At 67.1% G+C, this 55,372-nt stretch carries 56 protein-coding genes (1 of these 56 cut by a window edge); 14 read left to right on the top strand and 42 right to left on the bottom strand.

Features of this window, described 5'->3' with window-relative positions:
- On the bottom strand, positions 1-486 hold the start of the coding sequence (gene argJ / locus ACWRN3_RS02600) for a bifunctional glutamate N-acetyltransferase/amino-acid acetyltransferase ArgJ (protein ID WP_476739799.1). It extends 681 nt beyond the left edge of the window; the window shows 486 of its 1,167 coding nt (coding positions 1-486); its start codon is at positions 484-486; the stop codon falls past the left edge of the window.
- Positions 483-1,514: an N-acetyl-gamma-glutamyl-phosphate reductase gene (gene argC, locus ACWRN3_RS02595; RefSeq protein WP_476739798.1), complete on the bottom strand. Its 1,032-nt coding sequence runs from the start codon at positions 1,512-1,514 to the stop codon at positions 483-485. Before argC ends, argJ begins: the two co-directional genes overlap by 4 nt.
- 154 nt (positions 1,515-1,668) lie before the next feature.
- Here argC and ACWRN3_RS02590 point away from each other — a divergent pair, with 154 nt between their 5' ends.
- The gene (locus ACWRN3_RS02590; RefSeq protein WP_476739797.1) at positions 1,669-2,634 is read left to right on the top strand and encodes a quinone oxidoreductase family protein; all 966 of its coding nucleotides are present in this window, start codon (positions 1,669-1,671) and stop codon (positions 2,632-2,634) included.
- 79 nt (positions 2,635-2,713) lie between these two features.
- On the opposite strand, the gene pheT is transcribed toward ACWRN3_RS02590, so the two are convergent.
- Positions 2,714-5,257, bottom strand: coding sequence for a phenylalanine--tRNA ligase subunit beta (gene pheT, locus ACWRN3_RS02585; protein WP_476739796.1), 2,544 nt, complete (start codon positions 5,255-5,257; stop codon positions 2,714-2,716).
- A gap of 2 nt (positions 5,258-5,259) precedes the next feature.
- A complete protein-coding gene (pheS, locus tag ACWRN3_RS02580; protein ID WP_476739795.1) occupies positions 5,260-6,321 on the bottom strand; it encodes a phenylalanine--tRNA ligase subunit alpha in 1,062 nt (353 codons plus the stop codon).
- Between the two features lie 201 nt (positions 6,322-6,522).
- Between pheS and ACWRN3_RS02575 the strand changes: the two genes are divergently transcribed.
- The 3 genes from ACWRN3_RS02575 to ACWRN3_RS02565 all read left to right on the top strand — a co-directional run bounded on the left by ACWRN3_RS02575 (position 6,523) and on the right by ACWRN3_RS02565 (position 8,901).
- Complete coding sequence (locus tag ACWRN3_RS02575; RefSeq protein WP_476739794.1) at positions 6,523-6,975, top strand: hypothetical protein; 453 nt, start codon at positions 6,523-6,525, stop codon at positions 6,973-6,975.
- Positions 6,972-7,631, top strand: coding sequence for an SIMPL domain-containing protein (locus tag ACWRN3_RS02570; protein ID WP_476739793.1), 660 nt, complete (start codon positions 6,972-6,974; stop codon positions 7,629-7,631). The genes ACWRN3_RS02575 and ACWRN3_RS02570 overlap by 4 nt, the downstream gene beginning before the upstream one ends.
- Positions 7,632-7,737: 106 nt before the next feature.
- Positions 7,738-8,901, top strand: a complete 1,164-nt coding sequence (locus ACWRN3_RS02565; RefSeq protein WP_476739792.1) for an Rv2578c family radical SAM protein — start codon at positions 7,738-7,740, stop codon at positions 8,899-8,901.
- A 43-nt stretch (positions 8,902-8,944) separates the two neighbouring features.
- On the opposite strand, the gene ACWRN3_RS02560 is transcribed toward ACWRN3_RS02565, so the two are convergent.
- Positions 8,945-9,400 carry a (deoxy)nucleoside triphosphate pyrophosphohydrolase gene (locus tag ACWRN3_RS02560; RefSeq protein ID WP_476739791.1) on the bottom strand — a complete coding sequence of 152 codons (456 nt, stop codon included), beginning with the start codon at positions 9,398-9,400 and terminating at the stop codon, positions 8,945-8,947.
- 178 nt (positions 9,401-9,578) lie between these two features.
- On the opposite strand from ACWRN3_RS02560, the gene ACWRN3_RS02555 reads away from it, so the two are divergent.
- Together ACWRN3_RS02555 and ACWRN3_RS02550 are read left to right on the top strand one after the other, a co-directional pair.
- Positions 9,579-10,787, top strand: coding sequence for an MFS transporter (locus ACWRN3_RS02555; protein ID WP_476739790.1), 1,209 nt, complete (start codon positions 9,579-9,581; stop codon positions 10,785-10,787).
- 167 nt (positions 10,788-10,954) lie between these two features.
- Complete coding sequence (locus tag ACWRN3_RS02550) at positions 10,955-11,230, top strand: GlsB/YeaQ/YmgE family stress response membrane protein (protein WP_159632311.1); 276 nt, start codon at positions 10,955-10,957, stop codon at positions 11,228-11,230.
- 139 nt (positions 11,231-11,369) lie between these two features.
- Here ACWRN3_RS02550 and ACWRN3_RS02545 read toward each other — a convergent pair whose 3' ends face one another.
- The 4 genes from ACWRN3_RS02545 to infC all read right to left on the bottom strand — a co-directional run bounded on the left by ACWRN3_RS02545 (position 11,370) and on the right by infC (position 14,209).
- Positions 11,370-12,296 carry a TrmH family RNA methyltransferase gene (locus ACWRN3_RS02545; protein ID WP_476739789.1) on the bottom strand — a complete coding sequence of 309 codons (927 nt, stop codon included), beginning with the start codon at positions 12,294-12,296 and terminating at the stop codon, positions 11,370-11,372.
- Positions 12,297-12,365: 69 nt separating this feature from the next.
- The gene (gene rplT, locus ACWRN3_RS02540) at positions 12,366-12,755 is read right to left on the bottom strand and encodes a 50S ribosomal protein L20 (protein ID WP_018763610.1); all 390 of its coding nucleotides are present in this window, start codon (positions 12,753-12,755) and stop codon (positions 12,366-12,368) included.
- Positions 12,756-12,873: 118 nt separating this feature from the next.
- A complete protein-coding gene (gene rpmI, locus ACWRN3_RS02535; protein ID WP_009358635.1) occupies positions 12,874-13,068 on the bottom strand; it encodes a 50S ribosomal protein L35 in 195 nt (64 codons plus the stop codon).
- A 118-nt stretch (positions 13,069-13,186) separates the two neighbouring features.
- Positions 13,187-14,209 (bottom strand): translation initiation factor IF-3, encoded by a 1,023-nt coding sequence (gene infC / locus ACWRN3_RS02530; RefSeq protein WP_255175068.1) that lies wholly within the window; start codon positions 14,207-14,209, stop codon positions 13,187-13,189.
- Positions 14,210-14,608: 399 nt separating this feature from the next.
- Here infC and ACWRN3_RS02525 point away from each other — a divergent pair, with 399 nt between their 5' ends.
- Positions 14,609-14,995, top strand: a complete 387-nt coding sequence (locus ACWRN3_RS02525; protein WP_476739788.1) for a DUF1844 domain-containing protein — start codon at positions 14,609-14,611, stop codon at positions 14,993-14,995.
- Between the two features lie 91 nt (positions 14,996-15,086).
- Here ACWRN3_RS02525 and ACWRN3_RS02520 read toward each other — a convergent pair whose 3' ends face one another.
- From ACWRN3_RS02520 to ACWRN3_RS02485, 8 genes are all read right to left on the bottom strand, one after another.
- Positions 15,087-16,385: an MFS transporter gene (locus tag ACWRN3_RS02520; RefSeq protein ID WP_476739787.1), complete on the bottom strand. Its 1,299-nt coding sequence runs from the start codon at positions 16,383-16,385 to the stop codon at positions 15,087-15,089.
- Positions 16,386-16,442: 57 nt separating this feature from the next.
- Entirely contained in the window at positions 16,443-17,327 is an 885-nt protein-coding gene (locus tag ACWRN3_RS02515; protein WP_255175065.1) for an SseB family protein, read from the bottom strand.
- 22 nt (positions 17,328-17,349) lie between these two features.
- On the bottom strand, positions 17,350-18,096 hold the full coding sequence (gene priA, locus ACWRN3_RS02510) for a bifunctional 1-(5-phosphoribosyl)-5-((5-phosphoribosylamino)methylideneamino)imidazole-4-carboxamide isomerase/phosphoribosylanthranilate isomerase PriA (protein ID WP_159632316.1): 747 nt from the start codon (positions 18,094-18,096) through the stop codon (positions 17,350-17,352).
- A gap of 84 nt (positions 18,097-18,180) precedes the next feature.
- Positions 18,181-18,339 carry a hypothetical protein gene (locus ACWRN3_RS02505; protein ID WP_476739786.1) on the bottom strand — a complete coding sequence of 53 codons (159 nt, stop codon included), beginning with the start codon at positions 18,337-18,339 and terminating at the stop codon, positions 18,181-18,183.
- Positions 18,340-19,101, bottom strand: a complete 762-nt coding sequence (hisH, locus tag ACWRN3_RS02500; RefSeq protein ID WP_476739785.1) for an imidazole glycerol phosphate synthase subunit HisH — start codon at positions 19,099-19,101, stop codon at positions 18,340-18,342.
- Entirely contained in the window at positions 19,098-19,724 is a 627-nt protein-coding gene (hisB, locus tag ACWRN3_RS02495; RefSeq protein ID WP_224025616.1) for an imidazoleglycerol-phosphate dehydratase HisB, read from the bottom strand. The genes hisH and hisB overlap by 4 nt, the downstream gene beginning before the upstream one ends.
- Positions 19,725-19,785: 61 nt before the next feature.
- A complete protein-coding gene (locus tag ACWRN3_RS02490; RefSeq protein ID WP_476739784.1) occupies positions 19,786-20,904 on the bottom strand; it encodes a histidinol-phosphate transaminase in 1,119 nt (372 codons plus the stop codon).
- Between the two features lie 155 nt (positions 20,905-21,059).
- The gene (locus tag ACWRN3_RS02485; RefSeq protein WP_159632320.1) at positions 21,060-21,410 is read right to left on the bottom strand and encodes a LysM peptidoglycan-binding domain-containing protein; all 351 of its coding nucleotides are present in this window, start codon (positions 21,408-21,410) and stop codon (positions 21,060-21,062) included.
- A 353-nt stretch (positions 21,411-21,763) separates the two neighbouring features.
- On the opposite strand from ACWRN3_RS02485, the gene lexA reads away from it, so the two are divergent.
- A complete protein-coding gene (gene lexA, locus ACWRN3_RS02480) occupies positions 21,764-22,498 on the top strand; it encodes a transcriptional repressor LexA (protein WP_255175060.1) in 735 nt (244 codons plus the stop codon).
- A 48-nt stretch (positions 22,499-22,546) separates the two neighbouring features.
- Here lexA and ACWRN3_RS02475 read toward each other — a convergent pair whose 3' ends face one another.
- Together ACWRN3_RS02475 and hflX are read right to left on the bottom strand one after the other, a co-directional pair.
- Positions 22,547-24,604 carry an ATP-dependent DNA helicase gene (locus ACWRN3_RS02475; protein WP_476739783.1) on the bottom strand — a complete coding sequence of 686 codons (2,058 nt, stop codon included), beginning with the start codon at positions 24,602-24,604 and terminating at the stop codon, positions 22,547-22,549.
- Positions 24,597-26,174, bottom strand: a complete 1,578-nt coding sequence (gene hflX, locus ACWRN3_RS02470; protein ID WP_476739782.1) for a GTPase HflX — start codon at positions 26,172-26,174, stop codon at positions 24,597-24,599. The genes ACWRN3_RS02475 and hflX overlap by 8 nt, the downstream gene beginning before the upstream one ends.
- Before the next feature lie 437 nt (positions 26,175-26,611).
- Here hflX and ACWRN3_RS02465 point away from each other — a divergent pair, with 437 nt between their 5' ends.
- Positions 26,612-27,235 (top strand): class I SAM-dependent methyltransferase, encoded by a 624-nt coding sequence (locus ACWRN3_RS02465; protein WP_476739781.1) that lies wholly within the window; start codon positions 26,612-26,614, stop codon positions 27,233-27,235.
- Here the strand turns inward: ACWRN3_RS02465 and dapF are convergent.
- The 6 genes from dapF to ACWRN3_RS02435 form a co-directional block, all read right to left on the bottom strand.
- Positions 27,207-28,151: a diaminopimelate epimerase gene (gene dapF, locus ACWRN3_RS02460; protein WP_476739780.1), complete on the bottom strand. Its 945-nt coding sequence runs from the start codon at positions 28,149-28,151 to the stop codon at positions 27,207-27,209. The genes ACWRN3_RS02465 and dapF overlap by 29 nt on opposite strands.
- 44 nt (positions 28,152-28,195) lie before the next feature.
- Positions 28,196-29,092 (bottom strand): tRNA (adenosine(37)-N6)-dimethylallyltransferase MiaA, encoded by an 897-nt coding sequence (gene miaA / locus ACWRN3_RS02455; RefSeq protein WP_255175055.1) that lies wholly within the window; start codon positions 29,090-29,092, stop codon positions 28,196-28,198.
- Positions 29,093-29,095: 3 nt separating this feature from the next.
- A complete protein-coding gene (miaB, locus tag ACWRN3_RS02450; RefSeq protein WP_476739779.1) occupies positions 29,096-30,652 on the bottom strand; it encodes a tRNA (N6-isopentenyl adenosine(37)-C2)-methylthiotransferase MiaB in 1,557 nt (518 codons plus the stop codon).
- A gap of 3 nt (positions 30,653-30,655) precedes the next feature.
- Positions 30,656-31,156 (bottom strand): regulatory protein RecX, encoded by a 501-nt coding sequence (locus tag ACWRN3_RS02445; protein ID WP_476739816.1) that lies wholly within the window; start codon positions 31,154-31,156, stop codon positions 30,656-30,658.
- A 120-nt stretch (positions 31,157-31,276) separates the two neighbouring features.
- Positions 31,277-32,332: a recombinase RecA gene (gene recA, locus ACWRN3_RS02440; RefSeq protein WP_043455230.1), complete on the bottom strand. Its 1,056-nt coding sequence runs from the start codon at positions 32,330-32,332 to the stop codon at positions 31,277-31,279.
- Between the two features lie 225 nt (positions 32,333-32,557).
- A complete protein-coding gene (locus ACWRN3_RS02435; protein ID WP_255175053.1) occupies positions 32,558-32,782 on the bottom strand; it encodes a DUF3046 domain-containing protein in 225 nt (74 codons plus the stop codon).
- A gap of 41 nt (positions 32,783-32,823) precedes the next feature.
- Between ACWRN3_RS02435 and ACWRN3_RS02430 the strand changes: the two genes are divergently transcribed.
- Positions 32,824-33,366, top strand: a complete 543-nt coding sequence (locus ACWRN3_RS02430) for a MarR family winged helix-turn-helix transcriptional regulator (protein ID WP_255175052.1) — start codon at positions 32,824-32,826, stop codon at positions 33,364-33,366.
- Between the two features lie 75 nt (positions 33,367-33,441).
- On the opposite strand, the gene ACWRN3_RS02425 is transcribed toward ACWRN3_RS02430, so the two are convergent.
- The 7 genes from ACWRN3_RS02425 to ACWRN3_RS02395 form a co-directional block, all read right to left on the bottom strand.
- Positions 33,442-33,894, bottom strand: a complete 453-nt coding sequence (locus ACWRN3_RS02425) for a helix-turn-helix domain-containing protein (protein ID WP_018771597.1) — start codon at positions 33,892-33,894, stop codon at positions 33,442-33,444.
- Positions 33,895-34,062: 168 nt separating this feature from the next.
- The gene (locus tag ACWRN3_RS02420) at positions 34,063-34,542 is read right to left on the bottom strand and encodes a CinA family protein (RefSeq protein ID WP_324644698.1); all 480 of its coding nucleotides are present in this window, start codon (positions 34,540-34,542) and stop codon (positions 34,063-34,065) included.
- Entirely contained in the window at positions 34,539-35,183 is a 645-nt protein-coding gene (pgsA, locus tag ACWRN3_RS02415; protein ID WP_255175051.1) for a CDP-diacylglycerol--glycerol-3-phosphate 3-phosphatidyltransferase, read from the bottom strand. Before pgsA ends, ACWRN3_RS02420 begins: the two co-directional genes overlap by 4 nt.
- A gap of 17 nt (positions 35,184-35,200) precedes the next feature.
- Positions 35,201-38,089, bottom strand: a complete 2,889-nt coding sequence (locus ACWRN3_RS02410) for an FtsK/SpoIIIE family DNA translocase (RefSeq protein WP_476739778.1) — start codon at positions 38,087-38,089, stop codon at positions 35,201-35,203.
- A gap of 160 nt (positions 38,090-38,249) precedes the next feature.
- The gene (locus ACWRN3_RS02405; protein ID WP_255175049.1) at positions 38,250-39,941 is read right to left on the bottom strand and encodes a ribonuclease J; all 1,692 of its coding nucleotides are present in this window, start codon (positions 39,939-39,941) and stop codon (positions 38,250-38,252) included.
- 40 nt (positions 39,942-39,981) lie between these two features.
- Complete coding sequence (dapA, locus tag ACWRN3_RS02400; RefSeq protein WP_141940780.1) at positions 39,982-40,890, bottom strand: 4-hydroxy-tetrahydrodipicolinate synthase; 909 nt, start codon at positions 40,888-40,890, stop codon at positions 39,982-39,984.
- Between the two features lie 58 nt (positions 40,891-40,948).
- Positions 40,949-41,374 (bottom strand): hypothetical protein, encoded by a 426-nt coding sequence (locus ACWRN3_RS02395; protein WP_476739777.1) that lies wholly within the window; start codon positions 41,372-41,374, stop codon positions 40,949-40,951.
- Between the two features lie 311 nt (positions 41,375-41,685).
- Here ACWRN3_RS02395 and ACWRN3_RS02390 point away from each other — a divergent pair, with 311 nt between their 5' ends.
- A complete protein-coding gene (locus ACWRN3_RS02390; protein WP_476739776.1) occupies positions 41,686-42,921 on the top strand; it encodes a heparan-alpha-glucosaminide N-acetyltransferase domain-containing protein in 1,236 nt (411 codons plus the stop codon).
- An 83-nt stretch (positions 42,922-43,004) separates the two neighbouring features.
- Here ACWRN3_RS02390 and ACWRN3_RS02385 read toward each other — a convergent pair whose 3' ends face one another.
- The 8 genes from ACWRN3_RS02385 to ACWRN3_RS02350 form a co-directional block, all read right to left on the bottom strand.
- Entirely contained in the window at positions 43,005-43,994 is a 990-nt protein-coding gene (locus tag ACWRN3_RS02385) for a TM2 domain-containing protein (protein ID WP_476739775.1), read from the bottom strand.
- Positions 43,995-44,347: 353 nt separating this feature from the next.
- On the bottom strand, positions 44,348-44,821 hold the full coding sequence (locus ACWRN3_RS02380) for a hypothetical protein (RefSeq protein WP_255175045.1): 474 nt from the start codon (positions 44,819-44,821) through the stop codon (positions 44,348-44,350).
- A gap of 3 nt (positions 44,822-44,824) precedes the next feature.
- Positions 44,825-45,595 (bottom strand): 4-hydroxy-tetrahydrodipicolinate reductase, encoded by a 771-nt coding sequence (gene dapB, locus ACWRN3_RS02375; protein WP_476739774.1) that lies wholly within the window; start codon positions 45,593-45,595, stop codon positions 44,825-44,827.
- An 88-nt stretch (positions 45,596-45,683) separates the two neighbouring features.
- The gene (locus ACWRN3_RS02370) at positions 45,684-46,148 is read right to left on the bottom strand and encodes a molybdenum cofactor biosynthesis protein MoaE (RefSeq protein WP_476739773.1); all 465 of its coding nucleotides are present in this window, start codon (positions 46,146-46,148) and stop codon (positions 45,684-45,686) included.
- Complete coding sequence (locus tag ACWRN3_RS02365; RefSeq protein ID WP_255175042.1) at positions 46,138-46,668, bottom strand: MogA/MoaB family molybdenum cofactor biosynthesis protein; 531 nt, start codon at positions 46,666-46,668, stop codon at positions 46,138-46,140. Before ACWRN3_RS02365 ends, ACWRN3_RS02370 begins: the two co-directional genes overlap by 11 nt.
- Positions 46,665-47,156, bottom strand: a complete 492-nt coding sequence (gene moaC, locus ACWRN3_RS02360; protein ID WP_255175041.1) for a cyclic pyranopterin monophosphate synthase MoaC — start codon at positions 47,154-47,156, stop codon at positions 46,665-46,667. The genes ACWRN3_RS02365 and moaC overlap by 4 nt, the downstream gene beginning before the upstream one ends.
- A complete protein-coding gene (locus ACWRN3_RS02355; RefSeq protein ID WP_476739772.1) occupies positions 47,144-48,397 on the bottom strand; it encodes a molybdopterin molybdotransferase MoeA in 1,254 nt (417 codons plus the stop codon). Before ACWRN3_RS02355 ends, moaC begins: the two co-directional genes overlap by 13 nt.
- A 23-nt stretch (positions 48,398-48,420) precedes the next feature.
- Positions 48,421-50,073, bottom strand: coding sequence for a molybdopterin-dependent oxidoreductase (locus tag ACWRN3_RS02350; RefSeq protein ID WP_476739771.1), 1,653 nt, complete (start codon positions 50,071-50,073; stop codon positions 48,421-48,423).
- A gap of 118 nt (positions 50,074-50,191) precedes the next feature.
- Between ACWRN3_RS02350 and moaA the strand changes: the two genes are divergently transcribed.
- From moaA to ACWRN3_RS02335, 3 genes are all read left to right on the top strand, one after another.
- Positions 50,192-51,331, top strand: a complete 1,140-nt coding sequence (gene moaA, locus ACWRN3_RS02345) for a GTP 3',8-cyclase MoaA (RefSeq protein ID WP_476739770.1) — start codon at positions 50,192-50,194, stop codon at positions 51,329-51,331.
- Between the two features lie 5 nt (positions 51,332-51,336).
- Positions 51,337-51,603, top strand: a complete 267-nt coding sequence (locus ACWRN3_RS02340) for a MoaD/ThiS family protein (RefSeq protein WP_476739769.1) — start codon at positions 51,337-51,339, stop codon at positions 51,601-51,603.
- 91 nt (positions 51,604-51,694) lie between these two features.
- A complete protein-coding gene (locus ACWRN3_RS02335) occupies positions 51,695-53,269 on the top strand; it encodes an HNH endonuclease signature motif containing protein (RefSeq protein ID WP_476739768.1) in 1,575 nt (524 codons plus the stop codon).
- Positions 53,270-53,344: 75 nt separating this feature from the next.
- Here ACWRN3_RS02335 and ACWRN3_RS02330 read toward each other — a convergent pair whose 3' ends face one another.
- The gene (locus ACWRN3_RS02330; RefSeq protein ID WP_476739767.1) at positions 53,345-53,842 is read right to left on the bottom strand and encodes a DUF1579 family protein; all 498 of its coding nucleotides are present in this window, start codon (positions 53,840-53,842) and stop codon (positions 53,345-53,347) included.
- A 105-nt stretch (positions 53,843-53,947) separates the two neighbouring features.
- Complete coding sequence (locus ACWRN3_RS02325; protein ID WP_476739766.1) at positions 53,948-55,291, bottom strand: M16 family metallopeptidase; 1,344 nt, start codon at positions 55,289-55,291, stop codon at positions 53,948-53,950.
- Positions 55,292-55,372: the final 81 nt, after the last annotated feature.

Here is a 55,372-nt window from a genome sequence, read left to right as displayed (position 1 = left end):
GTCGGCGTCGGTGCCGATGAAGAGCGCCGACTTGGGCACGCTGTCCGTGGTCATGATGGCGGTGCCGGCGGCCGGACCGCCGTCCGTGCTCAGCGCCGACGCGGCAGCCTCCACCCCCGGCAGGATCTTGTCCATGGGCAGCTGCTCGCCGATCAGGCCCGTGGAGCAGACGAAGACGTCGGTGGCCGAGATCCCCAGAACCTTCGCCACTTTTTCCGCTGTGCTGTGGGTGTTCTGGAACCCGGTGGGGCCGGTGCAGGCGTTGGCGCCGCCGGAGTTGAGGATGACGGCGTCCAACCGGCCGTCGGAGACCACCTGGCGGGACCAGTGCACGGGGGCTGCTGCCACCCGGTTGCTGGTGAACACGGCGGCTGCGGCCTTGGAGGGGCCGTCGTTGACGACGAGGGCGAGGTCCGGATTGCCGGAGGCCTTGAGTCCGGCAGTGACGCCGGCGGCCCGGAATCCCTGGGGTGCGGTGATGGTCACGGGGCTACTCCCTGCAGGTTGAGGCCGGCGGTTTCCGGCAGGCCGAGTGCGATGTTCATGGACTGCACGGCGCCGCCGGCAGTGCCCTTGGTGAGGTTGTCGATGACGCAGGTGACGATGACCCGGCCGGTGTGGGCGTCGAAGGCCAGCTGCATGGCGGCATGGTTGGAGCTCTGGACCGATTTGGTCGTGGGCCACTGGCCTTCCGGCAGCAGGTGGACGAACGGCTCATCCTCGTACGCCTCGGCCCAGGCCAGGCGCAGCTCCGCGGCCGTTGTGCCGGCTTTGACCTTTGCCGTGGCGGTGGTGAGGATGCCGCGGCTCATCGGCGCAAGGGTGGGCGTGAAGGATACGGTGACCTGCTCCCCCGCCGCGTTGGACAGGCCCTGCTCGATTTCAGGGGTGTGCCGGTGGCCGCCGCCTACGCCGTAGGGGCTCATGGAGCCCATGACCTCCGAACCGATCAGGTTGACTTTGGCGGCCTTGCCCGCGCCTGAGGTGCCGGACGCGGAAACGATCACGACGTCGTCGGGCTCCAGCAGGTGCGCGGCGAATCCGGGGGCCAGGGCCAGCAGGGCGGACGTTGGGTAGCAGCCGGGAACGGCGATGCGCTTGGCTCCCTTGAGGGCCTCGCGCTGGCCGGGGAGCTCGGGAAGTCCGTAGGGCCAGGTGCCGGCGTGGGCGGAGCCGTAGAACTTTTCCCAGGCCGCGGGATCTTCGAGGCGGTGGTCGGCTCCGGCGTCGATGACCACGGTCCCTTCCGGCAGCTGGGCGGCGATCCCGGCGGACGCACCATGGGGCAGCGCGAGGAACACGACGTCGTGTCCGGAGAGGTTTTCCACCGTGGTGTCCTCGAGGATGCGGCTGGCCAGCCCGTGCAGGTGGGGCTGCAGTTCACCGAGGCGGGAACCGGCGTTGCTGTGGGCTGTGATGGCGCCGATGGTCACACCGGGGTGCCCGGCAAGGAGGCGGAGGACTTCTCCCCCGGCGTAGCCGCTGGCTCCCGAAACCGCAACAGAAATAGTCATGCTCCGACTATACAGCAATAGTTATGCATTGGTACTGATAATTATGCATTCGACGCGTCCGGGCGCCGCGGCACTTGTCGTGCCGCACGGGAGTGTCCCTAGGATGGTTTCGGCAGCCGGGGCCGGAGACGCCGGGACCCGCGAAAGGAGAGCCATGACGCACGCAATCGTCGCACGGCAGGCAGGCGGACCGGAAGTCCTTGAGTACACGGAGGCGGAGCCCCCCGTTCCGGGCCCGGGGCAGCTGCTGGTCAAGGTCGGGGCGGCCGGCGTCAACTTCATCGACACCTACAAGCGCAGCGGCACGTACAAAGTCTCCTACCCCTTCACTCCCGGTTCGGAGGCCGCGGGCACGGTGGAGGCAGTGGGCGAGGGCGTGACCGGCTTCGCCGTGGGCAGTCGGGTAGCTACCGCTGAAGGCATCAGCTGCTACGCGGACTACGCCCTGGTGGATGAGGATGCCGCACTGCCGGTACCGAAAGGCCTGGATGTTTTCACTGCAGCAGCGCTCCCCCTGCAGGGCGTCACCGCCCACTACCTGATGAATTCCACCTTCAAGGTGGAGCCCGGCCACAAGGTCCTGCTGCACGCGGGCGCCGGCGGCGTGGGGCTGCTGCTGATCCAGCTGCTCAAGGCACGGGGCGCGGAAGTCTTAACCACCGTCTCCACCGACGAAAAGGAACAGCTTGCGCTCGACGCCGGCGCGGACCACGTGCTGCGCTACGACGGCTTCGCGAAGCGGGTCAGGGACATCACCAGCGGAACCGGCGTCGACGTCGTCTACGACGGCGTGGGGAAGGATACGTTCGACGGCTCGTTGTCCGCTTTGCGTGTCAGGGGGATGCTGGTGCTGTTCGGGGCGGCTTCCGGGCCCGTCCCGCCGTTTGACCCGCAGCGCCTCAACGCCGCCGGCTCCCTGTTCCTGACGCGCCCCACCATGGGCCACTACCTGCGGGACGCGGTTGAGCGGCGCTGGCGCTCGGACGAGGTGTTCGCCGCCGCGGCCGACGGCAGCCTGAAGGTCCGGATCGGGGCGCGCTACCCGCTCAGCCAGGCCGGGCAGGCGCACCGCGACCTCGAGGGCCGCAAGACCACGGGGAAGGTTCTCCTGGTTCCCTGATGCAGGGTCGCCAGCCAACAAAGACAGTCCCCGCAACCATTGCAGGTTGCGGGGACTTTTGGCTTCCGGAAGCGCCCAGCTAGCGCTGGACAGCTCCGAAGCGTTCGGCGGCCAGCGCGACTGCGGCTCCACGCGCCGCCGAGGCCTCGTCAGCGGTCAGGGTGCGGTCGGCGGCCCGGAACCGGAGCCCGAAGGCCAGCGACTTCTTGCCTTCTTCGATGCCTTTGCCGGCGTAAACGTCGAACAGGGCCACGTCTTCCAGCAGTTCTCCGGCGCCTTCACGCAGGGCGGCAAGGACCTCGTCTGCCGGCACGTCGGCGGGGACCACGAGCGCCACGTCCTGGGTGGCCACCGGGAACGTGGAAATGTGGCGGGCCACAATCACGTCCGGTGCGGCTTCGAACAGGGCATCGGCGTCAAGTTCCAGTGCCACCGAACGGGCGGGCATGTCCGAGGCGGCCAGCAGCTTGGGGTGCAGTTCGCCGGCGTAGCCAACGGTCTCCCCCGTGCGCAGCGCCAGCCGGGCGGTGCGGCCGGGGTGGAACGCCTGGTGGCTGCCCTGGCTGACCACCAGGTCAACGCCCAGCACGTCGCCGGCAAGCCGGGCCACGTCCAGTGCGTCGGCCCAGTCCCACGCACGGGGCGTGTGGGACGCGGCGGCCGGGGAATCGTGGCCGGTGAAGACTGCCGCGATGTGGAATGGCTGGTTGGGGACGCCGTCGTACAGTGCGTCAAGGACCTCGTCGGCAGGCTTGGCGCCCAGCGGCGGGATGGAGGCTGTGCCCACTGTCCCCCCGGGCAGGAACACCAGGCCGGATTCGAACAGGGCCAGGTCCCGGAAGCCACGGGAGTGGTTGCGCTTGGCCACCTCGATCAGGCCGGGCAGGATGGACGTGCGCAGGTAGCCGTGCTCCTCGCTGATCGGGTTGGCCAGCTTGAGGGCGGTCCGCGCCCCTCCTTCATCAGCCACGCCGAAGGTGTCGTTGGCCGCCTTGGACACGAAGGGGTAGGAGAGGACCTCGGTGAGTCCGGCGTCCGCCAGGCCCTGGATCAGGCGGCGGCGCTGCTGCTGGACGCGCGTCAGTCCACGGCCCGGAGGGGCGACCGGCAGGGTGGCGGGGATCTTGTCGTAGCCCACCAGGCGGGCGATTTCCTCGGTCAGGTCTTCCTTGGTCTCCAGGTCGCTCCGCCAGCTCGGCGGCGTAACCGTCCACCCGGCGTCGTGCTTTACCACCACGGCGCCCAGGTCCTCAAGCGAGGTGACGATCTGCTGCCCGGTGAAGTCGATGCCGATCCGTGCGGCGGCGAAGCCCGCCGGCAAGTCGATGGTGACGGTGTCCGGGGCGGTCCCGACGTCGGTTCCCGCTTCGTCAGCGGTGCCGCCGGCCAGTTCCACCAGGAGGTCAACCACGCGCTGGGCGGCGACGCCTGCCACCTTCCAGTCCACGCCCCGCTCGAAGCGCTTGGACGCCTCGGACGGCAGCTTGTGCCTGCGCCGGGAGCGGCCGATGGACACGTCGTCAAAGTGCGCCGCCTCAACCAGGATGTTCGACGTCGAGTCGCTCACCTCGGTGGCGGCACCGCCCATGACACCTGCGATGCCGATGGCGCCGGAGTCGTCCGTGATGAGCAGGTCCTCGGCGTCAAGGGTGCGTTCCTTGCCGTCCAGGGTGGTGATCTTCTCCCCTGCGGAGGCGCGGCGCACCACGATGTCGCCGGAGAGCTTGTCCAGGTCATAGCAGTGCGTGGGCTGGCCCAGTTCGAGCATGACGTAGTTGGAGATGTCCACCGGCAGCGAGATGGAGCGGATGCCGGCGAGCCGGAGCCGGGAGACCATCCATGGCGGGGTGGGCCGGGTGGCGTCCACGCCCCTGACGGTGCGGGCCACGAACCGGTCGCAGCCGGCCTTGCCGTAGATGGGCGCGTCGTCGTTGAGCTTGACGCCGTAGCCGCCGGAAAGTTCGGCCGGTGCCTGGACCCTGGATGCGGGATCCGTGAAGGCGGTCCCGGTGGCGTGCGCGTATTCGCGGGCCACGCCGCGGATGGAGAAGGCGTAGCCGCGGTCCGGGGTGACGTTGATTTCGGCAGCCTGGTCGTACAGGCCCAGGAGCTCCATGGCGTCGGTGCCCACCTCGGGGTCCAGCCCGATGCGGGACAGCACCAGGATGCCGTCATGGTCCTCGCCGATGCCCAGTTCGCGGACCGAGGCGATCATGCCGGCGGACAGGTGGCCATACGTCTTGCGGGCGGAGATGCGGAAGTCGCCGGGCAGCACGGCGCCCGGAAGCGTGACCACCACTTTGTCGCCCTCAACGAAGTTGTGCGCTCCGCAGATGATGCCCTGGACGCCGGACGGGTCGATTCCGTCTCCGGTGAGGGTCTGTTCCTTGCCTTCGGGGACAACGCGGACCTGGCACCAGTTGATGGTCTTGCCGTTGGTCTGCGGTTCCTTGACCAGGCTCAGGACCTGGCCCACCACCACGGGGCCCTGGAGGGTGTCCGTGGGACGGTGGACGGCTTCTTCTTCAAAGCCGACCTTGACCAGTTCTTCCATGACGTCTTCGGCCGTTGCTCCGGCCGGTACTGCTGCGAATTCCCGCAGCCAGGAAAGTGGGATACGCACTGTTAGATCTCCATCCCGAAGTGCTCGCTGAACCGTACATCGCCTTCGATCATGTCGCGCATGTCGGCAACCTCGTTGCGGAACATGAGGGTGCGCTCGATGCCCATGCCGAAGGCAAAACCTGAATAGACGTCCGGGTCGATGCCCGCGGCGCGCAGGACATTGGGGTTGACCATGCCACAGCCGCCCCACTCGATCCAGGCCGGGCCGCCCTTGGCGCCGGGGTGGAAGATGTCCAGCTCGGCGGAGGGCTCGGTGAACGGGAAGTAGTTGGGGCGCAGCCGGATCTGGGCTTCGTCGCCGAACATCTGCCGGGCGAAGTGCTCCAGGGTGCCGCGCAAGTCCGCCATGGACAGACCCTTGTCGATGGCCAGGCCTTCGAACTGGTGGAACACCGGGGTGTGGGTGGCGTCCAGCTCATCAGTGCGGAACACCTTGCCGGGGCACAGCACGTAAATGGGCACCTCGCGCTCCAGCATGGAACGGACCTGCACCGGGGAAGTGTGGGTGCGCATCAGCAGATGCGCTTCGGGCGGCTCCACGAAGAACGTGTCCTGCATTTCGCGGGCAGGGTGGTCCGGCTTGAAGTTCAGGGCATCGAAGTTGAACCACTCGGATTCCACCTCGGGGCCCTCCGCGATCTCCCAGCCCATTCCCACGAAGATGTCCGCCACGCGGTCCTGCAGGGTGGACAGCGGGTGCCGCGCACCGGCGCGGCGGCGGCGGGGGGCAGCGGTGACGTCCACGGTCTCCTCCACCAGGATCCGGGCGTCATTCTCGGCTTCGAGCACCGCGGCCCGCTCGGCGAGCGCCTTGTTGACCCGGCCGCGGGAAGCACCCATCAGCTTTCCGGCGAGCGCCTTCTGGTCCTTGGGCAGGCGGCCGATTTCCCGGTTGGCCAAGCTGAGCGGGGATTTCTCGCCGCTGTGGGCGAGCCGCACCGCCTTCAGCTCGTCAAGGGTGGCCGCACCGGCGATGGCGGTGATGGCCTGGTCTACAGCGGCGTTGATGGCGGCCTCATCCGTGGGGTTCGGGATGGCGGCGCCCGGCAAAGTTTCAGTCATCTACTGTTCTTAGCTACGAGTCGTGGCTGCCTGCGGCCGGGGCAGCCCTGCGCGGTTTCCCGCCCGGTGCCTCCGTCGCTGGCAGGTCATGGATGAATGCGCTGAACGTCAGTGTCATTCAATGACCAGGTCAGGGCTCGCCGGCAGGACCGGCGGCCACTGCCCTCCAGTCTAGTAGAACCCTCCGGTTACCATGGCCTCATGACTTTGCGGCAGCACGCGGGTTCGGTGAATGGCCCGACGACGGCCCAGCGGCTCAGGCGGGCAGCAAACCTCCTCAACGGGAGCACCCTGGCCGGGCTCGCCGTCGCCTTGGCCGCCCGGACCCGGATCAGCCGGGGGCCGCGCGGGCTGATCATTGCGGCCGGCTACCGCTGGCGGCTGCCTTTCGCGGGCGCCTACACCCTGGGCAACGTGGTGCTGTGCCGCAGCACGGCTGCGGACCTGCTGTCCCGGCCTGCGCTCCTGGGACACGAGGAACGGCATTGCAGCCAGTACGCGTGGTGCCTGGGGCTGCCCTTCATCCTCTTGTACCTGGCAGCGGCCGGCTGGTCCGTGCTGCGCACCGGCAATCCGGGGACAGCAAACATCTTCGAGCGGCGGGCAGGCCTTGCCGCCGGCGGCTACCCACTCCGGGCGGCGAGGCAGCCGTGACAGGCCAGGACCAGCAGGGCCGCCGGGATTCTGGGACCATCACCGCCACGGGGACTGGATGGGCAGAAGCCGCGCCGGACCTGATGCTTGTCTCCATAGGCGTGGAGTGCCGCGCCGAATCGGTGGGTGAAGCCTACGCGGCCGCGGGCAAAGACCTGGCGGCAGTTGGCTCGGCCCTCCGCAGCCGGGGCGTTGCCCCGGACGATATCCGCTCGGCCGGGCTGGCCGTCCGCGCCGACCTCGCCTGGCGGGACGGTGAGGGTCAGCAACTTGTGGGCTACATCGCCTCCAGCAGCCTCGCGGTCAGGCTGCGGGACCTCGGCAGCGCGGCCGGCACCGTTTCCGCAGCCGTCCACACTGCCGGGGACAATGTCCGCCTCAACAGCCTGCAGCTGGTCCTTTCGGACGACTCAGTGGTCCGGGCACAGGCCCGTGACGCGGCATGGCAGGACGCGCTCAGTTCCGCTGCGCAGTATGCCGCATTGGCTTCGGCCGGCCTGGGCAGTGTCCTGTCCGTCACCGACCAACGCCCGGCGCCGGGACCGGTGCCGCTTGCCGGGCTGCAGCGGGCATCCGCCACGGAAGGTCCACAGGTTGAACCGGGCCTGAACCGGGTGGAGGCAGCTGTCACCGTCACATGGGAACTGCGGCCCTAGCCCCTTCGGTGCCTGCAGCGGTGGCCGCCGCGTCGAGGCGCTGTTTCGACTGGACGGGACTGCGTGGCGCCTTGACTTAAATTCGAACATGTTTTCGAATGGTCCCATGAGATGGGAAGCGCAAGCACTGGTGCCCACGCCGGACAACGCGGTAGGACCCGGCCCCGCGCTGCTTCCGCTGGCCGGGCTGGTCCGCTCCGTCACCACCCCCGAGTTCGCCGGGATCACGTTCCACGAGGTCACCGCAAAATCGGTGCTCAACAGGGTCCCGGCGGGATCGAAGATGCCTTTCGAGTGGACAGTGAATCCCTACCGCGGCTGCAGCCACGCCTGCGTCTACTGCTTTGCCCGCAAGAGCCACACCTACCTGGACTTCGACGCCGGCATGGACTTCGACAGCCAGGTGGTGGTGAAGGTCAACGCCGCGGAAGTCCTCCGGAAGGAACTGAACAAGGCCTCATGGACGCGCCAGCAGGTGGCGCTGGGCACCAACACCGACCCCTACCAGCGGGCCGAGGGCAGGTACCGGCTCATGCCTGGCATCATCAATGCCCTGGCGGAGTCCGGCACTCCCCTGTCCATCCTCACCAAAGGGACCCTGCTGGCACGGGACATCCCGCTGCTCAAGAGTGCTGCCGCACAGGTGCCGGTAGGGCTTGGGATTTCCCTGGCCATGACCGCCGAAGCCCTCTCCGAGGCCATCGAGCCCGGCACCCCGGGTCCCAGGGCCCGGCTCAAACTGGTGTCCCGGCTGCGCGAGGCCGGGCTGCCCTGCGGCGTCATGGCGATGCCCATCCTGCCGTGGCTCTCCGACAGCGACGAAGCCCTGGATGCGCTGTTCGGTTCCCTGGCGGCTGCCGGCGCGACCGGAGTCAGTGCGGGCGCGCTGTACCTGAAGCCGGGCACCAGGGAATGGTTCATGAAGTGGATCGCCGCCAACCATCCCGAACTGGCCGGCCGCTACCGGCGGCTCTACGGGACCGGCTCCTACGCGTCCAAGGAATACCGGACGTGGCTTGCGGGCAAGGTCCGCTATTTCAAGGCACGCCACGGCTTTTCGCATTCCTCCGGTTTCAGCCACCGGGACCTCAACAACTCCGATCCCAACAGCCGCAGCCTCAACAACCGGGACGTGGATGATCCACGCGCCGAGGAAGCGGAGTACCCGGCGGGGATCATTCCCACCGCGGTTACCGGAACATCCCCAGCCGGCTCCCCGGCAGCGTCCTCTTCGGCGTCCCGCCCCGCGGTGCAGGAATCGCTCTTTTAACCGTTCGCAGGTCTAAGCGTCCGCTGGGTGGTTCTCTCCGGGTCTAACCCTTCGCCGGGGACCCGGGCACCAGTGCCGCCACTGACTCCAGGAGGGCACGGACAATCGGGTAATCGGCCGGAATCCACGGCAGCCCAAGGACTGCTTCGCTGTCCTGCAGCCGGATCCAGCGCAGTTCGTCATGGTCTTCCAGGGGTGCAGGTTCTCCACGGGTCACCTCGGCGAACCACACCCTCATGCTGGCCCGGTCGTTGAGGGGCCAGCCGGCCGGTGTTTCCGCCGGCAGTTCTGCTCCCAGCCGCACTCCGATTCCCAGCTCCTCGGCCAGCTCCCGTACCAGCGCCGCTTCGGGAGCCTCGCCGTGTTCCACCTTGCCTCCGGGGAACTCCCACAGCCCGGCGAGGTGCTCCGGAGCGCTCCGCCTCGCCACCAGCAGTGCCGTTGGATTGGCCAGCGAGTCCACCACGGCTCCGCCCACTACCTGAATCAGTCCAGTCACCGGCCCATTCTATGGGCCACAATGGGAAGGTCCAGGAACGTCAGTTTGCGTTCGTCCGGCCGAAGCGCCGGGAATAGCTCCTGCCTGCCAGGGGTTTGCCAGACTGTCCGGACCGTCCCGCCCCACTGCCGTGGCATCCGTCCCCGTTCCAGATCCACCTTTGACGAGAAGCAGGCATATGAGCAGCGTTATTTCCCCGTCCACGGCAGCCCGCACCAAAACCCCCAACGTCGGCATGGCCATCTTTGCCCTGGCCATGGGCGGGGTGGGCATCGGCGTCACCGAGTTCACCATGATGGGCCTGCTCAAGGAAGTGGAACAGGGCCTGGGGATCAGTACTCCAGAGGCCGGGCACCTGATCTCCGCCTACGCGCTGGGAGTAGTGGTAGGTGCTCCGCTCCTTGCCGCCGTCGGCGCCAGGCTGCCCCGCAAGAAACTGGCACTGGGCCTCCTGCTGTTCTTCACCGTGGCCAACCTGACCTCTTTCATGGCCCCTGACTACGGGTCGATGCTCGTTTCCCGCTTTGCCGCCGGGCTGCCCCACGGGGCGTTCTTCGGAGTTGCAGCCGTCATCGCTGCATCCCTGGTTCCCCCCACCCGGCGGGGCTGGGCCATCTCCATGGTCATGGCCGGGCTCAGCGTCTCCAACGTGGTGGGCGTCCCGTTCGCCACGTGGCTGGGCCAAACCTTCGGGTGGCGCCTGCTGTTTGTGCTGGTCGGCGCCATCGGCCTGCTGGCCCTGGCCATGGTGTGGAAATTCGTCCCGTTCCAGCACGCCCACCCCGATGCCAGCATCCGTCGCGAACTTGGCGCCCTCAAACGGCTCCAGGTCTGGCTGGCCCTCCTGGTGGGCATCGTGGGCTTCGGCGGCTTCTTCGCCACCTACACCTACATCGCGCACACCATGACGGCTGTGGCCGGCATCCCGTCGGGGCTGCTCCCCCTGGTGGTGGCGCTCTACGGGCTGGGCATGGTGGCCGGAAACATTGTCGGGGGCAGGCTGGCCGATAAATCGGTCATGGGCACCCTCTACCGCGTCCTCCCGGCCATTGCCGTTGCCCTGGTGGTTTACGCGGTGGCAGCCCACTGGCAGTGGAGCGCCATGGTGATGGTGTTCGTGGTGGGAGCTTCCGGTTCCATGCTGATCCCCGCCCTGCAGACCCGCCTCCTCGATGCCTCGCCGGATGCACCGTCGCTGGCATCTTCCCTCAACCATGCCGCCCTCAACGTCGCCAACGCACTCGGCGCGTTCCTCGGTGGAGTGGTCATCGCCCTCGGCTGGGGCTTTGTTGCCCCGGCACTCGTCGGCGCCGTCCTGGCCGTCCTCGGTTTCGGCGTCGCCCTCCTCAGCGGCTTGCTGGAACGCAAGAGGCCGCTGGCGGGCTAGGCTGCCGACCGCCGTGTGCCCCGCCGTCACGGCCCCTCCAACTCCCGGCCGCGTGAGGCTCCTAACGATGCGGCAACGCCCTTTTTGGGGCTACTGACTTTGCGGGGTGCTTATGTTAGCTTGAGGCTCATCGGGACTATTAATCCCGGTCACAATGAGGAGGAGACATGGGTTTTCTTGCTTGGATTATTCTGGGCCTGATTGTCGGGGCCATCGTTAAAGCCGTTATGCCCGGACGGGTCGGCGGCGGCTGGGTTACCAGCCTCATCCTGGGTGTCGTTGGAGCCATCGTTGGCGGCTGGATTGGCAGCCTCCTGTTCAACAAGGGCGATCTTGCCTTCTTCGACCTCGGCACCTGGATTCTCGCTATCGTCGGCGGCCTGGTTGTCGCCGGCATCTACGGAGCCGTCACCGGACGCGGAAAAGCCAGCCGCGCTCCCTGATAACTCTGTCCAGCAACAACCATCGGGCCCCGGATTTCCGGGGCCTTTCTTTGTGGCCCGCAATAATGCTGCCCCGCAGGTGAACATGGGCGCCCGGGAATCCCGCTGGGCGCAGGCCGCCAACCGCCGTCGTGCGCCCCTACCCGGCGCGGACCTGCCCGGCGGCAGTATCGGGGCGGCGCTGGGAACGGGCGCTGGCGTAGAGGCACACAGTGGCCGCCGTTCCAAGATTGAGGCTTTCGGCCGCACCGTAGACCGGAACCGCAACCCGGTGGTCCGCAAGTTCAAGCTCCTCAGCCGAGAGCCCCTGGGCCTCATTCCCAAAGAACCAGGCGGTCGGTGCAGCGAGGTCAAAGGCGGATGCAGGGCCTTCGCCGGTGAGCCTGCGGCGCGCGTTCTCGTCCTGCAGGACATCCAGGTCCAGCTGCCCGTAACCGTCGGCAGCGAGGACGCCGATGCCCCGGGCCTTGCAGGCGGCAGCCAGTTCCGCAGGATCCGCAGCCAGGACGACCGGAAGATGGAACAGCGACCCCGCGGTGGAGCGGACCGCCTTGGGGTTGTAGATATCTACGCTGGACGCCGTGAAAATGACGGCGTCGGCGCCGGCCGAATCGGCCGCACGCAACACGGTGCCTGCATTCCCCGGGTCCCGGACCTGGCACAGCACGGCAATCAGGCGCGGGCCGGCGTCGAGCACGTCCGCCAAGGCGACGTCCACGAACCTGCAGACGGCCACGATTCCCTGAGGGTTGACGGTGTCCGCCATGGCCGCCAGGACCTCGTCGGTGGCCAGCCGGGCGTTGGTGCCTTCGGCGAGCTCTTCGAATTCGGGGAAGCGGTCCAGGCAGCTTTCGCTGGCGAATACCTCGGTAACCACTCCGGGCGCTCCCGCCGAGAGGCGCTGCTGGTGGAGCTTGAGGGCTTCCCGGACCGCCTGCGGCCCCTCGGCAAGGAACTGGCCGCGCTTTAAACGGGCCGGGCGCCCTGCGAGCTTTGCCACGTCCCTGACCCGATCGGCTCGGGGGTTGGATAGTGGAAGATCTTGCGGGCGCCCGGTTTCGTTCATACAAGAACTGTAGTAGCTGACGCTTCCAGTTCCTGAACTGGCCCCTCAGGCGAGGGGCGGCAGCGACTGCTAAGCTGCGGCAACCTTCTTGGCGGAGGTGTCTGCCGGCAGGGAGTCCTTGGCCACCTGGACCAGTGCGGCGAAGGCGTTGGCGTCAGAAACGGCAAGCTCGGCCAGCATGCGGCGGTCAACCTCGACCTCAGCGGCCTTCAGGCCCTGGATGAGGCGGTTGTAGGTGAGGCCGTTGGCGCGGGACGCAGCGTTGATGCGCTGGATCCACAGGCGGCGGAAGTCGCCCTTCTTCTTCTTGCGGTCACCGTAGCTGTACACAAACGAGTGCAGCAGCTGTTCCTTGGCCTTGCGGTACAGGCGCGAACGCTGTCCGCGGTAACCCTTCGCCCGTTCAAGAACAACCCGGCGCTTCTTGTGGGCGTTGACCGCCCTCTTCACACGTGCCACGTGCGTACTCCTTCGAAAATCTGATCCCAAGCATCTGTTGCCGGTGTTCCGGCGGCCTGAGAAGGCTGTTTGGCAGGTGACGGACCACCGGTAAGCGGTCCATCAATAAACTTGGAAACTAGATGCCGAGCATCTTCCGGATGACCTTGGCGTCGCCCTTGAAGACGATCTTGTCGCCGGCAAGGCGGCGGGTCAGGCGGCTGGACTTGTGCTCCAGGTAGTGGCGGCGGTTGGCCTGCTGGCGGCGCAGCTTGCCGCTGCCGGTCAGCTTGAAGCGCTTCTTAGCACCACTGTGGGTCTTCATCTTCGGCATGGGAACCGATCTCCTTACGTTTCTGCGGACCCGGGGGCCGGCAGTTCTATCGCGCAGCCACCCCTGCGGGCAGCATGCTGGTTGCTGACTGCCGGGGACACGCCCCGGCAGCTGTGAACTAGTTGGTCTTCTTACCGGCCGGCTTCGGCACTGCCTTGGGGGCAGGGCGGGCAGCAGGCTTCGGTGCAGCAGGCCTGGCCACCGGCTTCGGCGGCGCAGGCACACCAGCCGGCTTCGGCGCCGCCGGTGCGGCCGCTTCCGGCTTGGCGGCAGCTGCAGGCTTAGGCGCCGGAGCGGCCGCCTTCGGTGCAGCAGCCTTGGGAGCGGCAGCCTTCGGGGCCTCCTGCTTCGGAGCTTCCTGCTTCGGAGCGGGAGCCTTGGCGGCTTCAGCCTTCGGGGCCTCCTGCTTCGGAGCTTCCTGCTTCGATGCGGGGGCCTTGGGGGCTTCCTGCTCAGGAGCGGCAGCAGGCGCTTCAGCCGGGGTGCTGTCGGCGGCCGTTGCCTCCGGTTCGGTGGAAACGGTGAAGCCTTCCGGCAGGAGGTCCGCCAGTGACTGGGTCATGGGGGTCTGGTCCTTGCCGGAGGTGTCAACGCGTCCTTCGGCTTTGGCTTCGTTCTGTGCCTTCGCTTCGGCGCGCTGGGTTGCCCGGCGTGCTTCCGCCTTGGCCTCAGCCTTGTTCTTCAGCGGGCCAACCACCATGACCATGTTGCGGCCGTCGATGCGGGGGCTGGACTCCACCACGCCGACTTCGGCGACGTCGTCGGCGAAGCGCTGGAGCAGGCGGATGCCCATCTCCGGACGCTGCTGCTCACGGCCACGGAACTGGATCATCGCCTTGACCTTGTCCCCGGCGCCGAGGAAGCGCAGGGCGTGGCCGCGCTTGGTCTCGTAGTCGTGGGTGTCGATCTTCAGGCGGAAGCGGATTTCCTTCAGAACCGTGTTCGTCTGGTTCTTCCGGGCCTCACGTGCCTTGACCGCGGCCTCGTACTTGTACTTGCCGAAGTCCATCAGCTTGCACACCGGAGGCTTCGCCTGAGGTGCAACTTCAACGAGATCAAGGTCGGACTCGGCAGCCAGGCGCAGGGCATCCTCAATACGGACGATTCCTACCTGTTCACCTGCAGGTCCGACCAGCCGCACCTCGGGGACGCGGATACGCTCATTGATTCTTGGCTCGCTAATGTTAAAGCTCCTGTGTTTGTTGTTGAGTCCGGCAAATGAAGAAGGCCCCCAATTGCCGGAGCAATCGAAGGCCTCAAAGAGGTTGGACCGGCAACCCGTAAAGGACTGCACGCGCACGATGACGGCAAATGCCGGCCCATGCCCAACCAGGTACCCGGCAACCTTGCGCCCCTGCAGGTTCCAAAGGAACGGGCGGGACAACGGCTGACGCGGGTGGGAGAGAACTCCGCTTGCAAACTGGAAGCCATACTACAGAAAAAATTCCCGTCAACGCCGCGAAGCACTGTTGGGAACCTGATCGTTTGGGACGATCCCTGAAATAACGACATCCAGTCGGTCTGTGTCAAGCTTACCAGTATGAGCACCTCAGACAGTAATTCGTACGTCTTCGAGCCCGGCGAAGCAGGCGCAGACGTTTCACAACAGATCCGCGACATCTCCGAAGTTCCCGCCGTCGAGGTCATCACCACGGCCGCCGTGCACCTGATGAGCGCGGCCGCGGTAAAGCTTGGCCTGGCCGCAGAGGACAACGCAGCCGAACTCAAGGACCTCGACGAGGCCCGGAAGCTGATCACCGCACTGGCCGGCCTGGTGACCGCGGCGGCCCCGGAGATCGGGTCCCAGCACGCAGGGCCCTTGCGCGACGGCCTGCGGTCCCTGCAGCTGGCTTTCCGGGAAGAGTCGCTGATTCCGGACGCACCGGGCAAGGGCCCGGGTGAAAAGTACACCGGAGCCGTGAACTAGGGAGCAGCTCCCCCAAGCAGCGTCCGACGGCGGGACGGCCTTCACAGGTCGTCCCGCCGTCGTGCTTTAACTCCCCACTGGACGGGCCCGCTCAGGCGGCGGCGCGGCGGCGGCGCTGCTGGAGCGCCAGGCCCACCAGGCAGAGCAGCACGCCGGCGGCGCCGACGGACACGAAGCCGCCGGAGGGACCCATGATGTCGATGAAGACCCCGGCGAGGGGCGAACCGAGCGCAACGCCGGCGGTCAGCGCTGAGCCGTACCAGCCCATGGCCTCCCCGCGCCGTTCCTCCGATACCAGGTCCGCGACCTTCTCGGAGGCCGCGGACAGGACGGGGGCGCAAAGCAGGCCGGGGAGGACGGAGACCAAGGCAAGCGTCCAGGTGTCGTGGGCGAAGGCCATGGGCAGGGTCAGCGCGGCCATGCCCAGCAGCAGGATGACAGGTGGAATGGGCCGGTGCATGGCGCCGTATATCAGGCCGCCCAGCACGGAGGCAGCGCACCAGAAGACAAAGACGATCCCGATTTCGCTCTGGTGGCCGCCGGTTTCCAGGGCCGCGACAATGCCGACGTCGGTGCCGCTGAGGACCATGCCCGCGCCGGCGGCAACGGCGAAGAGTGCCGCGACCGTGGCGGTGAACCAGGCGAAGCCGCCGGCCAGTCTTCCCCGCAGGCCGCTTTGTGCCGCGCTGGTGGCCGCGCCGGCAGGGGCCAGCTCCGCGGCTGCTTCCTGGACATGCACCGGGGCCGTGGAGACGACGGCGACTTCCGCAGCGTGCTGTTCATCTTCCATGCACTCGACTGTTTGGTCCGGGCTGCGGGTGGGCGGGTTGAACCACATGAGGAACAGCCCGGCGAGGGATGTAGCCACGCCCACCACTGTCAGGCCCGCAATAGTGTGGCCGCTGGTGGCTACGACGGCGCCGGCGGCCGGGCCGATCATGAACACGAATTCCGTGGTGATGGCATCCAGGGCGAACGCCGTGCGCCGCTGGTCACCCTCGGCCAGGACACCCAGGGATTGCCGCACCACGCTGAAGATGGGCAGTGTGAGCAGGCCGCCCACGAAGACCAGCGGCAGGAGCCACTGGTACGACACATGGGGCACGATGGACCAGATCACGGTCTCTGAGACGACCGACGGGATGAGGGCGGTCCGCAACCCCACGGTATCCACGCGCCTCCCCCGCCACGGCGCCCCCAGGGCAATCCCGATGGTCATGACGGCCGCTGCAGCGCCGGCTGCGGCGTAGCCCTGGCCCAGGGTGAGGACGATGTGCAGGGTCAGCAGGACCCCTGCGGCTGAATGCGGGATGCGGGCAACCATGCCCACCAGCAGCAGCCGCCGAATCGGCCGGATAGCGAGCAACTCCCGGTAGAGAGCGAAATTCACGAAGCGGTCCTTCAGGGTATTCCGCTGTACCGGCGGGGATCACCCATCCTGCAGCGGTTAATCGGGAGCGCGCCTCAGTTTGATTTCCAGCGAGTCGACGCGCTCCCCAAACAATACATTCCGCGACCACTCCGACTGCAGGCCGGCCACGAGCCCCTGCACACCGGCAGCGTCGAGGCCGTCTTCAAGGTACAGCACCACTTGCAGCTCCGGCCCGGCACCGCCGCCTGGAACCACAGAGCCGTCGGCGGCCCTGGCGGCCACTCCCCTGCCAGGCAGCAGCTCCATGCCGCGGACAGCCGCGAAGCCGGTGGCAACGTTGCCCATCTCGGCGGCCAGCTCCTGGTCACTGTAGGAAGGGGTCCAGCCATGCTGCTTGGCGAGGGCCCAGACACCGGGCCTGCGCACCACGAACGTCACGTCGGCACCCGGATCCAGGACCAGGAGTTCTGCCCCTTCGGCGACGGCCGAGAGCGCCGCCCGCGCGGCATAGACGGCCACCGGCCGGGCCTCGGGATGCCATGCGGACAATGCGGCTGCCGACGTGAAGGCCGGCAGCGCAGTCCGTCCGTCCGCAGCCTTCAGCGTCACCAGCGCCATGTCCGCCTGTTTGTCGGCGTGCAGCCCGTGCTCTGTTTCTGCCTCTTCAGCCAGCTGCGCCACGATGGGAATGAAGACCCGGACCGTGGCCAGTGACGCGACGACATCCGCCTCATCGCCCCGCCCCTCGCGGAGCGCGGCAATGGCGGCGAGGTAGCCGGCGTCGGCCGTTCCGTCGTCATCCTCGAAGTTATGGATCTTCGCGTCCTCACCGGCGAGGCTGCGGCCGGCCCATGGCTGTCCCGCGGAATCCGTGGCACCACCGGCGCCGGCAAGCGCCGCCGCGATGTGTCCGGGCAGGTGGCGGGCGGGAGGGCTTACCGGTTCTTCGGAGCTGGGCATGGCGGGGCTGCTTTCCCCGCGCCTAGCGGCGGCCGGCGACGTCGAGGGCCTCGGGCAGCGTGAAGGCTCCGGCGTAGAGGGCCTTGCCCACAATGGCGCCTTCGACGCCCAGGGGAACCAACGAGCGGAGGACCTTGAGGTCGTCCAGGCTGGAGATGCCGCCGGAGGCCACCACGGGCTTGCCGGTCTTCTCCACCATCTGGCGCAGGAGTTCAACGTTCGGGCCCTGCAGGGTGCCGTCCTTGGTCACATCGGTCACCACGTAGCGGGCGCAGCCGGCCTCTTCGAGGCGGCCCAGCACGTCCCACAGGTCTCCACCCTCCTTCGTCCAGCCGCGGCCGGCCAGGGTGGTCCCCCGGACGTCAAGGCCGACGGCGATCTTGTCGCCGAAGCGCTCGATGGCCCGGGCAGTCCACTCCGGGTTTTCGAGTGCTGCGGTCCCGAGGTTGACGCGTGCGACGCCCAAATCGAGGGCTGCTTCCAGCGTTTCGTCATCGCGGAGTCCGCCCGAGAGCTCCACCTTGATGTCCAGCCGGCCCACCACCTCGCGGAGCAGGTCGGCGTTGGAGCCGCGCCCAAACGCTGCGTCAAGGTCCACCAGGTGAACCCACTCGGCACCCTGCTGCTGCCAGTTCAGCGCCGCTTCGAGGGGGGTTCCGTAGCTGGTTTCGCTGCCCGCCTCGCCCTGGACCAGCCGGACGGCCTGGCCGTTGACGACGTCGACGGCAGGCAGCAGTTCAAGTACCGGCAGGTCATGTGCGGTGGTCATACTCATCCTCGGTGTTGGTTCTTCGGTTTCGGGCAAAGGCGATTGGAATTCGGCGCGTTCAGGCAGTGCCGCAGAGCCCCTGGATCAGCCGGCCGGCAGCGTGAGCAGGTAGGCGGCGACCAGCGACATTGCGGCCAGGACATAAAAGGCCACCAGGGTCCAGAGGGGCTTGCGCTGCTGCCGGAACGAGATGCCGCCGCCAATCAGCAGGCCGGCGAGGCCCGTCAGGAGTACGGGCCACATCTAGGCGTCACTGCCGGCGTCGGCCGCCGGGGCGCCAGAGTCAGCGGCGGCCGGCTTGCGCAGGCCTTCGACCCAGTTGTGCAGGAGCCGCGCGCCGGCATCGCCGGACTTTTCGGGGTGGAACTGGGTGGCGCAGAGCGGGCCGTTTTCAACGGCGGCGATGAACGGTCCGCCGTGCTCGGACCAGGTAACCAGGGGCGGCGCCATCCGAGGCTGGATGACGTCGAAGTTCCATTCCTGCACGCCGTAGGAGTGCACGAAGTAGAACCGTTCGTTTTCCACGCCGGCAAAGAGTTTCGAGCCTTCGGGGACCTTGACGGTGTTCCAGCCCATGTGCGGAACAACTTCGGCGGGGAGGGCCTCCACCTTGCCGGGCCATTCGCCGATGCCCTGGGCTTCGGTACCGTGTTCAACCCCGGCCTCGAACAGGACCTGCAGGCCCACGCAGATACCAAGGACCGGGCGGCCGCCCGCCACGCGGCGGCCGATGAGCCGGATGCCGTCCACGGCCTTGAGCTCGCGCATCACGGTCTCGAACGCGCCGACGCCTGGCACCACCAGGCCGTCCGCGTTCAGCACATCTTCCGGCTTCGAGCTCAGGATCACTTCCGCGCCGGCACGTTGCAGGGCGCGCACGGCCGACCGGACGTTCCCGGACCCGTAGTCCAGCACCGTGACCGTGGGCTTACCTTCCGGCGACGGCAGCCTGCGCGACACCGACGGGTCGATGACTGCCCCGTCCTTCAGGACCTGCCCGCTCACAGCGCACCCTTGGTGGACGGGATGCCTTCAACCCGCGGATCCGGTTCAACGGCGGCGCGCAGGGCACGGGCAAAGGCCTTGAACTGTGCCTCGACGATGTGGTGCGGGTCCCGGCCGGCGATCACGTTCATGTGCAGGCAGATGCCGGCGTGCAGGGTGATGGCCTCGAAAACGTGACGGGTCAAGGACCCTGTGAAGTGGCCGCCGATCAGGTGGTATTCCTGGCCCGCCGGCTCACCCCCGTGCACCAGGTACGGGCGGCCGGAGACATCCACCACTGCGTTGGCAAGCGCTTCATCGAGCGGCACGGTGGCCTCACCGAACCGTCGGATTCCTGCCTTGTTGCCCAGGGCAGTCCGCAGGACCTCGCCGAAGGTGATGGCGACGTCCTCCACGGTGTGGTGGACGTCGATGTGGGTATCTCCGGTGGCCTTGACCGTCATGTCGATCAGCGAGTGCTTGCACAGGGCGGTCAGCATGTGGTCGTAGAACGGCACCGAGGTATCGATGTCCGATACGCCCGTTCCGTCGAGGTTGATCTCCACGAGTACGGAGGACTCGCTGGTGGCACGCTCCATGCGGGCGGTCCGGGCAGCAGCCGTATTCGATCCGGTTGGACTCATGGTGAAGGATCCTTAGTGCGAGAAGGAGTGGTTCAAGGCGACCAGCGCCGCAGTATCAAGTCTAGGCGTGAAGCGCGGCGTGGCCGGCAAGGATGCGTTCCAGGGACGTGAGGAAGGCTGTGGTTTCCGCCTCAGTGCCTGCGGTGACCCGGAGGTGGCCGGGGATGCCCACGTCCCTGATGAGCACGCCCGCGTCCAGCAGTTCCTGCCAGACCTGGTGCGGATTTTCCAGGCCGCCAAAGAACACGTAGTTGGAGTCCGACGCGGCGGGCTTGAGGCCCATCCTGGTCAGTTCGGCCACGATGCGGTCCCGCTGCTTCTTGATGTCTTCGACGTCGGCCATGAGCGCTTCGCGGTGCTCAAGTGCTGCCAGGGCGGTGGCCTGGGTGATGGCGGACAGGTGGTACGGCAGGCGGACCAGCCGCAGGGCATCGGTGACCTCGGGTGCAGCGGCCATGTAACCGAGCCGGGCACCCGCCAGGGCGAACGCCTTGCTCATGGTGCGGGACACGATGAGCCGCTCACGGCCGGGCAGGAGCTTCAGGGCACTGGGAGTTCCGTCGTGCGCGAACTCGTGGTACGCCTCATCGACGATGACGATGGCCTGGCTGTCGGCACCGGCGTCATAGACGGCCTCCACGACGTCCAGCCCAAGTCCCGTCCCGGTGGGGTTGTTGGGCGAGCAGAGGAACACGATGTTCGGCTGCAGTTCCTTGACCTGGCGGGCGGCCGACTCCGCGCTGAGGTCATAGCCCTCCGCGCGTTCCCCGGTGATGTACTGCGTGTCTGTTCCGCTGGCCAGCAGGGGGTACATGGAGTACGTGGGCGGGAAACCGAGTGCGGTGCGGCCCGGACCGCCAAAGGCCTGGAGGATCTGCTGGAGGACTTCATTGGAACCATTGGCGGCCCACAGGTTGGTTTCATCGAGCCCATGCCCGAGGTATTCGGCCAAGGCCTTCCGGAGCGCGGTGAACTCACGGTCCGGATAACGGTTCAGGCCCGCAGCGGCCTCCGTCACAGCGGCACTGATGGCGGCGCGCACGTCGGCGGGAACACCATGGGTGTTTTCATTGACGTTCAGCAGGATGGGGACGTCCAGTTGGGGCGCCCCGTATGGGGTCAGGCCGCGGAGGTTGCTGCGGAGGGGAAGCCGGTTCAGACGTTCTAGCTGGTCGTTCACCTGAACAGTTTAGTTGCCGCGGCAACGACCGGAAAATGTGACGGTTCCTGTTCGCCCTCGGCATGTCCCGCGGCCGCCCGCTTCACGTGAGGCGCCAGCGCAGGCAGCGGGCCCTGGCAGCCGGCGGAGGCGGCAGATCCAGCGGCTGCGGACAATCAGTGGGTGGGGACGAAGAGCTGCTGGCCCGGAAGAACGGTGCCCGCGGCAAGGTTGTTGAGCTGGACGATGTCCGCCACGACGTCCCGGGCGTCCCGGTCCGGAGCGACGGCGCCCGCAATGGCCCACAGCGACTGGCCGGACTGCACGGTCACCGTGACGGTGGGCGTCACCGCAAGGTCGGCGGCCGAGTCCGACGCCTTGGCCGGGGAGTGGAAGAGGCCCGAAAGCGACAGCAGGAGTACAGCCAGGAGCACGAGCGGAACTCCGATCAGGACGATCCTCCCCCGGCGGGTCAGCCGCAGGGGCGCGGACGAAGGTGAAACCTGGTGAAGAGATAAAGCTGACATGAACTAAGCCCTCCTGGACTTGCCGTGCTGCCCGGGTGTCCGCCCGCTGCTGCCTTGCCGTTCATACGCGCCGGGACTTCTCCCGGCCGCGTATTCGAATGGCGCATCTGCTGGTTAGAACACATGTTCGAACTTTGCTTGTTAAGTTTTAGCACCTATCAACGAACAATGTCGAGACTCGCTAGAACAAATGTTTGAAAAAGCAATGTGGCTGGCCTAGTTTTGAAACCACAGAACAACCACCACTGAAGTTGAACAGCAGGGTCTGACAATGACAGTGGGAGTCCTTCCGGCGGCACTGTGGAACAGCGGCACACGGAAGATCCGGCGGCAAGCGAAAGGCATTGGCGAATATGGCAGCAGCAGCCGCCGGGGGCAGGACCGCCCCGCAATCCAAGAGGACAGCCAAGGGGCTGACCCCTCGGCAGAAAAAGATCCTCGAGACCATCCAGCGCTCGGTCAATGAGAACGGGTATCCGCCCTCCATGCGCGAGATCGGCGATACCGTCGGCCTTGCGAGCCTGTCCAGCGTGACCCACCAGCTTTCCCAGTTGGAGAAGCTGGGTTACCTGCGCCGCGACCCCAAGCGGCCGCGCGCCATGGAAGTGCTGATGCCGCTCACGCTGGACGGCGGGGGCAAAGGCGCCGGTGCGTCTCCTGCGCCGCAGGCTGCGGGCGGGGGCGCCACGGTCACCGAACTGCCTACCGCACTGGATACGGCCATGGTTCCTTTGGTGGGCCGGATTGCCGCCGGCGGGCCCATCCTCGCCGAACAGCTCGTGGAGGATGTCATGCCGCTGCCCCGCCAGCTGGTGGGCCAGGGCGAACTTTTCATGCTCAAAGTGGCTGGCGACTCCATGGTGGACGCCGCCATTTGCGATGGTGACTGGGTGGTGGTGAGGCGCCAGGCTGACGCGGCCAATGGGGACATTGTTGCTGCCCTGCTGGACGACGAGGCGACCGTGAAGACGTTCCGCCAGCGCGACGGCCACACGTGGCTGCTCCCCCAGAACACGCAGTACGAACCTATCCTGGGCGACCACGCCACCATCATGGGCAAGGTCGTCTCGGTCCTGCGTTCCCTCTAGCCTGCGCACGCCTGCGCGGCATCCGCGCAGGCGTTGTCCGGCAGTCCGTCAGGAAGCGTCGGCACCAAGCCGGTTGAGCGCGGCCAGCGCCTTGGCGCGGTCGGTGGTGGCCCAGAACGGGGGCAGCGCACCGCGCAGGAATCCTGCATAGCGTTCGGTGGCCAGCCGTGAGTCCAGGACGGCCACCACGCCTTTGTCCCCGGTAGACCTGATCAGGCGCCCGGCACCCTGGGCGAGCCGGATGGCCGCGTGGGTGGCGGAAACGGACATGAAGCCGTTTCCCCCTGCCTGCGCCACGGCACGCGAACGCGCCGTCACCAGGGGATCGTCCGGCCGTGGGAAGGGTATGCGGTCTATGACCACCAGCCGGCAGGATCCTCCGGGAACGTCGACGCCCTGCCATAGGGACATAGTGCCGAAGAGGCAGGTGTCCGGTTCGTCGGCGAATTGCTTGACCAAGGCGGTCATGGTCGACTCGCCCTGGCAGAGAACAGTCATATTGAGCTTGGGCCGGAGGGCGTCGGCGGCCTCTTCGGCCGCCCGCCGCGAGGAGAACAGGCACAGGGCGCCCCCGCCTGATGCCTTGATGAGTGCTTCGAGTTCTGACAGCGCTTCCTGTGACACGCCGCGGCCGGGCTTGGGCAGGTGGCCGGCGACGTAGAGGATGCCCTGCTTGGGATAGTCGAAGGGCGAGCCAACATCCACGCCCGTCCAGCTGGGGGCCCCGTCGCCTACCAGGCCCAGTCCCCCGGCCGCCGGTTCAAAGGCGGAGCCGATGGCCAGGGTGGCAGAGGTCAGCACGACGGTGTGGTCTGCGAAGAGTCCCTCCCGCAGCCTGCCGGCGACGGACAGCGGGGCTATGTTGATCAGCACCGGCGCACTGTCATCGGGCTGTGAGTATCCCTGGCCGGGATCGAAGGTGCTGGCGCGGGAGAACCACACCACTTCGCGGTTCTCGCGTGCAGCAATGAGCCTTTCGCAGAGTTCCAGGATGAGCATCAGCCGGGAACGCGCCAGCTGCCGCCCGCCGTCGGCTGTGGTGTTGCTGTCCCCTTTGGAATCGGACAACGCGGCCCGGCACGCTTCACGCAACTGGTCCACGCAGTCGAGCTGTTCATCGTTCAGCCCGTTGGGAAGCAGGCCGTTCGGTGCGCCGGCAAGGGCCAGTTCCAGGTTGGCAGCTGCGGCGTTCAGGGCGTCAACGGTGATGGCGGTATGTTTCCGGGCACCCGAAGCGGCAGCGTGGACCATAGCCACGGACAACTGTCCGGACACGGCGCCAGTGACCCGGTCCTGCAGTTCGTGCGCTTCGTCCACCACCACGACGTCGTATTCGGGCAGGACGGCAAGTCCCTCGAACGCGCTGACGGCCAGCATGGCGTGGTTGGTGACCACCACATCGGCCTCGGCTGCGTCTTGCCGGGCGAGTTCGCTGAAGCATTCGGCGGCCATCGGGCATTTCTGTGCCCCCAGGCATTCCATCGACGTCACGGAAACCTGGCGCCAGGCGCGGTCGGTCACGCCGGGCAGGAGCTCGTCCCTGTCGCCGGTGGTTGTCTTTTCGGCCCATTCGCGGAGCCGTACCACTTCCTTGCCGAGCTGCGACGATGGTCCGCCCACCGAAGCAGCGAAATGTGGAACGCTGGTGTCCTCTCCCAGGGAGAAGAGCTGCCCTTCCGATGGTTCCTCTGACGGGAAACCGCCTTCAAGCTTGTGGCGGCAAACGTAGTTGGACCGCCCCTTGACCAAGGCAACCTTGACCGGCCGGTCCAGTGCCGGCGTGATGTTCTTCAGGAGCCTGGGCAGGTCCCTGCCCACAATCTGGGTCTGGAGTGCCAGCGTGGCCGTGGACACCAGGGCCGGCTTGTTGCTTTCCAGGGCATGGGCGATAAGCGGTACCAGGTAGGCGAGCGATTTGCCGGTGCCGGTGCCTGCCTGGACCAACAGGTGGTTGCCGGTTTCGATGGCCCGGGCCACCTGGCGGGCCATTTCGTGTTGTCCGGTGCGGCTTTGTCCGCCCATGCCGGCGACGGCGCGGTCGAGCAGTTCAATAACGAACTGCTCGCCCGCCGTCTGCGCAGCTTCGCCGGCAGCAGGGTCAGTCATTGACGACGAATGGTTCCAGTTCAGACGCGAGGCCCTCACGGACCATCACGGCAGCCCTGGTGCCTGCCTCAACGTGGTCCAGGCTGAGGATTTCGGCGTCGGACTCGTGGAGCTTGCTGAGCAGGTCCCCGCGGTCGTACGGAATGAGCAGCTCCATCTTGACGGATGGCCGGGGAATGGACTCACTGATGGCCTTCAGCAGCTCCGGAATGCCCTCCCCCGTCCGGGCGGAGACCACCACGTGCCGCGGCTCGCGCTGCTTCAGCCGCTCCACCACGAAGGGGTCGGCTGCATCGGCCTTGTTCAGGACGATGATTTCGGGCACCTTGCGGGCATCGACTTCGCTGAAGACTTTCCGGACCGCTGCGATCTGCCCTTCGGGGTCGGGATGCGAAACGTCCACCACGTGCAGGATCAGGTCCGAGTCGGCGACCTCTTCGAGGGTGGAACGGAAGGCTTCCACCAACTGTGTGGGCAGCGACCGGACGAATCCGACGGTGTCGGCCAGGGTGTACCCCAGGCCGTCGGCGGTTTCGGCCTTGCGGACAGTGGGATCCAGCGTGGCGAACAGCGCGTTTTCCACGAGGACACCTGCGTCCGTGAGCCGGTTGAGCAGCGAGGATTTGCCGGCGTTGGTGTACCCGGCGATTGCTACCGAGGGCACTTCGTTACGACGGCGGTTGGCCCGTTTGGTCTCCCGAGCGGGCTTCATGGCGGCAATTTCGCGCCGCAGCTTTGCCATGCGGGTACGGATCCGGCGCCGGTCCAGTTCGATCTTGGTCTCACCGGGGCCACGGGAGCCCATGCCGGCAGCAGCGCCGCCCACCTGGCCACCAGCCTGGCGGGACATCGACTCGCCCCAGCCGCGCAGGCGGGGAAGCAGGTATTCCAGCTGTGCCAGTTCCACCTGGGCTTTGCCCTCGCGGCTCTTCGCATGCTGGGCGAAGATATCCAGGATCAGGGCCGTGCGGTCGATGACCTTGACCTTGACGATGTCTTCAAGGCCGCGGCGCTGGGAAGGTGCCAGTTCGGCGTCCACCACCACGGTGTCCGCGCCGGTGGACATGACGATGTCCTTCAGCTCCTGGGCCTTGCCGGACCCCAGGAAAGTCCCGGGGTCTGGTTTATCGCGGCGCTGCACCAACCCGTCGAGGACCTCCGAACCGGCGGTCTCGGCGAGTGCAGCGAGCTCACGCAGCGAGTTTTCGGCGTCGGCAAGCGTTCCTTCGGACCAGAGCCCGGCGAGGACGACGCGTTCCAGGCGCAGCTGCCGGTATTCGACCTCGGTGACGTCTTCGAGTTCGGTGGACAGGCCTGCCCGCCGGCGCAGCGCGCGCCTTTCCTCGAGGTCCTGCTGGTCGCCGTCATAGGTTGAGTGTTCTTCGTCAAGGCGGGAAATGGCCTGCGCCTTGCCAAGCACCGCTTTTCCACTGCCGCCTTCACCACCGGGCGTGCTGACGTTTCTGGCCGGTACGTCCTTGGCGAGGATCCGGTCGATGACAGCCTGGATCTCCTGCGGACTCATGTCCTGGGAGGCTGGTTCGGAACCGGTATTGGGCTGGCTGGTCATGGTCTCCTTTGAAGATTCGGCAGTTCCAGAATAGTGCTGATTGGGTGGAAGTTGGAAAGTATTCGCGCTGGGCTGACGGCCGGCGGTCATGCAGTTCTCCTGGTTGTTTCGCCGCCGGCTGCGATGCCGGGGCTCGAATGCCGCGTCAGGACGGCGGCAGGGCTGGAAAAGGCCGGAGAATGGCAGGAAGTGCAGCAGCAGGCTGACTTTCGAGTATTGTCCGGCGGCCGGCTCAGACGGAAAGGTCTGGCCGGTGCGCAAAGCGGAAGGCATGGAAACCTGCGTCGCTGCGGGACGGACTGTCGCTGGAGGACAGGCTGCGGGACGGGCATGGCCCGTACCGGCTACTCGAAGATCAGGAACATGCCTTCCAGCGTAGCAGAGGGCCTTCAGGCCGGTTTCCCATTACGCTGCAGGGGGAACTACTCTGGCCAGTTATGGAGTCCGCACACTATTTCAGCACGTCCCCTGCCGGCCCCTTTACCCGGAAGCCTTTGACGGTGGAATTGGCCGGTGAGACGCGACGGCTCCAGACCTCCACGGGCATCTTCAGCCCCGACGGAATCGACAAGGGCACCGCGGTGCTCCTCGCCGAAGTTCCGGCCCCGCATCCAAAGGGCAATCTCCTGGATATCGGGTGCGGCTGGGGTCCGGTGGCGCTCACTATGGCGCTGCTGGCCCCCGAATCAAAGGTCTACGCCGTGGATGTCAACGAACGCTGCATCACCCTGACCAACGAGAACGCCGCCGCGCTGGGACTGTCCAACGTCGTCGCCAGCACGCCCCAGGCCGTGGATCCCGGCATCCGCTTCGACACCATCTGGTCCAACCCGCCGATCAGGATCGGCAAGGATGAACTGCATGCCCTGCTCAAACTGTGGCTGCCGCGCCTGGCAGAGGGCGGCACCGCATGGCTGGTGGTGCAGAAGAACCTTGGCTCTGATTCCCTTCAGCGCTGGCTGGCTGCCGAACTGGACAGTTCCTTCACCGTGACCCGCGAATCGACGTCCAAGTCCTTCCGGATCCTGAAGGTCAGGAAAGCGTCCCACTCGCCACAATGACTGCGGGGCCGCTGAGCTCCACATGCTCGTGGCCGCCGGGGCCGGCGAAGAACTTCACGCCCACCGTTCCTCCCGGGACGTGGACCTGCCAGGCGTCGGGGGCTTCCGCCCCGGCCCAGTGCCTGATGGCGACGGCAGCAGCACAGGCGCCCGTCCCGCAGGACTGGGTCTCCCCCACGCCACGCTCGTGCACGCGCATGGTTACGGATCCGACGCCGTCATGGACCAGCGGTTCTGCCGGCACCACGAATTCCACGTTGGTCCCGTTCGCGGGTACCGGGTCGACCTTCGGGGCGGTGAACAGCCGGGTGCCCGTGAGCTCCGCAAGTTCAGCGAGGGCCACCACGGTGTGCGGGTTGCCCATGCTCACGGAGAGTGCCGGCCGGGGGACCTCCAGCCCGTCGGCGGTGACAAGGGAGTCCATGGCCTTGGCGCCGGCTTCACCGGGGAAAATGAACTCCCAGGGTCCCATGTCCACCGCGTAGCCGTCTCCGGTCCGGACCACGGTCTTGACGCCGCCCCGGGTGCCGATGGTGAGCGATCCGCCGTCGGGCAGGTCGATCAGGCCCTGCGTCCGCAGGAAGTGGACGAAGACCCTGACCCCGTTGCCGCACATCTCGGACAGGGAGCCATCGGCGTTGCGGTAATCCATGAACCATTCCGCGTCCGGAGTGCCGGCGAGCAGTTCCCGGCCCTCCGGCAGGAAGCGGGACGGGACGGCCCTGATCAGGCCGTCGGCCCCGATCCCACGGTGGCGGTCACACAGGGCGGCGGCCTGGTCGGCGCCGACTACGTGCGTCCCCTCGGGGTCCGCCACCAGGACGAAGTCGTTGCCGGTGCCGTGCCCCTTGGAAAAGCGGAGCCCGCTCAGTGTGCGCAGGGCGGGGCCGGTGGTTTCTGCGGGGGTAGCATTCATGATCCCAAGCGTAGCGGCGGGTGCTGCCGGTCCTGAAACCGCAGCTACCGGCACAACTCCGCTGCCTTGCCCACGAGCTCCGGATCCTGCCAGTCCAGCCACGTGATGCGGGGATCGGCGCGGAACCAGGTCAACTGCCGCCGGGCAAACTGCCGGGTGGCCACGATGGTTTCTTCCGCGGCAGCCTCAACGGTGGAGGCGCCGTCGAGGACCCGCAGGAACTGTGCATAGCCCAGGGCGCGGGATGCGGTTTTGCCGCGGCGCAGGCCTTTGGCATCGAGCATCCGGACCTCCTCCAGCAGGCCGGCGTCCACCATCCGGTGCACGCGCGCTGCCAGCCGGTCCCGCAAAACCCCGCGGTCCACGCCGAGGCCCACCTGGACGGCGGGCTGGTGGTACTCCCTCCGCGGCATGAAGGAGCTGAAGGGGCGCCCGGTGAGTTCGTGGACCTCCAGCGCGCGGATGATGCGCCGGGCATCGGAGACCCGGGAGGCGGAGGTGGGATCCACCCTCCGGAGCCTGCCCAGGAGTTCGCCTGTGCCGAGTTCCGCGTGCTCCGCCTCAAGCCGGGCACGCAGCGCAGGGTCGGTCCCCGGGAATTCCAGGACGTCCAGGGCGGCCCGGACGTACAGCCCGGAGCCCCCTGCCAGGATGGCGCGCTTGCCGCGCCCATGGATGTCGTCGATGGTTTCGCGCGCCTGGGCCTGGAAGTCGGAAACACTGGCTTCCTGGGTCACGTCCAGGATGTCCAGGAGGTGGTGCGGAACTCCCCTGCGCTCGGCCACCGTGATCTTGGCGGTGCCGATGTCCATGCCGCGGTAGAACTGCATGGCATCGGCGTTGATGACCTCGCCGTCCAGTTCGAGGGCAAGGTTGACGGCGAGGTCGGACTTTCCGGAGCCGGTGGGACCGACGACGGCGATGACGGGCGGGGCAGCCACCTGTCAGCGGGTGCGCAGCGGCAGTGAGGGCATGCCGAGGGAGACGCCCTTTCGTGCCTCTCCGGAACCGGGGACCGGCGCTCCGCAGGAGTCGGCCTGGGACCTGTCCCACGCGTCCCCTGCCCGTGAACGGCGAAGGCTGTAGTCCTCAGGCGTCGGGTCGGAGACCAGGTGGAAAGCCGCGGCCTCGGTAATGGTGACAGTGACGAGGTCCCCGGGCCTGGGGGCAGGTGCGCCCTCCGGGACCGAGAAATGAACCAGGCGCTGGTCCTGCGACCGGCCGGACAGCCGGTGGGTTTCCTCCGACTTCCGCCCGGACTGTGCAGTCACCATGATTTCGAGCCGGCGGCCTAGCTGCTTCCGGTTTTCCTCCGCGGCGATGCGGTCCTGCAGGGCGGTGAGGCGTTCGAAGCGTTCCTGGACCACGGCCTTGGGAAGCTGGTCGGGCAGTTCGGCCGCGGGCGTGCCGGGACGCTTTGAATATTGGAAGGTGAAGGCGGTGGCGAAGCGGGACTTTTCCACCACGTCCAGGGTGGCCTGGAAGTCCTCTTCCGTTTCGCCCGGGAAGCCGACGATGATGTCGGTGGAAATGGCGGCGTGCGGAATCCTTTCGCGGACCTTGTCCAGGATGCCCAGGAACTTGGTGGACCGGTAGGAACGCTTCATGGCCCGGAGGATGCTGTCCGATCCGGACTGCAGCGGCATGTGCAGCTGCGGCATCACGTTCGGCGTCTCTGCCATGGCGTCGATGACGTCATCCGTGAAGGCGGCAGGGTGCGGGCTGGTGAACCGGACGCGTTCGAGCCCCTCGATCTCTCCGCAGGCACGCAGGAGCTTGGAGAATGCCTGCCGGTCCCCGAATTCCACCCCGTAGGAGTTGACGTTCTGGCCGAGCAGGGTGACTTCAATGGCGCCGTCGTCCACGAGTGCCTGGATCTCGGCGAGGATCTCTCCGGGCCGGCGGTCCTTTTCCTTGCCGCGGAGGGCGGGCACGATGCAGAAGGTGCAGGTGTTGTTGCAGCCCACGGAGATGGACACCCAGCCCGAGTAAACGGAGTCACGTTTGGTGGGCAGCGTTGACGGGAAGACGTCCAGGGATTCCAGGATCTCCAGCTGCGCTTCATTGTTGTGCCGCGCCCGGTCCAGGAGGGCGGGAAGGGCACCGACGTTGTGGGTACCGAAGACTGCGTCCACCCATGGCGCCTTCTTCAGGATCGTCTCGCGGTCCTTTTGCGCCAGGCAACCGCCCACGGCGATCTGCATGCCGGGGTTGGCCGCCTTCACGGGGGCCAGGATGCCCAGGTTGCCGTAGAGCTTGTTGTCCGCGTTTTCCCGGACCGCGCACGTGTTGAAGACCACGACGTCGGCATGCTCGCCCTCGGCCGGGACGTAGCCCGCGGCCTCGAGCAGGCCGGACATCCGTTCCGAGTCGTGGACGTTCATCTGGCAGCCGAAGGTGCGCACCTGGTAGGTGCGGGGCAGGCCTCCGGTTTGCGGCACGGCCCCTGCTTCGACGGAAGGGGTGGCGCCGGGTCGGGGGGAAGGAATGGTCAAACTCACCCGTTAAGGGTACCGGCTTTGGAGGCCCCTGCTGTCGGGGTCCTGCTGGGAATCGAGGACATCGTTGACGATCCGGAACGCCTGCGAGGGCTGGTAACCCTTTCTTGCCAGCATGGACGCCAGGCGCCGCACCGCCTTGTCCCGTTCGACGGGACCGGACAGGTCTGTTCCGGGCCGGAGCTTGCGCTCAACCAGGGCGCGCGCGGCGGCCTCCTCATCGGCGTCAGTCAGTTGTTCCAGCGCTGACGCCGCTGTCTCCTGGTCGATGCCCTTTTCAGCGAGCTCACGCCTCAGGGCGCCTTTGGCCAGCTTGCGGGACTGGGCGCGGCTCCTGACCCACATGTCAGCGAATTCTGCGTCGTTGATCAGCCGGACTTCCTGGAATTTGTCCAGCACCGCCTCCGCGACGTGCTCCGGGATGTTCCGATCGGCCAGTTTCCGGGCAAGCTGCAGCCTGCTCTTGGGCGCCGCCGTCAGCTGCCGGTACACGATGGCCTGCGCCACCGTGAACGGGTCCGGTTCGGCGTCCGCAGCCTGCGGGTCTTCAGGGACTGCATACCCGTCCGGCACCCCTGTTGAGGAGGTGCCGGAACGGGGCCGCCGTGTTCGTGGTCCGGTCAAGGGCTAGAACCCGTCGACAGCTTTCAGCTTCGGAGCGTCCTTGGACTCATCCTCCGCCGGCTTGACCCCGACACCGAGCTTCTCCTTGATAAGGCGCTCCAGCTCGGCAGCCAGCTCAGGGTTGTCGCGGAGGAACCGGCGCGAGTTCTCCATGCCCTGGCCCAGCTGGTCACCGTCGTAGGTGAACCAGGAGCCGGACTTCTTGATGATGCCGTGCTCCACGCCCATGTCGATGATGCCACCCTCACGGGAGATGCCCTGGCCGTAGATGATGTCGAACTCGGCGACCTTGAAAGGCGGAGCCATCTTGTTCTTGACGATCTTCGCCTTGGTCCGGTTGCCGACGGAATCGGCGCCTTCCTTGAGGGTCTGGATCCGCCGGACGTCGATGCGGACCGACGCGTAGAACTTCAGCGCCTTACCACCGGTGGTGGTTTCCGGGGAACCGAAGAACACGCCGATCTTTTCGCGGAGCTGGTTGATGAAGATGGCGGTGGTCTTGGTCTGGCTCAGGCGGCCGGTGATCTTACGCAGTGCCTGGCTCATGAGCCGTGCCTGGAGGCCGACGTGGCTGTCACCCATGTCGCCTTCGATTTCAGCGCGCGGCACCAGGGCGGCCACGGAGTCGATGACGATGACGTCCAGCGAGCCGGAGCCGACCAGCATGTCCATGATCTCCAGGGCCTGCTCACCGGTATCCGGCTGCGAGACCAGGAGGGCATCCGTGTCCACGCCCAGCTTGGCGGCGTAGTCGGGGTCCAGGGCGTGCTCGGCGTCGATGAAGGCTGCGATCCCGCCCGCGCGCTGGGCGTTCGCCACGGCGTGCAGGGCAACGGTGGTTTTACCCGAGGATTCCGGACCGTAGATTTCGATGACGCGGCCGCGCGGGAGCCCGCCAATGCCGAGGGCCACGTCCAGGGCGATGGAGCCCGTGGGGATGGTTTCGATCGGGGCACGGACTTCGTCGCCCAGGCGCATGACCGAGCCCTTGCCGAACTGCTTGTCAATCTGGGCCAGCGCTGCTTCCAGCGCTTTTGCACGATCCGGGGCTGCCGCCATGGTTGACACCTCTAATGCTTTCTCGATGGTGGCCTACGCGGCCGTTTTATTGGTCATCTCTGACGCTAAGGGGACCCACTGACATTCCGGCCGGAGGACGACGGTTATGTGGATAAACCCGATGGAAAAAGCATAGCCTTATCCGAACAGGTATTCGAAGAGTGGAGTTCCTGCGGCGTGTCAGGAGGAAGGATCCCGGCCGCCCTCATCAAGGCCGGCCCGCCGTCAATCGCGGCGCGGGGCGATGTCGCGCCCGAGCCGACGTTCCGCCGGGACGTCCTGGACGTCGCAGACAGCAAGCCATACCCTCCGCGGTTCAATGCCCGCGGCCAGGGCCTGGTCAGCGGTGCGGCCGCCTACGCCGGCAAGGACCAGGGTACTGCTCAGCATGCGGGAGTACCCCGCACCGAACTCGTCATCCATGAGACGCCAGTACTCGCTGATTCGCATCGGTAAATCCTCTCATGATTGCGGACCCTAGAATTGTTGCCATGAGCAACTCCCCGGATCTCCCGCCGCGGCAGGACAAAGGCAACGACGCCGCCGACGCCGCGCTGCAGAATGTCGAACACCAGATCAGCCTCTTTTGGCGGCGGGCCCGGGCCATCTCCAACCAGCTCTCGCGCGAGGTCCATCCGGACATGGAGCCTGCCGCGTATGGGCTCCTGACGGTTATCCGCAGGGAAGGACCCATCCGGCTCACCGATCTTGCCATGAACATCGGGGTGGGCAAGCCGTCTGTCAGCCGGCAGATTGCCTTCCTGGAAAGCCTGGGCCTGGTGTCCAAGGAGGCGGACCCCCTGGACCGCCGGGCGCAGTCCATCCGGCTGACGCCGAAGGGCGAAGAGAAGATGCACCAGGTCCAGGACGCGCGGCGCCAGGTCTTCCAGGAACGGTTGCGCGAGTGGCCGGTGGAGGACCTGCAGGAACTGGCCCGGTGCATGGCCAAGCTGAACTCCACCTATGAGCGTGACGGGTTCGCCAGGGAAACAGCGGACGCATCAACTGCACAGGAAGACGCTCCCGACAACTAAGCGACAGCAGGAAGCCCCCGGCACGGCCGGGGGCTTCCTTATGTTTCCTGGTCCCACCCTGGGGTGGGGCTGCTTTTACCGGGCGCCGGAGAGGAGGCCCGTGGAGAGTTCGTCGTTCAGTTCAGTGTTGAGGTCGCGTTCGAGGTCACGGCCGTAACGCTGGGAAAATTCCTGCGGAACGGTGTCCGGAACTGCGACGCCTTCGGCTACTGCCACGCGGTCACTGACCTCGCGGAGCATGCTTGACAACGGAACATCCAGTGCCGAGCAGATCGAGGACAGAAGCTCTGATGATGCTTCCTTCTGGCCGCGCTCCACTTCGCTGAGGTATCCCAGGGAGACACGGGCACTGTGCGAAACTTCACGGAGCGTGCGCCCCTGACGCTGGCGGACATCGCGCAGGACATCACCGATTTCGTGACGAAGTACTACCATCTTGCGCTCCTTCTGTTCGCTCTTAGCCTGTTCGGCGAGGCCCACATCCTTCCAGCGGACAACGCCGTTTACGGATACGGGCTGCTTTACCATCTGTATCGCCTTGCTCCCTCATTGGTCAGGTCCGCCGCCGGCGAACCCGTCTTGGTCATTTCATCCTAGGCGCCTCCGCTCTCCGGAAGCGACACAATGTAATAACTAATCGGTACCGGCTTTTGTTCCCGGCAACTTTACGCCCGGTAACTTCACAGCCTGCGAGGGTCAGCCGGCCAGGGCCTCAAGCAGTCTTTCCAGGGCGGCGCCGCACGCAGCGGCGCGAATGTCCGGCCTGCTGCCGGTAAAGGTGTATTCGAAACCGGCGGTGCCGGCAGCCGTGGCAATGCCAATGTAAACCCGGCCTACGGGCTTGCCGTCGTGGGCCTCGGGACCGGCGACGCCGGTGGTGGAAAGCCCGACGTCGGCGCCCAGGACAGTGCGCGCCCCGGCGGCCATGGCACGGGCGACGTCGGGGTCGACAGAGCCGGCACGGGCCAGCAGGTCGGCGGGCACGTGCAGCACCGCGTCCTTCACGGAGTTCTGGTAGGCCACCACCCCGCCCTGGAGCATGCCGGAGGCTCCGGGCGTGTCGGCCAGGACCGCGGACACCATCCCGGCCGTTAAAGATTCCGCGGTGGCAACGGTCCGTCCTGACTCGAGCGCCTGCCTGACCGCCTGCGCGGCCAACTGGTGAAGGTTGCTCATGCCTGTTCCTGCCCTTCCACGGTCCCTGCCTGCCGCTTGCCCTTCGCACGGAGGCGCAGGGCTTCAATCACGTATTCAACGCCGGTCCACAGCGTGATCGCCACGGCGGCCATCATGACGGCGAACGCCACCCAGGACATCCACGGCGCGAACGCCCCGAACGGCAGCAGGTACAGGAAGATTGCCGCGGTCTGCACGACGGTTTTGAGCTTGCCGCCGCGGGAAGCGGGGATGACGCCGTAGCGGATCACGAAGAACCGCAGCGCAGTGACGCCCCATTCCCGGACCAGGATCACCAGGGTTGCCCACCAGGGCAGTTCGCCCAGCAGGGACAGCATCACCAGCGCGGAGCCGATGAGGAGCTTGTCGGCGATGGGGTCGGCAATCTTGCCGAAGTCGGTGACGAGGTTCCGGCTCCTGGCGATGTCGCCGTCGAGCTTGTCCGTGTAGATGGCCACAGCAAACGCGGCCACTGCCGCCCAGCGCCACGGACTGGAGGTGCTGTGCAGCCCGGGCGCATCGGCCACGAGGAACCACACAAAGAACGGGACCAGCGCGATGCGGATCATGGTCAGGACATTGGGAAGGTTCCAGACCCCGGCACGGCCCTGGCCGGCGGCGGTTGCATCAGTGCTAGTCACGGTTCTAGGCTACCGGCCTAGCGCCCGGTGAGGGACCAGGCGTCTTCGGAGCCGTCGTCGTCATCGCCATAGCCTCCCGGAGCGGAGTCCGAGCCGTCGTAGTATTCGACGTTCTGCTTCCTCTGGTCCAGGTCTGCAGCGACCAGGTCTTCGGCGTAGCCGCCCTGGGCGATGTTGGCGTTGGCATTGTCGCTGAGCGCGGCGGTCTGCGAGTCAGGCGCCGCAGGGGCTTCCTGGCCCTTCATCGCGGCGAGGACGGCGGCGAGGTCGTCCGGCTTCACCAGGACGTCACGCGCCTTGGAACCCTCAGAGGGGCCCACCACTCCCCTGGATTCGAGGAGGTCCATCAGCCGGCCGGCCTTGGCGAACCCGACCCGGAGCTTGCGCTGCAGCATGGAGGTGGAGCCGAACTGGGTGGTGACCACCAGTTCCGTGGCCTGCAGCAGCACCTCGAGGTCGTCCCCGATGTCGTCGTCGATCTGCTTCTTTTCCGCTTCAGGGGCGACGTCGTCACGGTAGACAGCCTGCAGCTGCCCCTTGACGTGCTCCACCACCTTGTGGATTTCCGACTCCGTGACCCAGGCGCCCTGGACGCGCATTGCCTTGGAGGCGCCCATGGGCAGGAAGAGCGCGTCGCCCTGGCCGATGAGCTTTTCGGCGCCCGGCTGGTCCAGGACCACCCTGGAGTCCGTGACGGAGGAGGTGGCGAAGGCCATGCGCGAGGGCACGTTGGCTTTGATGAGGCCCGTGACCACGTCGACGGAGGGCCGCTGGGTGGCCAGCACCAGGTGGATGCCGGCGGCACGGGCAAGCTGGGTGATGCGCACGATCGAGTCTTCGACGTCGCGCGGAGCGACCATCATCAGGTCGGCAAGTTCGTCCACGATCACCAGCAGGTACGGGTAGGGCCGGATGACGCGCTTGGAGTCGACCGGCGGCTGGACCTTGCCGGCGCGCACGGCCTTGTTGAAGTCGTCGATGTGCTTGAAGCCGTAGTTGGCGAGGTCGTCGTAGCGGGCGTCCATTTCCCGCACCACCCACTGCAGCGCTTCGGCGGCCTTCTTCGGATTGGTGATGATGGGCGTGATCAGGTGCGGGACGCCCTCGTAGGCGGTCAGTTCCACACGTTTGGGGTCCACCATGACCATGCGGACCTCGTCCGGGGTGGCGCGCATCAGGATGGACGTGATCATCGAGTTCACGAAGGACGACTTACCGGCACCGGTGGCACCGGCCACCAGGAGGTGCGGCATCTTGGCCAGGTTGGCCACCACGTAGCCACCTTCCACGTCTTTGCCCACGCCCATGACCATCGGGTGGTCCGTACGGCGTGCGTTCTGGCTGCGGAGGACATCGCCCAGGGAGACGGTTTCGCGGTCCGTGTTGGGGATCTCGATGCCGATAGCGGACTTGCCCGGGATGGGGCTGAGGATGCGGACATCGCTGGAGGCAACAGCGTAGGAGATGTTCTTGGACAGGGCGGTGACGCGCTCCACCTTGGTGCCGGGCGAGAGTTCGATCTCGTACCGGGTGACGGTGGGACCGCGGCTGAACCCGGTGACCGTGGCATCAACGTTGAACTGGGTCAGCGTATCCGTGAGGGCGGCGACGACGGCGTCGTTGGCTTCGGTGCGCTCCTTGGGGATGGATCCGGGTGTGAGGAAGTCCGAGGCCGGGAGGGTGTACGTGACGTCGCCGGCGAGTGAAAGTTGCTCGGTCCGCTGCGGGATGGGGACGGGCGGCGGGGCCGGGGCCACGGGGTTGGAGGGCACGGTTGGCGCCGCAGCGGGCTTGCTGGGAGCAGCAGCCCCCGGGATGACCAGTGGAATGGCCTCGGTGGCATTTTCCGGCGGTGACGCCTGGGAGGCGGCACCCAGGCCCTGGGCTGCCTTGATCTTTTCGACGGCGATCTCCGCCTGGGTGGGCCGGCGCACACCCGGCGCAGGCCGGGCAGGTTCCTGCTCGTCGTCGTCAATGACGGCGTGTTCAAAGGCTTCGTCGCCCACGTAGCCCTCAAGGCCTGCCTCGGTCTCCTGGTCCTTCCCAAAGAGCTTGCGCTTCTTCTTCCGGGGTGCGGCGGGGGCCGTCCGTTCCAGGTAGCTGCGGTCGTGGACGTCGGGGCGTTCCTGGTCTATCAGGTCCACGCCCATGAGGTGCTCGTAGGCCCCGCGGATGCGGCGCGGAATGGCTGTGAACGGGGTGGCCGTGATAATCAGCAGGGACACGAAAGCGAGCAGGCCGTAGAGGGCCACAGGCACGGCGGGGTGGATGGCGGCCAGCGGCGTGGCGGCCAGGAAGCCGAGCATGCCACCGGCTTTGCGGAGGCCGTCGAAGCCGTCGGCCACGGTGGGCTGGCCGCCCAGGATGTGCGCCAGGCCGCAGCCGGCGAACGTCATGATCAGGAAGCCGATGCCCACCCTGTTGTTGCCCCGGCCGTCGGAGGGCTGCCGGAACAACCGGAAGGCGCAGACAAAAAGCATGAGCGGGAGCAGCAGCGAAATCCAGCCGAAGGTGCCGTTGACCACGGCGTAGACGGCGTCCGGGAACCAGCCCGTCAGGCCCCACCAGGCGAAGGTTGCGATGAAGACGCCCAGCGCCAGGTTGAACAGCGCGGCGCCGTCGCGGCGGTCCTCGGCGGGAAGGTCACTGACGTCATGGCCGATGCGGCGCACTCCCCCGCCCACCAGATGGCCCATGCCCAGCCATGCTCCGCCTACGACGCGCAGCAGCCACGGCTGGTGGTGTTCGACGGCGGGAAGCTGGCGGGTGCGTGCGGTGCTGGATGAGCCGCCGCGCCCTGCCTTGCTGGCAGTGGAGCCGGTTCCGCGGGCTGTGGAGCTCCCGGATTTGCTGCCGGAGCTGCCCCTGCCGGTACCTTTGGGCGCGGAAGTAGTACGTGTGGCCATACTAGCCACGGTACCGGAAGCATGCTGTGATTCCGGGGATATCGGGGCCCGGGGAGCGCATCGGTTGGGGGCACCGGCCGCACCGCCCGGACACGCGGAAGGCCCCGGTTCACGGTGAACCGGGGCCTTCCGAACCTGCCCTACGGCAGCGGAGGTAATCTCAGGCCTCGAGCACCACCGGGATGATCATGGGCTTGCGGCGCAGCTTGCGGTTGACCCACGTGCCCACAACGCGGCGCACCACCTGCTGGAGCTGGTGGCTGGTGTGGTCGGCGTGGTTCTGGACTGCTTCTTCCAGTGCCGCGTTGATCTTGGGGATGATGTCGTCGAAGACTGAATCGTCCTCGGCAACGCCCCGGGCGTGGATCTCGGGCCCGGACACTACCTTGCCGGTGGCCCGGTGGATGACCGTGATGATCGAGATAAAGCCTTCGTCGCCCAGGATGCGGCGGTCCTTGAGGTCCGCGTCGGTGATTTCGCCCACGCTGGAGCCGTCAACGTAGACAAATCCAACCTCCACCTGGCCCACGATGTCCGCCTGGTGGTCGCGCAGGTCGATGACCGTGCCGTTGTCGGCAAGGATGACGCTGGCGTCCGGTACACCGGATTCGATGGCGATCTTGCCGTTGGCGATCAGGTGCCGGGTTTCGCCGTGCACAGGCATCGCGTTGAGCGGCTCGAGGATGTTGTAGCAGTAGAGCAGTTCGCCGGCTGCTGCGTGGCCGGACACGTGGACCTTGGCGTTGCCCTTGTGGATCACGTCGGCGCCGAGTTTGAGGAGGCCGTTGATAATCCGGAACACCGCATTTTCATTGCCCGGGATGAGGCTGGAGGCCAGGATGACGGTATCGCCGTCGCCCACCACCACGCGGTGGTCGCCGTTTGCCATCCGGGACAGGGCCGCCATGGGCTCGCCCTGGGAGCCGGTGGACATGAGGACCACGCGGTTGTCCGGCAGGTTGTCGATGTTCTTGATGTCGACGATCAGCCCGGAAGGGACGTCCAGGTAGCCCAGCTTCTCCGCGATGGCCATGTTGCGGACCATGGAGCGGCCCACAAAGGCCACCTTGCGGTTGTGCTTGGCAGCGGCGTCAAGGACCTGCTGCACGCGGTGGACGTGGGAGGAGAAGGACGCCACGATGATGCGCTTGGTGGCCTGGCCGAAAAGCCGCTCCAGCGTGGGGCCGATTTCCTTCTCGGCCGTGGTGAATCCGGGCACGTCGGCGTTGGTGGAGTCGGACATGAAGAGGTCAACGCCCTCCTCGCCCAGCTTGGCGAAGTGGCGCAGGTCGGTGATGCGTCCGTCCAGCGGCAGCTGGTCCATCTTGAAGTCACCGGTGTGCAGGACCGTTCCGCCGGCAGTGCGGATGAACACGGCAAGGGCATCCGGGATGGAGTGGTTGACGGCGACGAACTCGCATTCGAACGGCCCGAATTTCTCCACCTGGCCTTCCTCAACGGTCAGCGTGTAGGGCCGGATGCGGTGCTCCTGCAGCTTCGCTTCGATCAGGGCCAGCGTCAGCTGGGAGCCCACCAGCGGGATGTCGTTGCGCAGGCGCAGCAGGTACGGCACGGCGCCGATGTGGTCCTCGTGGCCATGCGTGAGGATCACGGCCACGACGTCGTCCAGCCGGTCCTCGATGTACGAGAAGTCCGGCAGGATCAGGTCAACGCCGGGCTGGGTTTCCTCAGGAAAGAGGACGCCGCAGTCTACGATCAGCAGTTTGCCGTCGATTTCGAACACGGCCATGTTCCGGCCGATCTCCCCGAGCCCGCCAAGCGGGACGATCCGCAGCGTGCCTTGGGGCAGGCGCGGAGGGGTGACGAGGCCGGTAAGGGCAGTTTGGGTCATAGTGCACTTCTTTCCAGGCGGAAGGGTGCCGGTCTTAGCCTCAGGAGAAGACCAGCCCCGCTTCCGCCAAATCCCCGCGGATGGTTTCGATCTCGGTTTCGTCCGGCTCCACGAGGGGCAAACGGACAATCGAGTTGGGCAGGACTCCCTGCCATTTAAGAATCTGTTTGGCCGCCACGGCCCCCTGGACACGGGTCATGGTTGCGCGGACCACGGGCTGCAGCTCGAAGTTGATCTTGCGGGCAGTCCCAAGGTCATTGGCGTTGACGGCATCGATGAGTTCGCGGAAGCGGCGGGTGGCGACGTGGGTAGTGACACCCACCAGGCCGACGGCGCCCAGCGCCATCCAGGGAAGGGTCAGCCCGTCGTCGCCCGAGTAAAACAGGAGGTCGGTTTCCGCCATGACGCGGGTGGCTGCGGTGAGGTCTGCCTTGGCGTCCTTGACGGCGACGATGTTGGGGTGCTGCGCCAACCGGATCATGGTGTCGGGTTCGATCGGGATCGAGGACCGGCCGGGAATGTCGTACAGCATGACCGGAACGTCGACGGCGGAGGCGATGGTCTCGAAGTGGGCGCGGACACCCGCCTGGCTGGGCTTGTTGTAGTAAGGGGTCACCAGGAGGAGGCCGTCGACGCCGAGGGCAGCAGCCTGCTGGGAGAGGTGGACCGAGTGCGCGGTGTCATTGGTGCCGGTCCCGGCAATGATGGCCGCCCGGCCGCCCACGGCGTCCTTCACGGCGCGGAACATGCCGAGGTTCTCTTCGTCTGTCAGCGTGGAGGTCTCACCGGTGGTACCGGTGACCACCAGGCCGTCACAGCCGTCGTCGACCAGCTTGCTGGCCAGCGCTGCCGCCTGGTCGTAATCCACTGCGCCGTCCTTGGTGAACGGCGTGACCATGGCGGTCAGGAGGGTACCGAGGGCAGGGATGTGCGCGGAAGAGTCAGCCATGGAAAAAACGTTACCCTGTCCCCGGCTGGTTAGGACAATGCCACGGGCGTGACGAACGTCAAATACGGTGCCGCCCCGGCCGTGGCGCGTCCGTCCCCGCGTGGCAATAACGGCCAACGGCCGACTGCCGGAGGCCCTCTGCCCAGGAGGCGAGCCGCTGTGCCGCCCGCACGTAATGGAACAACTCCATGGGCGTCAGGGCATCAAGATCCGTTTCAGCAAGCCTGCGGGCCAGCTCGGCCCCCTCCGGCTGGGCCGCAAGGCTGACACCTTCCTTTTCCCACGCGACGTCCTCGGCGGGCCGCCCCGAGACAAGCTGGCGGAACAAGTAGTCCACCACTCCGGGACTCATTGCCTTCAGCGGCCCATCCGCGGCGCCAGGATCCCCGGGCGCAAGGGCGTCCGGGGTGTACCGGCGCGGCAGGCTCCCGGACTGCACATGGTCCTCCGGCGCGGGGCCTGCCTGAACATGGCCCTCCCGCACGGGCCCCGCCTGCAGACTGCCCGAGTCGGGCCCCGGCTGCCGGCGCCCCTGCCCCCTGGTTTCAGGGGTGCCTCCCCCGGCCGCTCCTCCCCTGGATCCGGATGCTCCGGACGACGTCATTTCCATACCCGACATGCTATTCGAACATATATTCGAATACAAGGCATCCCGGTACTCCCGGCACCGGTACCGGTGGGACGGAGGCAAGGATGGAGGCACAGGATGGACGGAGGCACAGGCGCCCCGGAGCCCTGATGACCGCCCCCGGCTGTGACAAGCGACCCGGGAGCAGCATGTGAGACGATCTGGTCATGACGTCCCGAAGCCCGGCCACCCGGTCCCGCAAGGCCCAAGGCAGGCAACAACCGGGGCGCCTCCGGGGCATCGACGCCGCCCGCGGCGTGGCGTTGCTGGGCATGATGGCCACCCACCTGCTGCCGACGTTCGAATCGAATGCAAACCTCACGCCAACCTGGATTGGCCTCACCTTCTCGGGACGCGCCGCCGCCCTCTTCGCTGTGCTGGCCGGCGTTGGACTTGCCCTGTCCACCGGGAAGGACAAGCCGCTGGAGGGCCCCGGACTCTCTGCCGCCCGGCGCGGCGTGGCGCTGCGCGCCCTGGTGATTGCCGCCGTCGGACTTACCCTGGGCGGCCTGGACGTGAACGTGGCCATCATCCTGGTCCACTACGCCGTGCTGTTCCTGTGCATCCTCCCCTTCCTGGGGCTTGGCCTGAAGCCGCTGTGCGCCTGGGCCGGCGGCTGGATCCTTGCCTCGCCGGTGCTGGCCTACCTTATGCGGCCCTGGCTCCTTGCCCCCGAACCACCCCTGAAGCTGGGCCACAACCCTGGCTGGGAAGACCTCGGAACACCTTCCAGGCTGCTCGCGGATGTGTTCTTCACCGGCTACTACCCTGTGTTCCAGTGGCTGTCCTACCTGCTGGTGGGACTGGTGATCGGCCGCCTGGTTCTCACCAAGGCACTGGTCCCCATACTGTTGCTGGCGGCCGGAACCATAGTGGCCGTGGCAGCCAAGGCCGTGGGGGCAGCGGCCATGGAGGACTGGGGCGGCCTGGCAGCGCTGGAAAAGGTCCTCAATTCCCCGGGGTACCCGCTGGACAGCGTGCTGCAGGTCAACCTGACGGGCATTTCCCAGGAGGGCTCATGGTGGTGGCTGGCATCGGCCGCACCGCATTCGGGAACTCCGCTTGATCTGCTGCACACCTCGGCAGTGGCGGCGGCAGTGATTGGGGCCTGCCTGCTGCTGGGGCGCCTCGCAGAGTGGGTGGACCTGGACCTGCTGCTGCCGCTGCGCGGGGCCGGCGCCATGACCCTGACCCTGTACACAGTCCACGTTTGGGTGGTTTCCAGCTTCTACCTGAAACCCCTGCCCGCCGGCTGGACCGAGGACGGGATGTACTTTGCCCAGGCGGCCACTGCCATCACTGTGGGCATTGTCTTTGCGCGCCTGTCCTGGCGCGGCCCGCTGGAATGGGCGGGCCATGCGGCGGCCGTGGTGGGCCGGGGCGGCTTCAAGGCCCTCTCCTGAGCTGAAATGAAAAGAACCCGCGGCCCCACCGAAGGGTGGGGCCGCGGGTCCCGTTCTAAAACCGGGCGCGGGTGCGTCGGCTGCTACTGCGGGGTCAGGGTGAAGGTGGCCGTCTTGTCGCCGAAGTCATCGTTGACGACAACCTGGGTGGGGCCCTTCTTCACATCAAACGCAATGACGCCCTGGCGGACATCGCCGGCACCGACCTCGTTGGTCGGCAGGGCACCCATTCCATCGTCGAGGTAGACCAGTTCGCCCTCGTTGCCCTCGGCGTCATAGACCTTGAAATTCGAGGGGCTGGAGAAGCTGCTTCCGGTCAGCGTCTCCCAGGAAACCTTGACCGCCAGGAAACCGCCGTTCTTCGGCTGCATGTAGGTCATGCCCGGGATTTCGGCCGTGTAGATGGAATCGAGGACGCTGATCTTTACGGTGTTGCCTTCGGACACGGTGGCCACGAAGGAGTTTGCGCCGGCGGCGGCGCCACTGGTCGGGGCGGCTCCGTTCGACGGGGTTGTTCCACGTGACGGGTTGGGCGCAGCCTGCGAGGCCGACGGAAGCTCGGGAGATACGGGGAGCTTCCGATTGTCCAGGGCAGCCCCGATCATGGCGACGGACATGATGGCCAGCAGGATGCCGGTGATGATGCTGATAAGCCAGACGACGCCGGTGATGATCCAGGCCTTCTTCTTGTTCTCCGGGTAGCCCTCAAGCGGGCGGCCATCCTTGTCCCTGGTGTTTCCGGTCAAGGTGATGATCAGGTCCACGATGGCCCAGATGCCGAGGCCACCGGCCGTCAGCAGCTTGGCGATACCCGAGCCGATCTTGCCAAGGTAGAAGCGGTCCGCGCCGAAGGTACCCAGCAGCAGCGAAAGGATCCAGGTTGTCATGAACGACTTCCGTGGACCGTCCGCGTAGGGACCGCTGCCCAGCGGCCCCGGCTGGTATTCCCCCTGCGGAGCTCCAGGGTACTGCCCCTCAAACGTGGAATGTCCCCCGAAGGTGGACGGGGCCGGCGGAATGGGCGGTGCGGACGGTCCGCTCTGGGATGGGTTGGGGAAATTCGGGTGGCTCATGGATGGTCCTTCTGTCCAAAGGTGCGGGTTCTTGGGTGCACGGGTGCAGGTGTGCGGGCGGGTTCAAGGGTTGGGTTGCGTGCAGCGTCAGGCAGCCTCCGGCTTCCCGGAGCGCTGGTGCGTGGCAGGGATGGGTGCGGTTGCCCGGGGAGGGGCCTGGGGTGCAGCTGGACCACGCCCGTGGCATGGACATGGCCAACCTCATGCTTTCCCCCAAAGCTAAAGAGTCTTTACTAAATAAACCTACCGCGGACGGCAGCGTACTGCGATGGGCAGAAATGCCCATCGCAGTGCACGGTGCAGGAGGCCGCGGAGCGCGGGGCCTGCTGGAGCAGGGCCGGCGCCGGCCGGTATCAGGACGCGGCGGAAAAGAGCCGCACGGCGTCACGCATGGATGCCCGCGCCCGTTTGCGGTCGCCGGCAGCGTCATAGGCGCAGCTCAGCCGGAACCAGGAACGCCAGTCATCGGGAGCGGCCTCGGCTTCGGCCCGGTACTTTTCGAATTCAGCGTCCGCCGCGGCCCGGACGATCCGGCCGCCCGGCGTGCGCGGAAGCTCATCGACGGGCAGCCCGCCTTCGGCTTCCAGGACCTTGGCCATCTGCTCGGTGCGGGCACCGAACATCAGCTCGCGGATCAGGGCCCAGGCACCAACCACAGGCAGTACCAGGTAGGCGGCGCCGATGGCCTTGGCCGTGAGGTTGCTGTCCGTCAGGAGCAGGACTGAGCGTTGGAGCGACACCACCAGGTAGAAGACCAGCAGCAGCGTCACCGCGCCCACCCAGATCTTGGTGCGGTTCTTCCGGAAGCCGGCAAGGAGCCCGTTCACGGCTTAGAGCCCCAGGTCCAGGTAGCCGTCCAGGCCGAAGGTCAGCCCCGGGTGTGCGGCAACGTTGCGCAGGCCCAGGAGCACGCCGGGCATGAACGAGGCGCGGTCGAAGGAATCGTGGCGGAGGGTCAGCTGTTCGCCCGGGCCGCCCAGCAGGATTTCCTGGTGTGCCACGAGGCCGCGAAGCCGGACACTGTGGACCCGGACGCCGTCCACGTCGCAGCCTCGGGCGCCGGCACGTTCACTGGTGGTGGCATCCGGGCTGGGCGGCACCTGCGCTGCCCGGCGTTCGGCGGCGATCAGCTCAGCGGTGCGGACTGCGGTGCCGGAAGGGGCGTCCACCTTGTCCGGATGGTGCAGCTCGATGATCTCCACCGATTCGAAGTATTTGGACGCCTTCGCGGCGAAGGCAGAGGCCAGCACCGAGCCCAGGGCGAAGTTGGGGGCGATGAGAACGCCGGTCTCCGGGTGCGCTGCCAGCAGGGATTCCAGGGCGGACAGCCGCCCCGCGTCCCAGCCGGTGGTGCCCACCACGGCGTGGATGCCGTGCTCGACGGCGAAGCGGACGTTCGCTTCGGTGCTTTCGGGAACCGTCAGGTCCACCACGTAGCGGGCACCTGAGGCTGCCAGCTGCTCCAGCGAGTCACCCCGTCCCAGGGCTGCAACGAGCTTCATGTCGGGCGCGGCGTCAATGGCCTTGACGGCCTCGGCGCCCATGCGTCCATTGGCACCAAGGACGGCCACCAGCTTGGGAACGGAGTGTTGTTCGGTCATGGCGTTAACCCTACCGGCGGGACGGGTGCGGGCAGGAACCGGACGGCGTGCGTTACCTCGCACTCGGGGCGCCGTGCGGGCAGCAGCGTCAGCTGCCTGCGCCGACCCATTCCACGGTGCCGTCCGAGAAGAACTGTTCCTTCCAGATGGGAACCTGTTCCTTGATGCGGTCCACCAGATCGGAGCAGACCGCGAATGCCTGCCCTCGGTGCGCGGCGGACACCGCGCACACCAGGGCGGGGTCCCCGATCTCCAGCATCCCGATCCGGTGAGCCGCCCAGACCCGGACGGGCTGTCCGGGGCCGGCACATGCTTCGGCGTTCTGTTCGGCAACCAGGCCCGCGACGACGTCGGCCATCACCTGGTGCGCCGTGGGGTGCGCACTGTAGCTGAGGCGCTCAACGGCCTTGCCGCCGTCGTGGTTGCGCACCACACCGCTGAAGCTGACCACGGCGCCCGCCGTGTCGCTTTCCACTGCCGCAATTGCCTGGTCCACGGAGATGGGCTCCGCGCTCAGGACCGCGCTCACTACTTCGAATGCTTCAGTGCCCATGTCCGCCTTCCAGCTGGTCACAAAGATGCCCGATCACCGGGTCCAGGACGGTCAACCCGTCCATGACGCCCTTGGGCGACCCGGGCAGGTTCACGATGAAGGTGCGCCCCGCGGCGCCGGCATAGCCCCGGCTGAGGGCCGCCAGCGGGGTCTTGGCAGCGCCGGCGCGGCGAATCGCCTCCATGATGCCGGGGATTTCCCGGTCCAGCAGCGGCAGGGTGACGTCCGGTGTCCGGTCGTCCGGGCTGAGGCCGGTGCCGCCGCTGGTGATGATGATGGCGGGGTGCTGGGTGAGGAGCGCGCGGATGGCGGCGCCCGCGGGATCGCCGTCCGGGACCACCATGGCCGGGAAGACGTCAAAGCCATGCTCAGTGAGCCAGTCGGTGATGACCGGTCCGGTCTCGTCGTCGTAGATGCCCGCGGCGGCCCGGGTGGAGGCGATGACGACGCCGGCCTTCCGCCCCTGCACGTCGCCGTGCCGGTGCGGTTCGGGGACGTCCAGGATGTTGGGGGTGGTCACAGGGCCCAGTCTCCGCTCTTGCCGCCACTTTTGGCCAGCACCTTGATGTCTGTCAGGACGGCATGTTTGTCCACGGCCTTGATCATGTCGTAGACGCTGAGGGCTGCCACCGACGCGGCGGTCAGGGCCTCCATTTCCACTCCGGTGACGCCCCGGGTCTTGACGGTGGAGCTGATGGCGACGGCGTCCTCGCCGAGGTCGAAATCGACCGTGACTTTGGCGAGGGGCAGCGGATGGCAGAGCGGAATCAGGTCCGGAGTCTTCTTGGCCGCCATGATGCCGGCCACACGGGCGACGGCCAGCGCGTCCCCCTTGGGAAGCCCGCCGGTGCCCAGGAGCCGCATCACCTCCGGGGTGGTCCGGACCGTGGCGGTGGCCGTGGCCTCGCGGGTTGTTTCTGCCTTGGCGGAAACATCCACCATCTGGGCGCTGCCGTCCTGGCGCAGGTGCGTCAGTGCGGGGGTTTGTTCTGCGTTCACAGCATCCATACTTCCACCTCGTCGCCGGCGGCGAGCTCCGTTACGCCGGCGGGGACGTGGACCAGGACGTTGGAACCGGCGAGCGCGTGCATCAGGTGCGAGCCCTCGCCCCCCTCCAGCTTCACGGTCCCGTCCGGTTGCAGGCTTCCACGCCGGATCTGGTGCTTGTGGGCGGGGGACGCCAGGGGCTGGTCCAGGCGGGCACGCAGGGGCAGCCTGGGTGCCGGCGCCCCCAGGAATGCTGACAGGGCGGGACGGAGGAACATTTCAAATGACACCAGGCAGCTGACCGGATTGCCCGGGAACCCAAGGAAGGGAACGCCGTCGAATGTGCCGATTCCCTGGGGGCCACCGGGCTGCATGGCCACGTGCAGAAACTCGACAGGCTGGTCGGCCATCGCCTGGCGGACCACCTCGTAGGCGCCCTTACTGACCCCGCCCGTGGTCACGATCAGGTCTGCACGCCGGCTCCCGGCGCGCAGCAGAGCCAGCAGTTCCGCGGGGTTGTCGGTGGAGATGGCGGTGCGCCGGACAGTCAGCCCGGCCTGCTTCATGGCGGCTTCCAGGAGGGTTCCGTTGGAGTCGTAGATCTTGCCCGGCGGAAGGTCCCGGCCGGGATCCACCACCTCGTCACCGGTGGTGACGAGCAGGACGGTGGCGGCCTTGTACACCGTCACTTCCGGGATGCCCAGCGCGGCGAGCAGCCCCAATTGGGCCGGTCCCAGGCAGGTACCGGCAGCCAGTGCCCGCTCTCCCGCAGCGATGTCGCTGCCGGCGGCGCGGACGTAGGTTCCCGGGGCGGTGGCAGGCAGTTTGACTGCGCCGTTCCAGTTCACTGCGCCGTCCGGGCTGGGCTCCGGGAAGCGGTCCGGCTCCGCTTTTTCAATGGGTACGACGGCGTCAGCCCCCTCCGGGATCATGGCACCGGTCATGATGGGGGCGGCCGTACCGGGCGCGAGCGGCTGCGGGCTGGACCCGGCGGGAACCGGGGGCACGATGTTCAGGTCCGTGCCGGCGCCGGACAGGTCGCCGGAGCGGACGGCGTACCCGTCCATCTGCGAGTTGGCGAACGGGGGAAGGCTGATCGGCGCGGTGACATGGTCCACCAGGCCGCGGCCCAGTGCCTGGGTAAGCGGCAGGGTTTCCGTGCGCTCAAGCGAGCGGAGCGGCTGGAGGAGTTCCGCGACGGCGGCGGCATGACCAGCGACGCTCCGCGCATGTTCGGCCTTGCCGTGGGGGTGGCTGGTCATGGGTACGCCTTTGGTCGCGGCCGTCAGGATTTCACGTCCACTCTAACCGTGTGGAATCCCGTTGCTCCGTCCGGCGCCGGCGGCCGCGCCGTTTCGTCCTGGGGTTCACCCAGCAGGTTCGTGGCGCGGACCTGGACCTCGTACTGCCCCGGGGTGAGGTCGACGGCCAGCTTCCACTGGTACCACGTGTCCACCGAGATACCCGGGGCAAGCTCGGCTTCCCGCCACGGTCCCCGGTTGATCCGCAGTTCCACTTTACGGATGCCGGTGTGCTGGGCCCAGGCAACTCCCGCCAGCACCACTGTTCCTGCGCTGACCCGACGCCCGCTGCGGGGAACGTCGATGCGGGACGACGTCTTGATGGGCCCGCGGGCGGACCAGCCCCGCGGTGTCCAGTACCCGGCGTCGTCGGCGAACCTGGTGACTTTGAGTTCCGTAACCCACTTCGTGCCCGAAACATAGCCGTAGAGGCCGGGGACCACCAGGCGGACCGGGAAGCCGTGCTCCAGCGGCAGCGGTTCACCGTTCATGCCAACGGCAAGCAGCGCGTCCCTGCCGTCGGTGAGGACGTCCAGCGGCGTTCCGGCAGTCCAGCCATCGGCACTTCGGGAGAGGACCATGTCCGCCCCCGGCTGGGGACCGGCCAGGGCCAGCAGTTCGCGCACCGGCCAGCCGAGCCAGCGGGCGTTGCCGATCAGGTCCCCGCCCACCTCATTGGACACGCAGGCAATGGTGACATGGCGTTCAACCAGGGGCTTTGCCAGGAGGTCGGCGAAGGAGAGCTGGACTTCCCGGGCCACCATTCCGGTGACTTTGAGGCCCCATGTCTCCGGGTTGACGGCGGGGACGGCCAAGGCTGTGTCGATCCGGTAAAAATCCGGGTTAGGGGTCACCAGCGGCGTCATACCGGCCACGCCCGGCTCTGCGGCGGCCGGAATGGGAGGTGCCGGTGACGCCGGGACGGGAAGGGAGATGCGTGCCCTGGCTTCACTGACCGCGGCGGCGGCGCCGCGCCAGACACCGGCAACCACTCCGATCAGGGCAGTCGCCGCGGCAGTGGCGGCAAGGGATCGGAGGAAACCGCGGCGGGCAGCGGCTGCGGTTCCGGCAGGCCCTCCCCCTCCGGGGCCTGCGTCTCCCGGTTCCAGGTCCTCCCACGCCTGCAGCCTCCGGGCCAGGAAACGCAACAGCACGACGGCGACGGCCGCGGCCAGGAGCGGAAGCATCAGGGCCGCCGGGGTCGCCTGGGACCGTGTCAGGACCGCTGCCACGCCCGCCAGCCCGAAGATGCCCATCACGGCGGCACCAGCGAACCGCCGGCGCCGCTCAAGGACGCCGGCAACTGCGGCCAGCGCGGCAATGGCCAGCGCCATGCCCGCCAGGAGCGCAGCCTTGTCCGCCGTGCCGAAGAGGGCGATGGCCCAGTCCTTGACACCGGGCGGGACGGCATCGATGACAGCCCCGCCCACAGCGGTCAGCGGCGAAAGGGAGGGGCTGGCAAAACCCGCCAACAGCTCCCCCGCTGCGACGCCGCCGGCGGCTGCACTTATTCCGGCAGCCGCAGCCCACCGGGGCCCGGTGCGCAGGACTGCCTGGTGCCGGACGGGACTCTCCACACGCTCCCCAAGGCCGGCGGCGTCGTCGACCGCCCCGTGCTCTTGCCGGGAACTCCTCATAACTTCCAGCATAGGTTCGGCGGTAGTCCCCGTGTGGATGACGTCCCCGGATGGACGGGTGCTTCCGCCACCCGGTCACAGGTGTGATGTGCGGCGCAACGTGGCGTAGCCTGAATTCATGAGTGTCCAGCTAGGCATGCCGCAGCCGCGGGAGGAAGCAGCATCGGCGCTGCCCGGCGTCCCCGCACGCCGGCCCGCGGATGCACCGGCGGGGCTGGCGGACAGGTATGGCCGCCGCGCCACGGACATGAGGCTGTCCCTGACGGACAAGTGCAACCTCCGCTGCACCTACTGCATGCCGGCGGAAGGCCTGGAATGGCTCGCCAAGCAGGCAGTGATGTCGGCCGGGGAAATCGTGCGGATCGTCAAGGTCGGCGTGGAGCAGCTGGGGGTCCGGGAGTTGCGTCTGACCGGCGGTGAGCCGCTGGTCCGGCATGACCTGGTGGACATCATCGCGGCCCTGCGGGCCAACCACCCGGACCTGCCGATCTCCATGACCACCAACGGCGTCGGCCTGGCAAAGAAGGCGGCGGCTCTCAAGGACGCCGGGCTGACCCGCATCAACGTGTCGCTGGATTCGCTGCATGAAGAGACGTTCACCAAGCTGACCCGGCGCCCGTTCCTCAACCAGGTCCTGGCCGGGGTCGACGCTGCCTGGGCTGCCGGCCTGGGCCCGGTCAAACTGAACGCGGTCCTGATGCGGGGCATCAACGACGCCGAGTCGCCACAGCTGCTGGCATGGGCGCTGGAGCGCGGGTACGAACTGCGGTTCATCGAACAGATGCCGCTCGACGCCGACCATGGCTGGACCCGCCGCAACATGATCACCGCCGCCGAAATCCGCGGACTGCTGTCCCGTGACTACGTGCTCACCCCCGATCCCCGGGCACGCGATGGCGCTCCCGCGGAGCGGTTTGAAGTACGACGGCGGGTAGCAGGCCCGGCGGACGGCGCCGGCTCCGCTGACGGTCCCGTCCTTGGGACGGTGGGAATCATCGCCTCCGTCACCGAGCCGTTCTGCGCTGACTGCCGGCGCACCAGGATTACTGCCGAGGGCAAGATCATGAGCTGCCTGTTCTCACGCGAGGAGTTCGACCTGCTGGGCCTGCTGCGGGCGGGCGCCGGCGATGCGGAACTGGCGCAGCGGTGGCAGGACGCCATGTGGATCAAACCAAAGGCCCACGGCATGGACCATGTGGGACTGGACGCTCCGGACTTCGTCCAGCCGGACCGCAGCATGAGCGCCATCGGGGGCTGACACAGATGCTTGTACGCTATTTTGCTGCCGCGCGCGCTGCAGCCGGCTTCGAGGAAGAAAAGTTCCAGCTGCCCGAGGACGCCACGGTGGCGGACCTGCTGGCAGCCATCGCCGCCGTGGAGCGCGCCGAGCCTCCGGCGGGCACTCCTCCGCTTCCCCGGCTTCTTTCGCGGAGCAGCTTCCTGCTCAATGAGGTGGCCGTGCGGGACCAGGCAACCATTCTTGGCCCCGACGACGTCGTGGATGTGCTGCCGCCGTTCGCCGGGGGCTAATCGCTTAGGGCAGCTGGAGCCATGACGGTTTTGACTGTCGGGGTTTCGCGGTAGGGGCTTGATTGTCAGACCCACGCTGGATGATGTGGGTATGGGAATCAGCGGTGGTTTTGGGGCGGTGTTGGAGGGTGTTCATACCTCTGTTGCAGCCCTTGATGCTCTCGCTCTTGAAGACCGGAACCTCGAACATTCTGCGCTGACTGCTGCGGCTGGAGATATTGACGTGCTGCAGCACCGGTACGAGCTGTGCCTGGAAGGGTTGGAGCTTACGGCCCGGTTGGAAGCACAGCTCGCGGCGGTAAAGTCGCGGCAGGTTGCCCGGGCCGTTGAGTTCCAGCAGGCGATGACGCCGCCGGACGCCTCGGCCCAGGACCGCACCTACGCGCAGATGTCGGTGGTGGAGGAGATCGCCGGGGTCCTGACCCTCAGCTCTGCCGCAGCTGGGGCGTTCGTGGAGCAGTCACGGCGGGTCTGCTCCCTGCCGCCCGTTATGAACGCCTTGGCCGCGGGCGCGATGTCCTGGCAGCACGCCCGAATCGTTGCCGACGAAACCGAAGGCCTCACCGCCGAGGACGCGGCGTCGCTGGTGGCGCACTTCTTCGACCCCGACACACCCCACCCCGCCCGCGGTGCCGCCCCCGGTGAAATTGTCCCGTCACGGTTTCGGGCGAAGGTCCGTGGGTGGCGGGAACGCCACCACCCCGAGTCGATCGAGAAGCGCCACGCAAAGGGAGTGGCTGACCGGCGGATGGAATACACCCCAGACCGGGACGGCATGGCCTGGATCTCCCTCTACCTTCCTGGCGATACCGCCTGTGCCATCTGGAACCGGACCACTGCTATCGCACGCGGCCTCCAGGGCCCCGGCGAAGAGCGCACCGTCACCCAGCTCCGCCCCGACATCGCAGCATCCCTGCTCCTCGGCACTAAGAACACCACACAGACCGGGAAATCCACGGAGGTCGGGAAGGTCCCCACCCCGCGGGCCGACGTCCTGGTGATGGTGCCCGTATTCTCCCTGCTCGGCCAGACCGATGAACCCGCCATGCTGGATGGTTTTGGGCCGATTCCGGCGTCCATGGCACGGAGGCTGGTCGCAGACGGGGCTGACTCGTTCTACCGGGTCCTGGTCGACCCACGGGACGGGGCACCACTGGAAATCGGAAGGAAGAACTACCGGCTCACCGAAATCATCAAACGCTGGATCCGGCTGCGCGACGCCAAGTGCACGTTCCCCGGCTGCACCAACCGCACCCCTGACAACGACACCGACCACCTCACCGCCTGGGAACACGGCGGCGTTACCGGAGCAAGTAATTTGGCCCAGCTGTGCCCAAGGCACCACCGGCTCAAACACAACAGCAGGTGGACACCCGGCCCGGCCAACAAGAATGAACCACCCGGCTGGACCTCACCCACCGGACGCCATTACAACCCAGAACACCGGGATGCAGAACCAACCCACTGGCCACTCGCCGCGGGACTCTTGAACGCGTTTCCCGATGTGGAAAGTGCATTGCTGGACACAGGCCCGCAGGAAAAGTTTCTTGAGCCAGAAGCGATCCCCCTCGACGACCCCCTATGGGAAGAGTTTTACTCGCGCCCTTTCGTGCTGCCGCCAGACCCATTGAAGGACTGTTGGAACATGATGCAGCCCTGGCCATAGTGGACCTCGAGCGCTCCGCCTTCACAGTGTGGGCCCTCGACACTCTGGCGAGCAGTTCAATCCGGTCGAAGAACTTCAGGCCCGGTGGAAGACCGAGCGCATGAACGGCCTGTAGGCCGGGCTTCGCCCGTCCGCTGCGGCTTCCGCACCTGCCACGCCGCCGTCGTCGTCCCTGGCACTTGAACGCAACTCGGTGACGTGGGTCAGGACACCGTCACGGAGCAGAAGGGAGTGGTGTGTCCAGCCTGCGTCGCTGGGGCGATCAACGCGGAGGACGCCGTCGCGCCAGGTGCAGCGCGCGGCAGTGCCGGGCGGCACGCCGGTACTGTCCACGTAGTACCAGAGCACGTCGTTATGGACCGGATCGACGGTGAAGATGCCGTGGCCTTCAAAATGGCTGCCGTCCGGTTCGACGTGGCGGTAGCTCTGCACGACGCCCAGTCCCCCGGCTACCTGGCTGTAGGTCACCTCGGCGTCGACGCTGCGTTCGGGCCCCCATGGGCCTGCAGCGACCTGGGTTTGGCCCCGCCAGCGGCCCAGAAGGCCGGACAGGGCAGGATGCCCTTGCTCCATTTCGTGCACCGCCCATCGCCCCGCCTGCAGACATGAACCCCCTGCACTCAGGATGGACTCTTCTGCGTGGCGCCGCCAGCCTCCGTGCCGTATGCAGCCGGTTGGCTACAGCCCGAACGTCTCGTTCTCCTCGAACGGGCCGACCACCGTGACGGTCCGCGGCGCTGCGGCGAGTTCGGCAGCCAGTTCCTGGACCTGTTCAACGGTGACGGCCTTGATGAGGCGAAGCGTCTCATCAATGTCCTGGTATTCGCCGGACACCAGTTCGGCCCTGCCCAGCCGGGACATCCGCGAACCGGTGTCTTCCAGGGCCAGGACGATTCCGCCGCCAAGCTGTCCCACGGCCTTGCGGAGCTCGTCCTCGGAGATTCCGTGTTCGGCGAGCTTGTCCAGCTCGATCGCCAGCAGGTCCAGCACTTGCCGTACCTTGGACGGCGTGCAGCCCGCGTACATGCCGAAATAGCCGGCGTCGGCGTAGGACGAGGCAAAGGAGTAGGTGGAGTACACCAGGCCGCGCTTCTCGCGGACTTCCTGGAACAGCCTGGAGGACATGCCGCCTCCCAGCACCGCATTCAGGACGCTCATGACGTAGCGGCGTTCGTCGGTGGCAACGATAGTGGGGCATCCCATGATGATGTTCGCCTGCTCCACCGCGCGCTTGACCACGTGCAGGCCTGCGGTTCCGGTGATCAGGGCGCGTTCGGTGGAGCGCCGCTGCACCGGTGCGGAGTCCGGTTCCAGTGACCAGCCCGCGGTCTGGAGGGCGTCCACCACAAGTCCGCAGACGACGTCGTGGTCCAGCCCGCCCGCGGCGGTGATGACCAGTTCCTCCGGCTTGTAGTACCTGCGGTAGTGCTCCCATACGGAGTCCCTGGCAACGGCCTTGATGGCTGCGGGGGTGCCGCCGATGGGGCGGCCAAGCGGGTGGCTGCCCAGGACCTTGGCCACGAAGTGCTCGTGGGCAACATCGGTGGGGTCATCGCTGTCCATGGCGATTTCCTCGAGGATGACGTCCCGTTCCTGTTCCATCTCGTCAGGGTCCAGCACGGCGCCGGTGATCATGTCCGCTATGACGTCGATGGCCATCGGCAGGTCCGAGTCCAGGACCCGGGCAAAGTAGCAGGTGCTTTCCTTGGCGGTGGCGGCGTTCGACTCGCCGCCCACCTCATCAAAGGCGGAGGCGATCTCAAGGGCCGTGCGGCGCCTGGTGCCCTTGAACAGCAGGTGTTCAAGGAAGTGGGTGGATCCGTGCTGGCCGGGAGCTTCGTCGCGGGAGCCTACGCCCACCCAGAACCCGATGGTGGCTGACCGTTGGCCCGGCATCGCTTCCGTCAGTACCCGCACTCCCCCCGGCAGCACGGAACGCCGGACCTCGGACCCGCCGTCGGAGCCGTGGACCAGGGTGTCGCCGGCGTGGTTCTGCTCAAGCGGCAGGGGTACAACAGTCATTGATGCCTTTCAGGACGGGCAGCCGGATCTGGCTGCCATCGTAACAGCGGCGGGACCGGTGGATCATCCACCGGTCCCGCC

It is taken from the genome of Pseudarthrobacter sp. rb (genome assembly GCF_056389225.1).
The sequence above is the reverse complement of the archived record's forward strand: the minus strand, read 5'-3'. Positions and strand labels throughout refer to the sequence as shown.

Excerpts from the sequence above, each read along its gene's own strand:
- ACWRN3_RS02525 (WP_476739788.1), top strand. The coding sequence starts at position 14,609 with ATGAGCACCTCAGACAGTAATTCGTACGTCTTCGAGCCCGGCGAAGCA.
- ACWRN3_RS02410 (WP_476739778.1), bottom strand. The coding sequence starts at position 38,089 with ATGGCCACACGTACTACTTCCGCGCCCAAAGGTACCGGCAGGGGCAGC.
- dapB (WP_476739774.1), bottom strand. The coding sequence starts at position 45,595 with ATGACCGAACAACACTCCGTTCCCAAGCTGGTGGCCGTCCTTGGTGCC.
- dapF (WP_476739780.1), bottom strand. The coding sequence starts at position 28,151 with ATGAATGCTACCCCCGCAGAAACCACCGGCCCCGCCCTGCGCACACTG.
- moaA (WP_476739770.1), top strand. The coding sequence starts at position 50,192 with ATGAGTGTCCAGCTAGGCATGCCGCAGCCGCGGGAGGAAGCAGCATCG.
- ACWRN3_RS02505 (WP_476739786.1), bottom strand. The coding sequence starts at position 18,339 with ATGTGGCCCGTACTCCTGACGGGCCTCGCCGGCCTGCTGATTGGCGGC.
- dapA (WP_141940780.1), bottom strand. The coding sequence starts at position 40,890 with ATGGCTGACTCTTCCGCGCACATCCCTGCCCTCGGTACCCTCCTGACC.
- rpmI (WP_009358635.1), bottom strand. The coding sequence starts at position 13,068 with ATGCCGAAGATGAAGACCCACAGTGGTGCTAAGAAGCGCTTCAAGCTG.
- argC (WP_476739798.1), bottom strand. The coding sequence starts at position 1,514 with ATGACTATTTCTGTTGCGGTTTCGGGAGCCAGCGGCTACGCCGGGGGA.
- ACWRN3_RS02575 (WP_476739794.1), top strand. The coding sequence starts at position 6,523 with ATGACTTTGCGGCAGCACGCGGGTTCGGTGAATGGCCCGACGACGGCC.
- ACWRN3_RS02420 (WP_324644698.1), bottom strand. The coding sequence starts at position 34,542 with ATGAGCAACCTTCACCAGTTGGCCGCGCAGGCGGTCAGGCAGGCGCTC.
- ACWRN3_RS02545 (WP_476739789.1), bottom strand. The coding sequence starts at position 12,296 with ATGAACGAAACCGGGCGCCCGCAAGATCTTCCACTATCCAACCCCCGA.
- ACWRN3_RS02335 (WP_476739768.1), top strand. The coding sequence starts at position 51,695 with ATGGGAATCAGCGGTGGTTTTGGGGCGGTGTTGGAGGGTGTTCATACC.
- ACWRN3_RS02485 (WP_159632320.1), bottom strand. The coding sequence starts at position 21,410 with ATGTCAGCTTTATCTCTTCACCAGGTTTCACCTTCGTCCGCGCCCCTG.
- ACWRN3_RS02565 (WP_476739792.1), top strand. The coding sequence starts at position 7,738 with ATGAGATGGGAAGCGCAAGCACTGGTGCCCACGCCGGACAACGCGGTA.
- ACWRN3_RS02340 (WP_476739769.1), top strand. The coding sequence starts at position 51,337 with ATGCTTGTACGCTATTTTGCTGCCGCGCGCGCTGCAGCCGGCTTCGAG.
- ACWRN3_RS02465 (WP_476739781.1), top strand. The coding sequence starts at position 26,612 with ATGGAGTCCGCACACTATTTCAGCACGTCCCCTGCCGGCCCCTTTACC.
- ACWRN3_RS02325 (WP_476739766.1), bottom strand. The coding sequence starts at position 55,291 with ATGACTGTTGTACCCCTGCCGCTTGAGCAGAACCACGCCGGCGACACC.
- ACWRN3_RS02550 (WP_159632311.1), top strand. The coding sequence starts at position 10,955 with ATGGGTTTTCTTGCTTGGATTATTCTGGGCCTGATTGTCGGGGCCATC.
- priA (WP_159632316.1), bottom strand. The coding sequence starts at position 18,096 with ATGACCACCGCACATGACCTGCCGGTACTTGAACTGCTGCCTGCCGTC.
- ACWRN3_RS02350 (WP_476739771.1), bottom strand. The coding sequence starts at position 50,073 with ATGAGGAGTTCCCGGCAAGAGCACGGGGCGGTCGACGACGCCGCCGGC.
- ACWRN3_RS02405 (WP_255175049.1), bottom strand. The coding sequence starts at position 39,941 with ATGACCCAAACTGCCCTTACCGGCCTCGTCACCCCTCCGCGCCTGCCC.
- recA (WP_043455230.1), bottom strand. The coding sequence starts at position 32,332 with ATGGCGGCAGCCCCGGATCGTGCAAAAGCGCTGGAAGCAGCGCTGGCC.
- ACWRN3_RS02355 (WP_476739772.1), bottom strand. The coding sequence starts at position 48,397 with ATGACCAGCCACCCCCACGGCAAGGCCGAACATGCGCGGAGCGTCGCT.
- ACWRN3_RS02475 (WP_476739783.1), bottom strand. The coding sequence starts at position 24,604 with ATGACTGACCCTGCTGCCGGCGAAGCTGCGCAGACGGCGGGCGAGCAG.
- ACWRN3_RS02425 (WP_018771597.1), bottom strand. The coding sequence starts at position 33,894 with ATGGTAAAGCAGCCCGTATCCGTAAACGGCGTTGTCCGCTGGAAGGAT.
- ACWRN3_RS02515 (WP_255175065.1), bottom strand. The coding sequence starts at position 17,327 with ATGCCCAGCTCCGAAGAACCGGTAAGCCCTCCCGCCCGCCACCTGCCC.
- ACWRN3_RS02555 (WP_476739790.1), top strand. The coding sequence starts at position 9,579 with ATGAGCAGCGTTATTTCCCCGTCCACGGCAGCCCGCACCAAAACCCCC.
- ACWRN3_RS02370 (WP_476739773.1), bottom strand. The coding sequence starts at position 46,148 with ATGGGCACTGAAGCATTCGAAGTAGTGAGCGCGGTCCTGAGCGCGGAG.
- pheS (WP_476739795.1), bottom strand. The coding sequence starts at position 6,321 with ATGACTGAAACTTTGCCGGGCGCCGCCATCCCGAACCCCACGGATGAG.
- ACWRN3_RS02390 (WP_476739776.1), top strand. The coding sequence starts at position 41,686 with ATGACGTCCCGAAGCCCGGCCACCCGGTCCCGCAAGGCCCAAGGCAGG.
- ACWRN3_RS02330 (WP_476739767.1), bottom strand. The coding sequence starts at position 53,842 with ATGGAGCAAGGGCATCCTGCCCTGTCCGGCCTTCTGGGCCGCTGGCGG.
- ACWRN3_RS02590 (WP_476739797.1), top strand. The coding sequence starts at position 1,669 with ATGACGCACGCAATCGTCGCACGGCAGGCAGGCGGACCGGAAGTCCTT.
- ACWRN3_RS02435 (WP_255175053.1), bottom strand. The coding sequence starts at position 32,782 with ATGCGAATCAGCGAGTACTGGCGTCTCATGGATGACGAGTTCGGTGCG.
- lexA (WP_255175060.1), top strand. The coding sequence starts at position 21,764 with ATGGCAGCAGCAGCCGCCGGGGGCAGGACCGCCCCGCAATCCAAGAGG.
- moaC (WP_255175041.1), bottom strand. The coding sequence starts at position 47,156 with ATGGATGCTGTGAACGCAGAACAAACCCCCGCACTGACGCACCTGCGC.
- ACWRN3_RS02430 (WP_255175052.1), top strand. The coding sequence starts at position 32,824 with ATGAGCAACTCCCCGGATCTCCCGCCGCGGCAGGACAAAGGCAACGAC.
- ACWRN3_RS02385 (WP_476739775.1), bottom strand. The coding sequence starts at position 43,994 with ATGAGCCACCCGAATTTCCCCAACCCATCCCAGAGCGGACCGTCCGCA.
- hflX (WP_476739782.1), bottom strand. The coding sequence starts at position 26,174 with ATGACCAGCCAGCCCAATACCGGTTCCGAACCAGCCTCCCAGGACATG.
- hisB (WP_224025616.1), bottom strand. The coding sequence starts at position 19,724 with ATGAGTCCAACCGGATCGAATACGGCTGCTGCCCGGACCGCCCGCATG.